The sequence below is a fragment of the Paenibacillus sp. NPDC058177 genome, assembly GCF_042883835.1.
Lineage (GTDB): Bacteria > Bacillota > Bacilli > Paenibacillales > Paenibacillaceae > Paenibacillus_AQ > Paenibacillus_AQ agri.
The window spans coordinates 186,820-236,824 of the sequence record NZ_JBHVVB010000009.1; the positions used below are offsets into that span (position 1 = coordinate 186,820).

Here is a 50,005-nt window from a genome sequence, read left to right on the forward strand (position 1 = left end):
GATATAAGTTACTCCGCGACAGGCTGATCCCAGCCACACAATGTAGGTTACTCCGCAACGGGCTGATCCCAGCCACACAATATAAGTTACTCCGCGACAGGCTGATCCCAGCCACACAATGTAGGTTACTCCGCAACGGGCTGATCCCAGCCACACAATATAAGTTACTCCGCGCCAGGCTGATCCCAGCCACACAATGTAAGTTACTCCGCGACAGTATGAGCCCAACCACACAAACCTAGTTACTCTGCGACAGGATGAGTTCAACTGCACGATACTAGCTACTCCGTAACAGACTGAACTTAACCATCCAATGCTAGCCATTCCGCATCAGATCGAGCCCAACTCATAAAAAACCTCTCCGTTGTTCCGAGCTCAAGTTCGACTAGCCAACTACGTTGTATCAAACTTATTGTAGCCTCCCCCCGCTGAAACGCGTTAGGGCTATTCTTCTCTTTTACACTCTCTCAAGCTCACTTAAAGTCATTGCTGCCCGGCTAAAATATGTGTCCCTCTATACCGGGACAACCCGGGTGCTCTTCTCCATCGGTGAGCTACATAGCGGGCAGGGCTTGGAGGCCAGATGGTCCTCGGCCCCGCCTGCCTTCATACGCGTCCAGCCGGGGCAGGACGCGCCGGTGCAGTTCCACACCGGCACGGTGTGGGTCCGGCCGGTGGTAGCTCTGGCGGCCGGCAGCGCCTTGGCTGTGACGACGGCGGCGCTGCGGTGCCCGGAGCCCGGCCGCGTGGACCCGGGGGCTGCGGCTGTGGCAGCCGCCGAGCGAAAAGCGGACAGCATGAAGCGTGAGACGTCCGCTTTTTTGCCTCTGTGCCGGGCCGGGGAGCTGATGAACAGCTCCTCCCGAGCCCTTGTTACGGCGACGTAAGCTAGTCGCCGCTCTTCCTCAAGCGCCGCTAGCGCCAGCCCGGCGGCAGCGGCGCTACTGCTCCCGGCCACGGATTTGCGATCCTTGAGCCGGTCAGCCTCCAGTGCCGAGCTGTGCGGCAGGATGCCTTCGGAGGCTCCGATCAGGAATACGACCGGGAACTCCAGCCCTTTGGACTTGTGAATTGTCATCAGCGCAATCCGGTCGCCTTGTTCCTTGAGTCCGGATTGGCGGCTGTGTTCGTTCCGTTCGGTCACGTTGTCTATGAAATCAATGAATGTCTGGATGCTGTCAAACCGCTCTGCCGAGGCTTCCAGTTCATCCAGCATTTCTTTTAGCGTCTCCCGGTGCAGGGTAGCTTGGTGCCGTTCATTGGCTTCGATGAAATAATCATAGAATTGCTTGCGGATCTGGCGGATCGCCAGTACCGGAATCTGCTCCCGCAGCCCGCGAATCAGATCGAGCCGCTCCCGCAGCTTGACGGCCTTGAAATCCTCCATCCCTGGCAGGGACAGCAGATGGATCAGCGGGCCTTGCTTCGGCTGTATGGCCTCCATGCGGCGGATGTGGTCCATCCCTTTTTCCCGATTCATGTACAGGGTGGGGAGAATGTTCTCAATAGCAGCAAAATTACGCCGGTTCAGCGACAGCCGCAAATGGTCGACCACCGGCGAGATCAGCCAATGCTCATAGAGCAACTGGCCTTCGCCGTAATTGATATACGGGATGTCGCGGAGCAGCAGTAGTTCCAGCAAAGCCCGGTTGCTGCTGGAAGCCCGGTAGAGCATGGCAAAATCACGGTACTCCCGCCTTCCGGCTGCTACCTCGCTGACGATGAAGTCCACCATCTGCTCCGCTTCCTCATCCGCTGTTTGCGGACGCAGATACCGCGGCTGGCTGCCCGTGCCTCTGGCAGCTTGCAGGGTCTTGGAACGTCGCCGCTGGTTATGGCGGATAATCCCGTTGCCAAGTCCGACGATGGCCGGGCCGGAGCGGTAGTTGATATCAAGCGTAATGACCTTGGCACCAGGATACAACTTCTCGAATTCCAGAATGAACTCGCTGCGGGCACCGTTAAAAGAGTAGATCGTCTGATCATCGTCCCCGACCACCATCAGGTTGTTCCGGGGGTGGGCAATCATTTTAACTAACTCGTATTGCAGTGCGTTGGTGTCTTGGAACTCGTCCACCATCACATAATGAAACCGATCCTGAAGATCACTCAGCAGCCGAGGACGCTCCTTCAGCATCTGATAGGCGATCAGCAATACATCGTCGAAATCGATTTTGAAATGATCAGTCTTCCATTGCTCGTAGAGGCGGAGGACAGCCTTCATCTCTTGCTCGGCGATGGTGGACTCCGGCAGATCTTCCACGGTGCCCATGTTCATTTTGCAGGTGGAAAGCACGGTTAACAGTGTTTCTGGCGGATAAGCATCCTTGGGTAGTCCGAGCTCGCGCATGATTTGTTTCAGCAGAATATGCTGACGGCGCGTTTCGCTAAAAATCTCCTGTTGCAGTCCCTGTCTGCGCAGGAAATACAGGAAGAACGAGTGGAAGGTCCGGGCTTGGAGCCGCGACACGTCACTTTCGTTCACACCCGGCAGGAGAGCGATCCGCTCACGCATTTCTGCCGCCGCTTTATTGGAAAAGGTCAGTAGCAGCAACTGGCTTGCGGCAACACCACGTACAGACAGCAGATAACCGGTTCTGGCGATCAACACCGAGGTTTTGCCGGAACCAGCTCCGGCCAGGGTCAACAGCGGTCCAAGATGATGCCGGACGGCCGCGATCTGCGGCTTATTTAGGTGAATGCCACCCTGTTCCAATCTGCGAAAATAACCTGCATCCGATTCGCCGGGCTTGACCAACTCCTTGCTGGTCATAGCAGAGGCCACAGCCGCCTGCGGAATACGTTCCCCGGAAGCGCCTAAGGGGATATTATGAAATAAGAGCTTGTTCAATGAATTCACCTTCGTTTAATCCTTCTTATGCTGTAAAAACAGACAATCTACAATATATCATCTGATCCCCAACGATGCACAAAGAAAAACTGTAAAGTATGTATTTTGAGATAAAAAGTCAAATTTCCCAAACGCCGTTATGATAATTTATAGACAAGGGAGGGAGCACACCCATGAGAGACAAAGGGCATTCCAGAGCGGTGAAGAAATCGCTGGAGTATATTGAGAAGAATCTGACGGAAGGGGTATCACTGCGCGAGATATCGCGGCACATCATCTTTTCGCCACAGCATTTCTACAGAATCTTCAATGCGGCTGTAGGTAGCACTGTTGCTGGCTATATCCGCAGAAGACGGTTGGCCAAAGCGGCAAGTGAGCTAATCTACAGTGACAAACGGATTTTAGACATCGCTCTGGAATACCGTTTTCAATCCCAGGAGGCCTTCACCCGGGCATTCAAAAAGGAATATAGACTAACTCCCGGCCAATATCGAACCTATTCTAGAGAACTCATCAAAGGAGGAAATACAATGGCTACAGACAAGGCGCTGCAGGGCTGGACCGTGACAGGACAAAATAGTGACAGTTACAAGGTGTCCGTGGACCAATCGGAAGTGCATACTGGGAAAGCTTCGGCACTGCTCCAATCCGCCCATTCCGCCGCTACCGGATTCGTTACCTTAATGCAAATGTTCAGCGCACAGGCTTACCTGGGTAAACGTCTCAAGCTGACTGCTTTTGTCAAAGCGGAGAACATTAAGGATTGGGCCGGACTATGGATGAGAGTGGATGGCAAAGGTGGAGAAATGCTTAAATTCGATAATATGCAAAACCGCCCTATCAAGGGTTCCAGTGACTGGAACCAATATCAGGTGGTTCTGGATATTCCGCAGGAGGCCCAGGGGATTGCATTTGGGATACTGCTGAGTGGCGCTGGAAAGGCCTGGAGTGACGAGTATCGCTTTGAAGTTGTAGACGCCAAGACACCAACGACTGACGAATCTGAGGAAGATGCTCTGCCGCTGGAGCCAGTGAATCTGAATTTTGAATTGTAGCTGAATTTGGTAGCAGGACTGTTCCTGCACTGAAACAGGTTCCCGCTCTATCCGGAGCGGGTGATTTTCCCCAGAATTTCGTTCACATGCCGCTCGAATAACTTGGGGCGGTCTTCTTTGATTTCCTCCAGCAAAAAAGACAGCACCGTCTTGACCTGTGGGGACATCCCTGCGGCAATATCGGCGTATTCGCTACGGCAGAAGTCGTCCTCTAAGATTCTTTTATTCAGCACAATCGCCCAATCCCGGGCGGGTTCCAGCATGGCAGGCAGCGACTCCAGCAGCTGGGTCAAATACATCTCCGTCTGGTAGCTCTCCACAAAATGAACAAGGCTGAACATGACTTCCTCTTGCTCTGTTTCATCATCAAACACTTTGAAAATTTCATGTATGATTCTGTCCTCTGTATCCCCTGCAAGGCCCTCCAGCGCACGGTCAAACCGCTCGCATTCCAGCTCCGTGCGAAGCAGCCGATTCTCGTAAAGCGTGGCAATGCCGGGGTGTAAGTTATCTTTCAAGGGTATGACTCTCCTTCTCTTCACATTCGAATAAATCCACAATTACATATCTTTTATTTTAGAAGCCGCAGAAGAAAATTTCTACCTTATTCAGTAGTGCTGGGATACAATATTATAATATTAGTCGATAGTTTATTTTACTGTGCGGGAGCTTGCTACATGAATAAAGGCATAGTCTATAAAGTTGCATTGTTGCTGCTGGGTATAAGTTTGTTAGGATATTTTCTGGTTCAATTCTCGTTGGCCGGGGCCGGTACCAAGCTCAATGCGAAGGCAGGATATCTGGATTTAAGAGACTGGGATTTTAAAAGAGACGGTAACGTAGAATTGACGGGCGAGTGGTCATTCTTTTGGAATGAGCTGCTGACGCCTGATGAACTCCGTACCGCTGCTTCAGATGAAGACATCATCGAGGTTCCGGGAAGTTGGAATCGTCATCTTGAGGAGCAAGGAGTTATGCAGTCTACCGGGTATGCCACTTATCGTCTGAGACTGCAATTAGATGATCATCAGGAGGGGATGTACGGCATCCGAACCTCCAATATCCGAATGGCGAACCGCATTTTTGTTAACGGAGTAGAGATTGGGGCTAGCGGAGCTCCGGCTTCGGAGGAAAGCGAGGACCGGCAAGGCAACGTTCCTTATGCAAGCTTTTTCACGTTATCAGGGGGCACGTCCGAAATTGTTGTCCAGGTATCTAATGCGCTGTACGCTTCAGGGGGAATGATCTATCCGCTGCTGTTCGGAGAGCAGAACGATGTCTTAGGTGTAAGAGAGCGCAGCGTCTTTAAGGATGGCGTACTGATCGCTGGTTTTTTTGTACCCGCTGCCTATTTTCTGATTATATACCGGTTACGAAAACAAGAGCGCTCTACGCTATATCTGGGGCTATTTTGCCTTTCCGTGATTCTCTACATGATGACACACGGGGAGAAGTTATTGGAGATGCTTATTCCGTCATTACCTTACACGGTTTTGATGAAAATACAGCCCATCTGCTCCACACTCGGCTACTATTTTCTGCTGCTATCTGCGTTTGAGCTAAATCCCCAGGCGATTCATAAAAGAATTGTGCAGGGTGCGCACTGGCTTATGGCGGTCGTGGTATTTTCAGCGCTGGTGCTGCCCATGAAGACGTTTTTCAAATGGGATATTCAGATGATCGGGCTCGGCTTTTCGATGCTGCTGTTTGTGATGTACATTATGGCCAATTCGATTCGGACGCACAAAGCGGATGCTTTCTATATGATCATGAGTATGCAAAGTATTTTTGCGATTGTCGCGATCAGCACCATGCAAGTTCTAGGTCTGTATGACGATCAAGTCCTCATTCCTTTTGAAATGCTGATCTTCGTTGCTGCACAGGCACTGATGTTTGCCAGAAGATTTGCGGAATCGGTCCGGGAAGTCGAGGCGCTGTCAAGCAAGCTGCTCACGCTGGATGGGCTCAAAGACGAATTTATGGCCAATACGTCCCATGAGCTGCGTACACCACTGCATGGCATGATCAACATCGCGGAGTCTATGCTGGAGAGTGCTGCCGGGAATGCTGACAGCGAGAAACAGGCCGAGAACCTGGCAATGATTGTGGCGACGGGCAAGCAGCTTTCCTCGCTGATTAATGATATTTTGGATTTTTCCAAGTTAAAGAACGGAGAGATCACGCTGCACAGGCGGTCTGTAGACCTGCCCTCTGTGGCCCAATCCGTAGTGGAAGTGATTCCTTATCTGCTCAAAAGAAAACCGGTGAAACTCGTACAGCAGTGGCCGGATCAGCTGCCTTTGCTGGATACCGATGAGGATCGGCTGAGACAGATCCTGTACAATCTGCTAGGCAATGCTGCGAAGTTTACGAGCAAAGGGCAAATTACGCTTTCGTCACATGCTGAAGGAGACAATGTCGTAATAATAATAGAGGATACCGGCATAGGGATTGAAGCGGAGCGGCTGGAGACGATCTTTGATGCATTTGATCAGGGTGGAGATGCGGTTCATCGCGATTATGCGGGGACGGGGCTTGGACTCTCCATTACCAAAAAGCTAGTCGAACTGAGCGATGGGCGAATCAGGGTGGAATCTGTGCCGGGCCAAGGCTCACGATTCATTGTGTACCTGCCTTCCGCGAAGACAGTTTCGCTGCCAGTGCCAGTCGTTTCGGACAAGCCAACGAAGCTTGTTGAATCGATGGAATCCGCTGGTGTATCCATTCGGTCCGTAGAAGCGCAGGAACGGCGGGCAAGCCGGGAGAGGGAGACTAAGGACGCTGAATACCGGGTAATGGTTGTCGACGATGACCCCGTCAATTTGCAGGTGCTGATTAACTTGCTGGAGGTTGAACATTATGAGGTAGCCGCGTTTAGCGGGGGGGAGGAAGCGCTGGCAGCCTTGAGCGGCGCGCAGTCTTTTGATCTCGTCATCACAGACTGGATGATGCCGGGCATGTCAGGGCTGGAGCTTAGCCGTTCCATTCGTGAACGGTTCATGTTGTCAGAGCTGCCGGTGCTTCTGTTAACGGCCCGAAGCCGGCCGGAGGATATCCGGATTGGGTTTGAGGCGGGAATTAATGATTATTTGAGCAAGCCGGTGGACGCCGGAGAGCTAAAAGCGAGAGTGCGCACACTCCTAGAGCTGCGTCAATCGGTGCGAACGGCAATTCAATCTGAGTTGGCTTTCCTTCAGGCCCAGATTAAGCCGCATTTTCTATATAATGCTTTGAATACTATTATCGCCTTCTGCCCAACTGAGCCGTATCAGGCAATGGATTTGCTCATTGAGCTTAGTCAGTATTTGCGCAGCAGTTTTGATTTCCGCAATCGTGACCGATTGATCTTGCTGGACAAGGAGTTGGAGCTGGTTCAATCTTACCTGGCACTGGAGAAGGCAAGATTCAACGAGCGTCTGCAGGTCGAGTTGAATCTTGAGGGAGACCTGAAGCCGATGATTCCGCCGCTTAGTATACAGCCTTTGGTAGAGAATGCGATTAACCATGGCATTATGAAAAAAGAAACTGGCGGAGTGGTTAAGGTTTCTGTAAGCCAGAGCGACGACCACATACGTATTGAAGTGACGGATAATGGCGTCGGTGTGACCAAGGAACGGTTGTCGCTTGCATTATCGGATAGTGAGGGCGGTAGAGTAGGTATGAAAAATATCAATCGCCGGCTGTTGATGCTATACGGTGAAGGTCTGCAAGTAGAAAGTGTGCCGATGCAGGGAACAATGGTTAGCTTCCGCATTCCGGTGAAGCGAAGACAATAGGACTTAAGTGTAGTGGATTCAATGGTTTGATTCAATTCAGGCAATCGGCTGCCTGGAAAATATCAAAATGCAAAAAAACACGCTACCTTCTCGAAAAGAGATAGGTAGCGTGTTTTTCAATTTGTATCCGGAGAACAGCAAATTGATCGCTCTCCGGACTTTTTTAGGGACTATTGTTGCTTAAGGGATTGGTAAAGCGCAGTTGTCTCCGGATCGGGCTCGATACCAAGCTCCTTGTTCAGCATCTCTGCGAATGAATGATAGTGGGTTTGCAGCAGTTCGTAATCTCTCAGACTGGCACAAGCCTGCAGGATTTGCCGGCAAATCTCCTCAGAGTAGGGGTCCTTATCCCGGGCGGACACCAGCCTCTTGATCGCTTGCGTCTCATGGCCTGCTGCCGTTTCTTCCCTGGCGATGGCGAGTACTAATTCAATGTATTGCTGCCTCAGCTGCTCCTGTCGTGGCTTGGCCCACCAATAGTCGTGCTCCTCCAGGTAGTGCCCGGAGTAGAGGCGAAGCGCATTGTCGTAACGTTGTGATGAGGTATTAAGAGAAGGCGCCGGATCCTTCAGAATTCTCTCCAGCTCCTGCACGAACAGTTCGACATCGGTAGCCGTTCCTTCCAGTGTTAGCCGATAACAGTCCTGCGCAAATTCGATCCCGGCGCCCTCGTCCCATTCCCGCAGCAGCTTGCGAATCTGATAGATGGAGGTATGCAAATGGGTCAATCCTTTGTCAGGAGCATAGTCTGGCCATAAGCTGTCCAGCAACAGGTTTTTGCTGACCCATTGTCCTTTGCTATGGAGTAAAAACGCGAAGAGCTCTTGCGCCTTGGAGGTTCTCCATTTCAGTTTAACACCAGGCGTCCTACCACCCCGAAGCTCCAGACGGTGAAAGCATAGGATGGACGGCTCGTAATCCGTCTGCGTAGCAAGAGACAGGGCGTCGCTCTTACGGTGATAAATATCTAACATGCGTGTAACAGTTTTGGCAAAGCGGCCAGTGCTGACAGGTTTGAGCAAATAATCAAGGGCATTTAACTCGAAGGCTTCGACGGCATACTCCGAGTATGCAGTGACGTAGACGATACGAATGTCTGGATCAAGCTGCAAAATATATTCGGCGGCCGCGAGGCCGCTCATCTCAGGCATGCCGATGTCCAGAAAGACAAAATCAACTTTGCAAGTAGAGAGATACTCCAGACTTTCTCGTACGGTCGTAAAGGCACCGATAACTTCGATCCGTCCGTCTGCCTTGATCAGTCTCTCCATTTGGATTAGCGCAGCCTTCTCATCATCAATCAATAGGGCTTTCATCTCGGTTGAAAAGAGGCTCCTTTCACAGTATCTTCATGAATGAAATTTGATGTTATCGTGAAGCCGGATTTGAGATATTGTTCATAGACAATCGCCAGTGGCTAGAATTATACGATAATTCGCTCGCACTTGATATGGGGTTTAATGGAAAAAAGAGAACTTTTCTCTTGTATCTATATAGGGAGAACAGCCATCTTTTTGTCGAGCCCATTCATTCCTTAACTGCCGTTCATATCCTAAAAGCAAAATGATAAATCTGGAGATGAACATATGTCACTGCCAAGTAAAGCAGGGATCTCACAAGCGGCCAAGATTGATGTGCTGATTCCAGCAATCGAAAAGGATTTGGCGACCTTACCCCATGTGGTGAAAGCTGTTAGAACCCATGTTAAGCATCCCATTGGGCGAATTCTCATAGTTGCCCCGCGAAAGGAGCGTTTGCTCCATTTTTGCCGGGAGCACGGCTGTACCTTTGTGGATGAGAATACAGTGCTTCCTCTTACGAAAAAAGACATTCATTACCGCTCACGTACCTGGGAGCGTTCCGGCTGGCTGTTTCAGCAGCTGCTGAAGCTGAACGGCGACAAACTCTGCAAGGCCGATTACTTTCTTGTTATCGATGCAGATACGGTGCTGATTACTCCGCACCGGTTTCGTCAGAACGGCCGCACCGTATTTTTCAGCCGAAGCTGGAGCCAACCGGAATATTTTGTCACGTACAAAAAGCTCATGGGCCGCAAGGCCAGCGCACCGTCTTCGCTCGTTACTCATTATATGCTATTTGAGCGGAGCAAGCTCTCCCGGATGAAGAAAGAGATCGAAGCCCGGCACGGCGTGCCCTGGTATTCCGCCATCCTCCGCAGTATGAACCGGAGTAAGCAATTTGCCTTCTCAGAATTCGAGACCTACGGCAATTACGTGTACCAGAGTGACCCCGGCGGAATGCTGATTCGCAAGGCGCGCAACAAGGGTTTGCACCAGAACGCTGGTGGGGTCTCCCAGACGGAGAAGACAAAGCTGGCCAAAAGCTACAGATCCTTGTCCTTTCATAAACGCAAAGGATATTCCCGATCATCGCAGGCCAGCCGCCACTGAATGAAAGTGACGGCTGCCTGACATCAGAGATAAGGAGGCGTCAATGTGCGGATCGTTCTCCTGTCCGGAGGCTCGGGCAAGCGGCTCTGGCCGCTCTCCAATGAGATCAGGTCAAAGGTATTTCTGAAACTGCTGCGTTCTGAAACGGGCGTCATGGAATCCATGCTCCAGCGGATGTGCAGAGAGCTGGACCGGGCCGGGCTGCTGTCCTCCAGCTGTATCGTAACGCACGAGTCCCAGGTCGATATTACCGTTAGTCATGTCGGCGAGGGAATTCCCGTGCTTGGCGAGCCGCAGAAGCGGGGTACCTTTACAGCCGTAGCTCTGGCAGCCAGCTACTTCTATTCCGTACTCGGCGTTGAGCCACAGGAAACGGTGGTAGTTCTGCCGGCTGATGCTTATGCTGCGCCGTCTTTTTTTCAGCTCCTGCGGCGCTTTCCGGATGTGCTTAGAGAGGGGGCGGCAGAGATTGCGCTGATCGGTAGCGTACCTAGGTTTCCCTCCGGGGAGTTTGGATATATAGTTCCGCAGGCGGGAAGCCCGGGCGGGAGCTATTATCATGTAGATCGCTTTGTCGAAAAGCCTGATCCGGACACAGCGCAAAAACTGATTGTGCAGCAAGCCCTGTGGAATTGTGGTGTCTTTGCCTGTTCGTTGTCTTTTCTCCTGAACAGTCTATCCGAACGGGGGATCGAACTAGTATATGACAGGCTGCTGGAGAGCTACGACAACCTCCCTCGGGAGAGCTTTGACCGTGAGGTGCTGGAGCATTCGCGCCATACGGTAGTAATCCCGTACAGCGGCAGCTGGAGTGATCTGGGGAGCTGGGACAGCTTATCAGCCCATCTGGAGCAACAGGTTACTGGCAAAGGCAGCGTCTCTCCCGATGCGCACCAGACGTATCTGGTGAATGAGCTATCCCTGCCGGTACATGTTATTGGCCTGAACGGTGCCATTGTGGCGGCTGGCCCGGACGGCATTCTCGTTGCGGACAAGAACCGGGCCAATGAAATCAAGACAGCGCTTGGGAATAGTTATTCCGTGCCCAGGTACGAAGAGACTCGCTGGGGGACCTCTGTTATTTTGGACGAAGACCCCAGTAAAGATGGACCTGTGACCGTAACCCGAAAGCTGCAGATCTATCCCGGCAAGCATACCGAGTATCATTTCCATCACAGGATCTCCGAAGTATGGACAGTAGCAGAGGGCACCGGGAAATATATATTGGATGGGAATGAGTACGCTTTATCCACTGGTGACATTGTGCAGGTTCCTGCAGGGGTGGGACACGCGATCCAGGCGATGACCTCGCTCACACTGATTCAGATTGAGACGGGTGGACAGCCGGGAGAAGTGGATTGTGTAAGATTGTCTCACGGATGGAGCATCATAGAGGATTAGCAACAGGCGGCCCGGTGGAAGGCTATGGAGTAATGAAGGTGCGGGTGTGAAAAGAGGACCGGGCATGAATGCCCGGTCCTGTCATGTAGAAGAGATTCTGTAACGAGTGCTGGTGCTGCTCCGTTATTTTTTATTTAAAACATGCTGAATTCCTGCCGCTACCCCATCTTCATGGTTGGTCAATGTGATGTGATCACAGTTCTTCTTAAGAATCGGTGCGGCATTTGCCATGGCAATACGGTAGCCGGCAGCCTCGAACATCGGCAGATCGTTATAGCTGTCGCCCATAACAACGGTTTGCTCCATGGGAATACCGTAATGAGCGGCCAAAATGGCCAGGCCTGAGCCCTTGTTGGCCTCTTCATGGTTGATTTCAATATTATTGACATGGGAAGAAGTGATAATCAAGCCAGGAATGGAAGCAAATTTCGTAGAAGCTTCCTTCAGCAGCTCAGGTTTGAGCGAGAAGGCCAGTGCTTTATATATGACACTCTCTTCCTTGCTCCAGACTTCCTCCATGCTCTCCACATAGGTTACGGCTGCCTGCCGGAACTGCTGATCGATAACGCCCTTCAGCAGCAAGCGCAGTTCTTCAGGCAGATCGTCGCCGCCTTGTGCTGACAGCTTCTCCAAGTGTACGCGCTTGTTCAGCTCCACGTAGACGTTGTCTTCCGTATAAATCTCGTAATATAAGTCAGGGATCTCGTTCATCCAGCGCAGCGCCGGGATAACATCTTCCTTATGCAGCGGCTTGCTGGCAGCAAGCGTCTGGTCCTGCAGTGTGACTACAGCGCCGTTTAGACTTACCACCGGTAATTCCAGCTCGGCCAGCCGAAGCTGCTTTTCTGCATCCATATACGAACGTCCTGTAGCAATGATAACAATATGGCCAAGATTTTGAGCCTGTACAATAGCATCGCGGTTTCCTGGACTGATATTGCCGTTGTCGTTCAACAGGGTGCCGTCCATATCCAAAGCAATCAGCATATTCTGGCTCTCCTTTAACGTTAGTAGTCCCTGTTAAGGGCGATAAAAGTATTAATGATAGTTTATCACTAATTTCCTGAAAACTAAAAATCCATTTTCATCAAGAGGAAGGGGGTTGACCGCCTGATCTGCTCAGGGGGCACTGACAGGTACAGAAAGGGGAGCAATCGTGGTACAATGATGGATAAAGCACTGATAGGCCGGAAAAGGTCGCCAGTCCCTTGCCTTTTTTCGGCTTGAACCGGCGGCCTTTAGCCTGCAAAGGAAACCGGCAGGTTGTATATGCTGTACCCAAGGAGGACCTCTATGAGATCTAGACATTTAGCTACAATATCACTCGCCGTTATGGCGATCGGCTTTCTGGCTACGCTGTTTCTACCGGAGAACCTGGCTGTTATCCTGCTGAGAGGCGGCTTTGAAGCCGGACTGGTAGGGGGGATTGCGGACTGGTTCGCAGTGACAGCGTTGTTCCGTCATCCCATGGGGCTGAAGATTCCCCATACCTCCCTGCTGCTTAAGAACCGGGATAAAATCATCCAGTCTCTGATCCACGCGATGGAGAACGAACTGCTTAATAAGAAGAGTATCGAGGACAAGCTGCGGAAGTTCGGCTTTATCACTCTCGCCTCTCGCTTGTTGACTAGAGTGTTCAGCCGGAAGAAGGCCCGGCAGGAAATGCTGGAGCAATTGAAGAGTATCGTGCTGAAGGTACCTGCCGAGAAGGCCGTTCCTTATCTGCAAAAGGCGGTCGCCAGCTACCTCAGTCAGGCTGATCTTGGCACCGCAGCTGATGTGGTCTTGAGTAAGCTGATGAAGGACGGCAAGGATGTAGCCGCACTTGACTTTGCACTGCAGGGAGTGTCCTCGTGGACTGCACGCCCGGAGACCAAAGCGATGCTGGGCAAGCTTGCCAGCCAGAAGCTGTCTGAAGTCAAGCTGGGCGGCTTCAAGGGCATGGCTTTCCAAGCCTTTGTGGGATTTGTCGATGAAGAGATGCTCGGCGATATGCTACAGGGCATGCTGATCTCCGGGATACGAGATTTTCAGGAAGAGGACAGCCCTTACCGCGAAGATGTCATCCGTGAGATCCGCACGGCACTGTTCCAGCTTATCGGTGACGAGGAGCGTCTGACATCCTTGAAGGCGTGGGCGGTTGAACAGGTAGAAGGTGCATCGGCCAATGGCTTCATGGTGGCCCAACTGGAGCTGCTGCGCAGCAAGGCTGTGGCGCTGCTAGAGGAAGAACAGGCGACAGGTGGACGCAAGCTGTTCGCACTGTATGCGATGCTCACCCGTCGTATCCGGGACGAGCAGCAATGGATTCAAGGTTGGGAAACGCGTGTGCGTGATTCTCTGATTGCCTTTGTAGAAGCCAATCATTACCGGATTGGCCTGCTGGTGAAGGAGAATCTGGACAGCATGGACGATGCTAGTCTGGTGAATATGCTCGAAGAGAAGGTGGGTAAGGATTTACAGTGGATTCGGGTTAACGGGGCATTATGCGGCTTTGTTGTAGGGCTGGTTCTTACCGTAATCCAGTTGTTCTGACCCTAGTCTTTAATAAAGGAAATTAGTTGAGCAGTGAATGCAATCCGGGAGTAGCTTAAATGAGCGCCCGGAGAGCTTCGCTGCTTTTTTTGCTATATCCGGACAAGTGAATCTCATTCGCCAGCAGCTGAAGTGGTTTACCGGCGCAAGCAAGGTAAGCCGGTTTGGGACTGCGTCAGCCGTATGCGGCTAACCTGAAGTCACCCTAACCGGCATTATTCTATATGCTGCTTATCCTCGCTGCAAAAGCCGTGATACAGCACCTCTAACCGGTCTGCGGTGTGCTGCCACTCAAAGGTCTGCAGCGCGTCGCTGCGTCCCTGTGCCCCGATCCGGGCGGCTAATACGGGATCGCGCGCCAGCCGCAGCAAATACCTGGCGAAGGGCAGCGCCTGCGTATAGCGCTTCACAAGATAACCATTATGTCCGGGAACAATGATCTCCCGGATGCCGCCATTGCTGGAGGCGACGACTGGCAGTCCGGAGGCCATGGCTTCGACGTTCACCAGGCCGAAGGATTCATGCCGCTGGGAAGGGCAGACGAAGACATCCGCGGCCTGGTATAAGCTGTGGATGTCTTCGTGAGGGACGCTGCCGGGAAAAGTGACCGGCACGCCCAATCGGCGGGCGAGCTGTCGCAGCCGCCGGATGTACGCCGGCTTGCCTCTGCCGGTGACGACCAAATGAGCGCGGGTGAGCCGGTTCAGGAGGGCGACCGCCCGGATCAGCACCGGCACACCCTTGCGCGGAATGATCCGGCCGACGAACAATACGGTGAAGGCCGGAGGGAATCTGTGGAGCCCCCGCAGCCTCAGCCGCTCCGGCTGTGATACGGGGGCGAACCGGGACAAGTCCGCGCCTAGCGGGACGACGTCAATGCTGCGCTTTATGCGCGGGAACCGCCGGGCCAGCCGCTGCTGCAGAGAGGCGCTGTTGGCCACAATGAGATCGGCCCGCGCCAACCGGGCGGCCGTCTTGTCCGAGGCCGGCACAAAGGTCAGAGAATGGAGGAAGAGCACGGCAGGCGTCAGGGGTTGCTTTTGCTTCACTGCAGCTAGCAGATACGGGCGATTATCCACCTGAAATATATCGAAGTCTTTGCCTTCGATATATTTCAGAACCGAGCTGCGATATCTGGCCGGGCTCCCCGCTGGCAATCGCACGATTTCGACACGGGCCAGTTTTTCGGTATCTGGCAGATTCGGCATGCTCCGGCTGACAATGGTCACCTTGTGCTTCTCTGCCAGTCTCTCGGCAATGGCCCAGATGCAGATTTCTACCGAACTGTCCCCAGGCACCGGAAACTGTTCCGGTGCGATGATACAAATATGCATGTTCCCATCCCTCCTGTCCTCTGCTCTCTCTCGCTCTTTTACCATATGCAGTCTGTTGGGCTGAAGATACAGATTAGGCGCGGAGAGGGCGATCATCCCATGCGAAGCGTACGGTGCCCGAATACAATGCAAGGGCGATCATGTTTGAGCGAATGATTCTGACTTAGAACAGGGGAGAGGGCTGACTTGGGAACGAAGCATAGAACAGGATTGATGAGCAAGTGGATCAAGACCAAGGTGTTGCTGCAAAGTCCGGAGATTTCGCCGCTGATTCCGGATACCCAAAGATTCACCAAAGCAAGCCTGCGGAGTATGCTGCATAAGTATGGCATGGTCTATGTGAAACCGATCAACGGCACTTATGGTAAGGGTGTCATGAGGGTGGAAGTGAAACGGGGCTCGACTGGATCAACCTATCAGTACCAGAGCGGAACGACCATTCGTACCTTCGGAGCCTTCGATGCCTTCCACCTTTCGCTCAAGAAAGCAACCGGCGGACGGGGCTATTTGATTCAGAAAGGGATCGAGCTGCTGAAGCATAAGGGCCTGCGCTTTGATCTGCGGGTCATGGTCCAGCTCAGTCCGAAGGGGAAATGGGAGACAACAGGGCTGATTGGCAGGGTAGCTCAGAAAGGCAAGATTGTTACGAACTATCACAGTGGTGGCAAGCCAACAGCGATTGAGACACTGCTGGCCCCGCATCTAGACAAGGCTCAGCAGGGAGCAGTCATAAAAAAGCTGGAGAAGTTAGGGCGGGATACCGGACGCTTCTATCATAAGAAATATCCCGGATTTAAGCAGGTTGGCGTGGATGTTGGCCTTGACCGGAATATGAAACCATGGATTATTGAGGTGAATACGAATCCCGACCCCTATATTTTCAATCAGCTTAAGGATAAAAGGATGTACCGTAAGGTGATGTCGTATCGCCGTGCTCATGATAAAGCAAAGACATCTAAGAAATAAGCCGCGCTTTCCTATGCTGCCGGTTTAGGATGCCAGCTGGGTTTTGGCAGTAGCGATGACGGCAGCCACTTTCTGTTCCGACTCGATGATTTTTTGCTTGGCATCCGCAAGCTGACGATACTGGGAGGCCATGGAGGACAGGGACTGTGAAGTCAGGCTGGCGTTCTGCTTGCGGATAGCGGCCTTGAAATCACTCCAGTCGGCGGTTAGCCGCTTGTTCAACGCGGAAACGACACTTTTCTGTGCCTTAATCGTCAATTGAGGGTTATCGATCCCGCTTAGGGTCTTGCGGACCGCCGCAGTCTTCTTGGTACGGGCGTCCTTGGCGGCACGTAGTTGTGTTTCTTTGGTGCGGATGTCCTGACGTGCGATCTGGACTGCAATCTTCATAACGTCCGCCTGGGTCTTCAGCACGGCATTAAGATCCTTGTCCTTCAGCTTCTTCGCAAGAGCTATCCTGTTGTTAAGTGCACTGTATTGGTCGAACAAAGGTTGATAACGTTGCTTCAGCTTAGCGGCCTCTCCCTCCAATCGGCTCACTGTTGTGAGGTCAATCTCCTTGATTTGCTGACGTATCGCTGCCAGGGACTGCTCGTTATTGTAATGCAGGGACCGGATATGGCTCTCACGATTGTCATCTTGCAGCTTTAGAACAGATAGCTCGCTGTATAAGCTGTTCATCTTGGTTCTGGCTGATCCTTCTGCTTTGGCCGTTGTCAGATCAAAGGCGGTCTTCACCGAAGGGGTAAATTCAATAGCGGGAGCCCCGAAGGCGGTGGCAGGAAGCAGCGGCAGCAGCAAGAGTGAAACGACCAGCGTGATAATAGCTTTGAGGTTCATTAGGTGTGTCCTCCTTTATAGTTCCCCATTGGACGCAAAAAGCACCCGCAGCAAAGGCACTAAGCCTTTGTTACGGGTGCTTCCGTCGTAACAGGTCACGAATAATATGTTGCTCTCATTGTAGTTTTCGAAGCCCATAAAAGTCAATGATTTCAATTGAAATTATTCTCTCTTTTTCTTGTTTAAGGTGATGGTACCAGATTTCTTTCCCTGTCTCTATTGACGTATACTGGGGTTAATAGAGAAAGAGAGAGTCCGCTAAAACAGGCTCATGATGAAGGAGGCCCATTGATGGATTACTTCTTGGCAGAAGACCCCAATATACTGAATCAGGCGTTCATGAAGTCCCCTGTAGGAATGGCTATCCTTGCACCTGGAGGAAGCGGCTGGCTGAAGGCCAACCCGGCTTTGTGCAGGCTGCTGGGTTATCATGAGACCGAGCTCCACATCTTGGATTTTTTTAAAGGGAATAAGAAGAATGGAGACAGGACCCTTTTGTCCTTTCAGGAGATTATGGACGGTCTTGAGGCGTCTGCTGACTGTGTGTTGGAGAGAGAGCTGCGTTTTCTTACCGGTAAAGGAAGGTATATTTGGCTCTCTCTGACGTTCGCTCGCATAGAGAATGGACAAGCTTCTTCAAGTCTGATTCTCTATGCCCAGGATATCACGGACCGCAAAATCGCCGATCAACTGACCGTGGATAGCAGTGATTTGTACAATTTGTTTATTAAAGATGAGCAGAATCTTATCTCGCTGACTCTACCTGACGGAACGCTATCCTTCGTGTCCCCTTCCAGCTATTCGCTCCTCGGTTACCGTCCGGAAGAGATGATTGGTACGAACCGGCTGGATTATTACCATCCCGATGATGCCGAAGAGATTAGACGGTACGGCAAATTTCTGGAGAGCGATGCAGTTGCCCGCCGTGTGCGCCACAAGGATGGTCATTATGAGTGGATTGAGACAGCCTTTAAGGTGAGACGGGACGAGAATAACGAGAGTACTTATATTCTGGGTATCGGGCGCAACGTGACTAAGCGCAAGCAGAATGATGAAGCGCTGGTAACAGCTCAAAGAGTGGCCCGGATCGGTTCCTGGATTTGGGAGCTGTCCAGCGATCGGTTGAATTTATCGGATGAATTGCTGCGAATGCTGTTATACCCACTGGATAAGGAAAACATGTATTATGATGACTTCAGACAATTTGTGCATCCAGAAGACAGGGCTTATGTGAATGAGACCGCTAAGAGAGCCATAGCACAGGGGGGATCAGGAGAAGCTTCTTATCGCTTATTACTGCCGGATCACCGTGTTGTTGGCGTGCATGTCCAGTGGGATGTCATCATGGGACCAGGCGGAAAGCCGGTTCAATTAATAGGAATGATGCAGGATATCAGCGATCGGCTGAAGATAGAAGAACAGCTGCGGCAGAGTGAATACCATTTTCGGCTGTTGTCCGAAAGTTCCCTGGATTTAATCTCAAGGCATGCAGTCAAGGATGTCACCTACCTGTACTGCTCTCCGGCCAGCCGCACATTGCTGGGGTATGAGCCGGAAGAACTGACTGGCACGAGTGCCTACGATTATGTTCACCCCGATGAGCTGGTCATGATAAAAGGGTACATGGAGAAAGGCCTGAGTACTGGCGTTCTTCCGGTAATCACCTGCCGTTTCCGCCGCAAGAACGGGAGCTACGTCTGGGTGGAGTCGAACAGCCGGTTCATCTATGACAACACCGGGAATATCGTGGAAATCATCTCGGTGGGACGCGATATTACGGAACGGCTACACCATACTGAGCAGATTGAGAAGCTGAGCAATGAACATACGTTGATCCTAAATGCGGTTTCCGAGGGTATTCTCCGTCTCGATCCGGAAGGAAGGGTCACGTTCATCAACCCTGCAGGAGCGGCTATGCTGGATTTCCAGCAGGATGAGATCATTGGCCGTGCTTACCTGAAGCATATCCAGCAGAGTGCGTATGACGGAGTTAACTTTGGTCCGCAGGAGTCACCGTTAATGCAGGCGATTCGGTCTGGTATATCCCATGACAGCAAGGATGCGGTCTTATGGCGCAGAGATGGCTCCAGCTTTTTGGCTGAATATCAGGTGACACCGTTGTTCAACCAGGGAGAATGTGTTGGATCCGTGTTGGTGTTCCAGGACATTACAGACGAGAAGGAGATTATCCGGGCCAAGGAATCTGCCGAAAAGGCCGATCAGGCTAAATCGGAGTTTCTGGCCATCATTAGCCATGAGCTGCGTACCCCGATGAACGGCATTATGGGTATGACCGATTTGTTGTCGGAGACCGAGCTTAGTGAGGAACAGCGTGGATATACCGACATCATCAGCCAGAGCAGCGATTCCCTGCTGTCTATTCTTAATGAGATCCTTGATTTTAGCAAAATCGAGGCGGGCAAGATGACCCTTGTTGATGAGCCGGTATACCTTCATGCCGTTATGGACAGTGTAACGGAACTGTTCACACCCAAGGCGCTGGAGAAAAACATCGTCCTGTCCTGTCATATCGACGGCGACGTTCCGGCAGTAATTCATGGCGACGCAGCCCGGCTGCGGCAAGTACTGGTCAATCTGGTCAGCAATGCGGTTAAATTCACCGAAGTGGGCCAGGTTGTCATGCATGTGGAAAGAGAAGCGTGTTCCAGCAGCCACAAGCTGCTCCTGAAGTTTAATGTCAGAGATACAGGGATTGGTATTCCCGCATTCAAACAGCATCAATTGTTTCAATCCTTCTCTCAGCTCCATCCGTCGATTAATCGTAAGTATGGAGGAACTGGACTTGGACTGGCGATCTGCAAGAAGCTGGTGGAACTGATGGGCGGAGCGATCGGGGTGGAGAGCAGTGAAGGGACAGGGTCAAATTTCTATTTTACCCTGCCACTCGATACCGTTGGCGATGGCACTCACAGTCATGACAACGGAATAATCTTACCGGATACACAGCACTGGGTTGGATCTTCCGCAGAAGAACTGGCTACGAATATAGCATCAGAAGAAAATGTCGGACTGTCGGAGGAATCTGAGGAGATTGGATGGCTGCCGGGAAGTTCAATGCTAACCGGACCCCAGTATGGGCCGTTGTCTATTCTAGTTGTCGAGGATCATCCGGTGAATCAAAAACTGCTCCTGACGATGCTTGAAAAAAGAGGATACAGTGCTGATCTCGCTGAGAATGGGGAACAGGCGGTGGCAGCAGTCATGCAGCAGTCGTATGATCTTGTCTTTATGGATGTGCAGATGCCGGTTATGAGCGGTTTTACGGCAGCAGCCCTCATTGCGGACAGAGTTCCGGCAGAGCGCCGTCCTTACATCGTGGCCGTGACCGCTTTTGCAGGACCAGAAGACCGGGAGCGTTGCAAGGCAGTGGGGATGCACGATTTCATCAGTAAACCGTTCGTTTCTTCTGAGGTAGAGCGGATATTGCGGGAGCACAGGGAAAAGATATCCTTATGAAGCATAAAGTTACTTCACACAGGCTGAATATAGAGCCTTATTCGCAGTGGGAGCAAGGCGTGTCCTCGCCGGGCTCTGCCTGCGGTCCGGCGACAATGGCTGCCATACTAGAATATTGGAGCCGGCATATGGACTTGACAGGTGTTCCGGTGCTGGGTAAGCAGCATTTTGGCTCCAGAGCGGCACAGATTAACCACTTGTACAGCTGCTATGGCGGCAGGCCTTGGGGGATGAGCGTTCGGGGGTTTGTAAAGGGCATTCGGGCTTTTCTGCACGCAGAGGCGGGGGATAACGGTCAGGGCCAACTGAGTGCGCAATCTTATGTATTCAGGGATTGGGAAACCTATAAGGCCGAGATTAATGCTGGACGGCCAGTAGCGATCAAATTCGACAAATGGACAAGTCTGCGCTGGAGGGGACAATATCTGTATGATTATCACTGGGTGGTCGGCATCGGATATGAAGAACCTTATGGCAGTAACACTCCCTCTCTAATTGTTCATGATAATGGCAGTCGGTACAAGGATGGCGCTACTACACCTGGCGGAGAATGCCGGGTGGATTATCAGACCAACCGTGACATTATCACGATGGTGGGTCTGAACCTTACCTTTTTCCAAGATAAAGAAAATTAATTAAGTTCAAACGTTTGCACTACGCTCGTAATCAGATTATAATATCCAGTTATTACAGGGTAAAGGGGAGCGTTGCTTTGGCGGTACAAAGAGAAGGGAAAGAGCCTATTCATTATGGTGACCCGGTAGAGACTGGCGGGGTTTCTGTCTTTGAGCAAGGATTTGATGAGTTGTTCAGTTATGACGGAGATGATTTAGGATTGACTTATGCACAGGATCGCTCGGTGTTTCGGCTATGGGCTCCAACCTCGCAGGAGACGGAGCTCGTCCTGTACGAATCATGGGAAGACGAGACTTCAGGTAGTCGCCTGCCCATGACCCTTGATAGTAGGGGAACCTGGACAATTGCGGTTGAAGATGACCTCGCAGGCAAATTCTATACCTACCGCGTACGCATCGGCGGACAGTGGAATGAGGCGGTTGATCCTTATGCCCGAGTTGTGGGCGTGAACGGCGACAAAGGCGTCATTTTGGATCTAAGGGAGACCGATCCGGAGCGGTGGACGGAGGATAAACCACCGCTAAGCCATCATATTGACGCGGTCATTTATGAACTGCACCTGCGGGATTTGTCCATTCATCCGGCCAGCGGCATTGCTCATAAGGGGCAGTATCTGGGTCTTGCCGAAGCAGGCACACGCGGTCCAAAAGGGATTCTTACAGGGCTGGATCATATAGCTGATCTCGGTGTGACTCATGTTCAGTTGCTGCCTTTTTATGATTTTGCCACCGAAAGTGTAGACGAGACCAAGTCGGATCAGGCCCATTATAACTGGGGATATGACCCTAAGAATTATAATGCTCCTGAAGGCTCTTATGCCACAGACCCCTATGTCCCAGGTGTCCGGATTACCGAGCTGAAACAGATGATTCAGGCCCTGCATGATCGTGGCTTACGTGTCATCATGGATGTCGTCTACAACCATGTTTATGATGGTTATCGCGTGAATTTCACGAAGCTGGTTCCGGGATACTATCTGCGCTACAAGCCGGATGGCAGTCTGTCCAACGGCAGCGGATGCGGCAACGATACGGCGACCGAGCGGGCGATGATGTCCCGTTTTATCGTCAATTCTGTTTTTTACTGGGCCAAGGAGTACCATATTGACGGCTTCCGGTTCGATTTGATGGGTCTGATAGATGTGGGCACGATGGCGGAGATTCGCCGTCGCCTGGATGAACTCGACCCGTCGATCCTAACCATTGGCGAGGGCTGGGTCATGGATACAGAACTGCCTATGGAACAGTTGGCCAACCAGAACAATGCCGATTTGCTGCCGGGTATCGGGCACTTTAACGATGGTTACCGGGATGCGGTCAAAGGAAATATCTTTCTGTACGATCAGCCGGGGTTTATTAGCGGGAAGTCCGGACTGGAACAGGCGGTGAAGACGGGCATTACCGGAGGGATTGTCTACAGCCAGGATATTGGACAATTTGCTGACGAGCCACTGCAGTGTGTGAACTTTGTGGAGTGTCATGACAATCATACCCTGTGGGATAAAATCGTATTGTCCACAGAGGATGTCAGTGACGAACAGCGGCGGGCCATGCACAGGCTGGCTTCAGCTATGGTGCTGACCAGCCAAGGGATCGCCTTCATCCATGCGGGGCAGGAATTTATGCGCACCAAGGACGGTATTGAGAACAGCTACAAATCCCCGGTGGAGATTAACTGGCTGGACTGGGAACGCTGTGCAGCTTATCAGGAAGATGTTGCTTATATGAAGCAGCTCATTTCTCTACGCAGATCTCATCCAGCCTTTCGGCTACGGAACGCGGAAGATATCCGCAGTCATCTTGTATTTGAGAAAACCCCCGCCGGGGCAGTGGCTTACACCCTGCGAGATCACGCGGGAGGGGAAGCTGCAGAGCACTTATACGTCATTTATAACAGCCTCCCTGAAGGAGTCTCCTGCACTTTGCCTGGCTTGGGTAAGTGGGAAGTGCTGTTTGGCGGCGATCTTGTAAGCAAGCTTGCGGGCGACCGGCTGGTTACTCGTGGTATCGGAATGGTTGTACTTGCGGTACAACAGGCTTGAGGCAAAAAAACAAACAGAGAACAGATATAGTTGCAAAAGTTGATTTTTACGCCTAAAAGGGGCGTTCTACAAGGCCGAATGGCCAGTGGAGCGCTCTTTTCTTATTTCGGGCGCAAATTTGAATAAAAATACTTCACCTGTCGTAGTAATTATGCTACAATTCAATTACTACGACAGGTGAAGTACGACAGATGCAGTAAAGGAGGCAGACTATTGATCAGTAGTGACGTGATCCGGGGATACAACGATACCCTCATCCTCTATATGCTAATGGACGGCGAATCTTATGGTTACGAGATATCCAAGAAGATCAGGACGCTATCGGAGGAGAAATACATTATGAAAGAGACCACGCTGTATTCTGCCTTCACTCGGCTGGAGAAGAACGGATATATCGTTTCCTTTTACAAGGAAGAGACGTTCGGCAAGCGGCGCACCTACTACCGGATTACCCCGGCCGGCCTGGCCTATTACCGCGAAAAATGCGAAGAATGGCAAGTTACACAAGAGGTCGTTAATAAATTTATTAAGGAGCTGTGAGGTTCATGGATACGATCATCAGCTATTTGAACAATATGTTCGCTACCCTGCCCAAAAGTGATCAAATGCTGAAGCTGAAGCAGGATCTGCTGGCCAGCATGGAAGAAAAGTACTACGAGTTGAAGATGGACGGGAAATCGGAGAATGAAGCCGTAGGGATCGTGATCTCGGAGTTTGGCAATATTGATGAATTGACCAGTGAACTAGGCATTATGCCCGAGGTGAAGGAAGAATGGTCCCCTATGCTTGCGGACGATGAAGTTGAAGGCTTCATGGCCGCCAAAAGAAAATCGGGTCTATGGATCGGCATCGGTGTAGCCCTGGTCCTGACCGGCGTGGCACTGTTGATTTTTATTACCACTTCCTTTGAGATAGGGATGCTGGGAGGAAGTTTTTCAGAAGATGCAGCCAATATGTTTGGTCTGATCGCCATGCTCCTGTTCATCGTTCCAGCTATTGCTATGTTCATTTATAGTGGCATGAAGCTGGAGAAATACAAATATTTGAAATCTGAGTTCACCCTGCCCTACCACCTGAAGGCCTATGTTCAGCAAAAACAGGAAGCCTTTGCTTCTACCTACACTCTGTCCCTGATCATGGGCGTATGTCTATGTGTGATATCGCCGGCTGCGATATTTGTGGGCTCCGCATTCAGTGAAGCAGCGGCATCCTTAGGCGTTGTCGTGTTGCTGGAGATCGTTGCTGTAGCCGTGTTCCTCTTCGTTTATTATGGGAATATCAAGGATAGCTTCAGCTTCCTGCTGCAAACAGGTGACTACTCGAAGGCAAAGAAAGAAGAGGACCGGGTTATCGGAGGTGTGGCTGCGATTATTTGGCCGCTTGCTACCTGTATTTTTCTGATCAGTGGTCTGGTTTTCCAGCAATGGCATATCAATTGGATCGTGTTCCCGATCACCGCCATTTTATTCGGCATGTTCAGTGGGGCTTATAATATCTTCAAGAGTAAAGGGCGTTCCTAATCCAGCCTACGGTTTGTAAATGCATTCTTTTCACAAAAACAGGCAGTGTCCAGTTGTGGGCACTGCCTGTTCTGTATGTGTCCCTACCCCCCATGCTTCTGCAATGTGAATGAATCATTCAGCGGTTACGATAACGTTAATTTGATTATGTCGTTTTGCGTAAAAGGTGATATTGCTCATTTTCGGCAAGGCAGCGCAGTGTTAATATGGTCTCACTTATTCCCCTGTTTTACTTTGCAGGCAGTGGCAGCAGGGATTTGAAGCCTCTAGGCCACTTCTTACTTTGCTGCTTCACAGTGGTATATTTCTAGTCGGCTGCAGCATGTGATCTCTTATAGAAGCCGAATCAGCACAAGGGACACCGCCAATTCACTTCACGGCGGTCATTTAAGAAGACTCGGAGGATGACTGTTATGGGCAAAGCAACCGGATTTATGGAGTATGCGCGGCAGACGCCGGCAGAATGTGTGCCGCTGGAACGGATCAAGAACTGGAACGAATTTGCTATCAAAATGGATGAGGAAAAACTGCGGGAGCAGGGAGCTCGATGCATGGATTGCGGTACACCCTTCTGTCATGTGGGCCGCCTGCTGTCCGGTATGGCTTCCGGCTGCCCGCTGCATAATCTGATTCCGGAGTGGAATGATCTTGTCTATCGTGGGAACTGGGAGATCGCGCTGAAGCGGCTGCACAAAACCAATAACTTTCCTGAGTTCACAGGCCGGGTCTGTCCATCCCCATGCGAAGGCTCTTGTACCGTCGGTATGAACGGCAAGCCGGTAACGATTAAGTCCATTGAGAAGGCGATTGTAGACAGGGGCTTTGCCGAGGGTTGGATTGTGCCGGAGCCGCCACTGGTGCGGACAGGTAAGAAAGTGGCTGTGGTTGGCTCGGGACCGGCGGGTCTGGCCTGTGCAGCCCAGCTTAATAAGGCTGGACACACAGTGACAGTATACGAGCGGGCTGACCGCATTGGCGGTTTACTAACCTATGGCATCCCCAACATGAAGCTGGATAAAGGGACGGTACAGCGGCGCGTGGATCTGCTGACAGCGGAAGGTGTTAACTTCGTGACCGGAACGGAGATCGGCAAGGACATCCCAGCGGAACAGGTCCGGGGGGAACATGACGCTGTTGTTCTCTGTGGCGGTTCCACGGTGGCCCGCGACCTGCCGGTGGAAGGGCGCGGGCTGTCCGGTATCCATCAGGCGATGGAATTCCTGACTCTGAATACAAAGAGCCTGCTAGATTCCGGGCTTGCAGACGGAGAGTACCTATCCGCAGCAGGCAAAGATGTCGTCGTCATTGGAGGCGGTGATACCGGCACCGACTGCGTGGCGACATCTATCCGGCACGGCTGCCGCAGCGTGGTCCAGTTGGAGATTATGCCGCAGGCACCGCTGTCGCGGCAGCCTGGTAACCCTTGGCCGGAATGGCCGAAGGTGCTCAAAGTCGATTATGGCCAGGAAGAAGCCGCTGCCCTGTACAGTGAAGATCCGCGCCGCTATCTCGTATCGACAAAGCGATTTGTGGGGGATGACGGCGGACAGGTGCAGGAGCTGCACACCGTCCGCATTGAATGGACCCGAGATGAGCAGGGACGGATGGTACCGGTGGAAGTACCAGGCAGCGAGGAAGTGCTGAAAGCACAGCTGGTGCTGCTGGCTTTGGGCTTCACCGGACCGGAGAGCACGGTGCTGGATCAGCTTGGGATAGCGCGCGACGAGCGCTCTAATGCCGCAGCGGAGTTCGGTGCTCAAGCAACGAATGTGGAAGGCGTGTTCACCGCTGGCGATATGCGCCGCGGGCAAAGTCTGGTCGTGTGGGCCATTCAGGAAGGGCGGCAGGCTGCGCGTGAAGTGGACCGTTTTTTAGTGGGAGCCTCCAATTTGCCCTAAGTACGATAGGTGTTGTATATAGAAAGAGCAGGGCGCCTTTATAGGCGTCCGCTTTGTGTTGTTGCTTCACAGTACTGTCTTATGTGATGTACTTAGCGGACATTGTATGAATGAAATTTGAACCAAAGCAAGGACTGTCCTACAATGGAAGCATCTGAAATTAGGGTAGACGAAAGGGTGGTTGACGATGAAGTTAATGTTTATTTCCGATATTCACGGGTCTTTGTTCTGGCTGGAACAGACTTTGGAAAAAGTAGCCGTGGAACAGCCGGATCAGCTTATTTTCCTGGGCGATTTTATGTATCACGGGCCGCGGAATCCGCTGCCGGAGGGCTATAACCCGCAGGGCGTTGCTGACAAGCTGAATGCATACAAGAACCAAATCGTGGCGGTACGCGGCAATTGTGACGCTGAGGTGGATCAGATGCTGCTGGAATTTCCGATGATGGGCGATTATGCCCTGATTCTGCATGAAGGCCGACGGATCTATGCGACACACGGGCACGGCTTCAGCATGGACAATCTTCCGCCTCTATCTCCGGGCGATATTTTTATCCAAGGACATACCCATGTTCCTGTAGCCGATGTGAAGGAAGGCATTTATGTACTAAATCCGGGCTCGATTTCTCTTCCCAAGGAGAATTATCCAAACTCATACGGTATTCTTCAAAACGGCGAGTTCAGGGTGAAGGATTTCGATGGGGATACGATTAAGGGGATTAAGCTGTAGGGCAGTGTCGATCATGCCATTGATTGAGGAATAGCTGGGCTTTGGGATGAAAAAAGGACATGCAAGGAGGTCACTGTGAAAATACCTCCAAGCATGTCCTCTATAAAATCCCCATGTTCCGATAGAGTAGGTAAGGCAGGGTATTTATGTGCTGAATCTGGAATGTTTTTGGCAGTTGGTAGGCACCATTGGAATCGAACGGACCGAATGGCTGAGACTTAAGTTTATTTTGTTACGGTTAGAGCTTGCACGACATCGTCGATTTTCATGCTGTCAGCAATCGGGCCATTGAGCATCCAGTGTCTTGCCGATACTTTATAAGTATGGTTTTGCTTCACAGCAGGGATCGCTTTCCACACTTGCAATGACTCTACTCCCTTCACGGTCTCTAATGTTTTTTGAAACTCCTCTTCAGAAGAAGCAGAATACCCTGCCGTGACAAACAAATAATCAGCTTTCAGTTCTGGCAGCTTCTCCAATGACAAAGTAGCTCCCCAGTCTTCTTCCGCTGTTTTTTGAAATTCCGTAAGAGTTACATCAGGTTTTAGACCCAAATCGTTATAGAGTACTCCCCCATAAGGGAACTTTGGGAAAAACACGTCAGCTTCTTTGTCCGTAAGCCGCACTAAGGTAACGGTTTTATTCGTTCCAACCGATTGAGCAATCGTCTGACGTGCCTTACTCAATTTATCGTCATAGGCTTTAATGATCTCATTTGCTTGTTCTTCGCGATTAATCGCTTTGCCGATCTGTACGATTGAAGTTTTCCAGTCACCTCGATCATAGACAAGAGTTGGCGCAATTTGTGAAAGTTTCTCAAAGCCTGCTTGATCAACATACCCATCAATTATAATAATCAAATCTGGGTTCGCGGCCAGTATAGCTTCATAGTTAGGTGTAGATGAAAAATTTAGAGTCGGAACCTTCTTATCCTGAAGTCTGTCGTACAGATAATCCCCTCTCGTTCCACTGGCTTGAACTAACGGTGCATCCAATGATAGTAGCATATCCTCAAGCCCGACACTGACAATACGCTTAGGTTCCATAGGCACATCAACATTACCGAAGACCGTACTCATTGTTTTGGTGTTTGCTTGTGTTGATGAATTTTCATTAGCGTTTGGTTTACCGTTGGAGCATGCAACCAGCAATAAAGTGAAAAGTAAAAGGGTAGCAAACAGTAACTTATTTGTATTTCTTTGCATGAATGAAGTTCCTCTCCTCTTGAACCTGAATTTTCCCGGTGAAATACTATGTCTTATTCAAACGAATGCCCCTTCCACCATGAAACATATGGAATCCTTCGGAGTGACCCTTAATACCATCCAGCAGGATTTAAGAGAACCATCAGTTTATGTATAACACTATAATTGATAATGATTATCATCGTCAATAATAACTCTATACTGTCTTTTAGATAATATTTGAATGCACAGGTTGTGTTGGCTACTTGATATTGATATTGATAACCTTGCGGATGTTTATGTCTGGAGATATGAAGAAGGGATTTGTTATGAAAAATAGAGGAGCTAAGAGGGTTCAAGTGGGGGTAAATCCGAATGCTCTGAAACGATCTATTTTGAAGCTGTATATGTAGTATGTGTATCAATTATTATCATTGTGTTCCTGTCTACCTTTGCATTCAGGATATTGATTTTGCTGGTGTAGACAGGAATTTAGCGGGTCTTTTTTGCTTGCTTTTGCAGTACCCAAAATACAGCGCCCAGGTTCATGCCTAATAACAGAATGACTTCCAGCACTTGCTCCATGGTCATAGCTTCAAGTATAGGAATAAACATACTCCCCCCTAAATAAGGTGTTTATTTATATTGAAAATCATTGCAATAACTAGTTTACAAGCCGTTTGCGTTGATATTGATTTAATAGCTCGTCCAGAATCATCGACTGTTCGATGACCTTGGGATGTGTAAAGAAACCGTATCTCTTCTGTGTTTGATGAAGTTCTTCCCGGGCTCTCTCGACTTGAATTAAGATGGCTGGCTGGCTCGACTGCATAATACATCCCTCCTATATGTAGTATTATAGAATCGTCTGTCAAAAAATAGGAGATTGGGGGAACGACGAGGTTTAAAACAAAAAAAGAGTCATTCCTGATACCTTACCTCCAGGACGACTCTTTTGTTTTTTTGTCTAAATGTGTAGACGTTAAAAGCTTCTCGTTAGCCGCCAGAGCCGTGTGTCATGAGTTGCAGTGCGGACTGAATTGACTCGGAACCACTACTTGGTATATTTACTGAAATAATTACGATTAATAAGAAACTAAACGATACTGCCCACAAAACCATCTTTCTCATGTTTCGTTACACCTCCCCAATTGTGTAGTGTGTTCAGGCTACTTTAAAAATTGTTGAGGGAATCTTGAAAGTGATTCTATTAATAGTTTATAGGATGATGCCAAACTTTGCTCAAAAAATAGTTAGTATTAATAATACTTTTATTCCAAATAGTGGGTAGTTGTTTGAGTGAGATGTAGTTTAATTTAGTGTCTATAATTAATGATATAAGAGGCTCTCTCTTCATTAATTCGGTGCATTTCCCCGATTAAGCCTGCGTATGCTTCCTGTTGCTCTACTGAAGCTGCCGCGCGGTACTTTTCAAATAATCCCACACACCGCACAATGCTATCATTGCTTCTCGTTCTTACCGAAGATTCCAGACTCCCCATTAAGTACTCAAAGCCAGCCTCTAGATTATTTTTTCTGAGATAGTATATGGCCAGTTCGGTAAGAAACCGTGTGTATTTATCTCCGGTTAACTGCTGAGTGTACTTCCCCAGTCGGCTGTGTTGCTCTTTATACGACAGGTTATCTGTGAATTGCAACAAGATCGCATCAACATCAAATAGAAAGCGGTTGGCGGCCTGCATGATTTTAAAAAGAGCCTGGAATATTTCGTTCTCCCGAACTTCGACATATTTGATGTAGTCGGGTAAGACGTCTACTTGTCCAGCCATAAGGCGGTACAAGTAGCTATTCGCTGTAGCCCACTCTTTGAATTGTTCAATTACCCGGGACTCCTCTTCGTTAACAGGTGACTTTGCCCAGCTTACGTCCGAATATAGAGATGCATACTGCAAGGCTTGTTCGTAATCTCCACGCTCATCACAGACCAAGGAGCCCAGCAAATTGGCATAAAGGATGTAATAGATGATAGGGCGAGTCGGTGTCTTGGTCACAGAATCTTTGCGAAAGTGATGATATAGAATATCTGCTTTATGGCCCATAAGCTCTGCGAGTTCCATTACCTTGTCCCAGCGATGCAGGGAGGCATAGATATCCGCTAAATGCTTCAGCGCATCCAGTTGATCGGCTTCCTCCAGTCGCTCTATATAGGGTTCGAATTGATTGGCGGCACGCAGGTTCTCATCCTGATTATCCCCTAAACGAATGGCAAACAGTCTGTACTGGCACAGAGCCAGGCGTTCGGAGTGCTGGAGCTTTTCACCTGCTGCCACATTCTCGTACAGAAGTGCAGCTGCTACAAGATAACCTTGAGCGAATAGCGCTTCCGCTGCCTCAAACAGCAAGGGAGAGTACATCAGATTGTCCATAATATGCTGTACAATATTCTTAATCGCGCCTAGCTTGTCCAGTTCAGCACATCTCTGCAACAAAGGGCCAATTCGCCGCCAATCTGCTGACCCTTCAATAATGTAATCATGAATATACATTTCATAGAAATAACCATCCGGCTTCCCCATTGCTGAAGTGATCCGGTCAAGCTGCTGCATGGCAATCGGTCGGCGGGCGTGGATGATATTACTTAGGGTTCCGGAATGAAGGCCGGTACGTTCTGCAAATTGAGCCAGCGTCAAGGCTTCTCTTCTCAGGTAATGCTCCAGTTCAGTCAAAATGGTTGCTGCAGCTTCCAAGGTACGACCACCTTTCGCGCCAGAATCCATAAATTGGATAAATATTTCTTCAATTATCGCGCTGAATAGAACAGTGGTCAATACGGTAGATGAGTCTATAATATGATTTTTTTTACTATTATTATAAAAATAACCTTTCTCGCAATTATACTTCGGTAATTGAGCTAGGGGGCATATTATTGTATGATATGTAAGGAACTTTGGGGCAATCCCGGTTCTAAATTTAACTGTAGAGGTAGCTAACGAAATGTATCCTAAAGAACTGAATTATACGATGCCGCCGGAGTGGAGCCAGCATGAGCGCACCTTTATCTCCTGGCCTGTGCAGGCATCCATGTGTTTTCCCGATAATCATGAGTCTGTGTGCCAAGGGTATGCAGAAATTATAAAAGCAATGGCAGAGTTCGAGCCGGTGACGGTGATCGTGAACCCTGATGAACTGAAGACGGTGGAAGCTTTGGTCGGCGGACCGCGAGTTTCCCTGCTGCCGATTGCACATAATGATGCGTGGCTGCGTGACAATGGCCCTACATTCGTAGTGAATGAAGAAGGCGCACTCGCAGGTGTGAACTGGAAGTTCAATGCCTGGGGCGGCAAATATTCTCCTTGGGATCTCGACGATAATGTCGCTCCGCAGATTCTGGAGCATCTGAAGGTTACCCGTTATGATGCACCGCTCGTAATGGAGGGAGGCTCCATTCATACCGATGGAGAAGGAACGATCCTGACTACGGAAGAGTGCCTGCTAAATACGAACCGGAACCCGGATCTGGGACGACAAGAGATTGAAGAACAGTTGCGTAATTATATCGGAGCAGAGTCCGTGATCTGGCTGAAGCGCGGTTTGAGCGGCGATGAGACCGACGGCCATGTCGATAACATTGCTTGCTTCGCGGCACCGGGCAAGGTTATTATTCAGGTCTGCGATGATCCGCAGGACGAGAACTATGAGATTACGCAAGAGAATCTGCGGATTCTGGAGAATGCTACTGACGCTAAGGGCCGGAAGCTGGAGATCATCAAGATTCAACAGCCGCCACGCGTAGATGGGGAAGATGGACGTCTGACCCTGAGCTACCTGAATTTCTATTTTGTGAACGGGGGCATTGTTCTGCCAGTATTCGGTGGAACTGCTACGGAGACAGACAAGCTGGCTGCCGAGACGTTGGCGGGGCTGTTCCCGGACCGCCGTATACGCACGGTGAACGGCATGGCTGTGATCGGCGAAGGCGGAAATGTTCACTGTACTACACAGCAGATGCCTGCGGTGAAGTAAGCCTATTTTAACCGATGAACCTATAAGACTGGTTTTATATACAAGGAGGACCGATACGTGAGAAATGTAAAAGTAGCTGCAACGCAGATGAGCTGTTCCGGCAACATTGACGAGAATATTAGCAAAGCCGAGACGTTGGTGAGAGAAGCTGCCGCACAGGGCGCGCAAATTATTTTGCTGCAGGAACTGTTTGAGACCCCGTATTTCTGCCAGAAAGAGAAATCGGATTATTATGCATACGCAACTGAGCTCGAGCAGAATAAGGCCGTTAATCATTTCAAAAAAGTAGCAAAAGAGCTGCAGGTCGTGCTGCCTATCAGCTTCTATGAGAAGAAAAACTATGCCCGCTACAACTCGCTGGCTGTGATTGATGCCGACGGTACAGTGCTTGGCAAATACCGCAAGAGCCACATCCCGGACGGACCTGGCTATGAAGAGAAGTTCTATTTCAACCCGGGTGATACCGGCTTCAAGGTCTGGAATACCCGCTATGCCAAAATCGGCGTCGGTATTTGCTGGGACCAATGGTACCCGGAAGCTGCCCGCGTGATGAGTCTGATGGGGGCGGAGATTCTCTTCTATCCGACGGCTATTGGTTCGGAACCTCAGGATGGAAGCATTGATTCCAAAGATCACTGGCAGATGTGTATGCGGGGCCATGCCGCGTCTAATCTGATTCCTGTCGTAGCTTCCAACCGGATTGGCGAAGAGATCGACGAGGATTCCAGCATTAACTTCTATGGTTCTTCTTTCATTGCCGGACCGCAAGGCAACAAAATTGTTGAGGCTGGACGTGACGAGCAGACCGTCTTGGTTAGCGAGTTTGATCTGGATGCCCTGGAAGTTCAGCGGATTGAGTGGGGCATTTTCCGTGACCGCCGTCCAGAGCTGTACAGATTGATTGCTTCGTATGATGGAGATCTGACATTCTAATACTAGTTTGAAGAGTACCGCCGGAGATGAATAATGCTCATGGCGGTCTTTTTTGTAGCTAAGGTGCGCTGCAGGACTGTGGTTGAAGTGATCCTCCGGCAAGCCATACCTCTGCTTGCTGGAACTACCGCTGAGGTTATGCGTAAATAATATTTACAAGATAGCTGGGAGCTAATAATGAATTTACCGGAGGCGCAAATGTGGCATGAACGGGTTGAGTGATTTTTTTAGAAATATTAGTGAGAACTATGGCCATTTCTTCTCTTGGGGCGATATTGTAGGGGCGTTTTCCGATCCTGTGAACTGGGGGATTATCGGTAGCTTGATTCTTCTGGAAGGCCTGCTCTCAGCGGATAACGCGCTGGTACTGGCCGTGATGGTTCGGCATTTACCCAAGGAACAGCAGAAGAAAGCCCTGTTCTATGGTATTGTGGGGGCATATCTGTTCAGGTTTCTGGCAATCGGGCTGGGCACTGTCCTTATCAAGTTTACGCTGGTCAAGGTTTTGGGTGCGCTCTATCTCTTCTATATTGCGTATAAGGGCCTGTTCAAGGTCGGTAAAGAGAAAGAGATGCAGAATAAAGGAACTTCCTTCTGGAGGACTGTGCTATTAGTAGAGTTGATGGATATCGCCTTCAGTATTGATAGCGTGATTGCCGCATTTGGTCTTAGTGATCAAGTATGGGTGTTGTTCCTCGGGGGGATACTCGGCGTGCTGATGATGCGTGGGGTGGCGCAGGTATTCTTGAGGTTGATTGAGAAAATTCCGGAACTGGAGCAGGCGGCCTTCCTGTTGATTGCTATAATTGCCGGCAGAATGCTGATTGCTGTATTTGGATATGAAATGCCTTATGCAGTTTTCTTCGCCATTCTGATCATCGTCTTCGTTGGAACTATTCTTTACAGCTCGAGACGCAAGAAGAAAAAAGCTAATGAGAAAAATTAACCCTGCTATGCGTTCGTTTTAAGAAAATGTTTCAAATTTATTGGGTATCTTAACCAAGATGTTGTATAATCAGTCCAATATCCGCTGCAAAATTATACCCAAACGGAGGACATATGGAGAACGAAGCGCTGCTGCAGGTTGAACGGCTAGCTCTCAAGAAGCAAAAGATTTTTCGGCAAAGCGTACTGCGTTATATTGCCAGGGCCATGCTGGCCAGTATGTTTATCGGATTCGGTGTCATCGTAGCTTTTAAGACGGGCAACTTTTTCTACATGGAGCATTCACCGATGACGTACCCGATGGCCGCTGTTACATTCGGGGCCGCGATCATTTTGATCTCCTACGGAGGCGGCGATCTGTTCACGGGAGATACCTTCTATTACTCTTACACCGCGTTGCGCCGGAAAATGCGCTGGCTGGACGTCATCCGGATGTGGGTCGTCACCTATATTGGCAACATTCTGGGGGCTGCGGCCTTTGCACTGCTGATTTATTTGACGGGTCTGTTCTATGATTCCAACGTCAACGGATTTCTGCTGAATGTGGTGTCCCACAAGATGGAGGCTCCGGCGTTGCAGCTGTTTTTCCGGGCAATTCTGTGTAACTGGCTGGTCTGTCTGGCGTTCTTTGTACCCATGTCTATGAAGAGCGATGGTGCCAAAATGTTCGCCATGATGCTGTTCGTCTTCTGCTTCTTCATCTCCGGCTATGAGCATAGCATTGCCAATATGTGTACCTTTGCGATAGCGCTGGTGCTGGACCACCCTGGAACGATCTCGTGGGGCGGTGTATTGCATAACCTGGTTCCGGTAACGCTTGGAAACTTAATTGGTGGCGGTGTACTGATGGCCTATATGTATTATTACGTGAACAAACCGTTTCTCGAGGAAGAGCAGCATTAAGACAAAATGTCAGGCTCCGCCCCTATCGGGCGGAGTTTTTTTGTTATAAAACAAGGGGATCACAGGCCAGCTTTGTTCGCAATAAGAAACTATCTGAATTTTTAATAATGGAAGGATTAAGGTATATAAAGTAGAATAAATTATTAGTGTTAAAAAATTGAAGCTTATTTATAAATCGAGGGATATGTTCTTGGAAAGAGCGGTGGTAGCCATGAAAACAATGACGGACAACCAAATTATTCAGGATTCTAAACAACAGTGCAAGCTTAGAGGCATAGACCCTGAACAGCCGCCCGTTTTTGCGAATCGTTTGTCTGCCGAGCAATTGAAGAAGCAATTGAGTAAGTATCGCGAAGTCATCGAGGTTATCGATTTCTTTGTTCATAAATTCCTGTCCTCCATTACTGGAACCCCCATTCTTGTCGCTATTTCCGACGATAAAGGATATCTGCTGGCTTTTCAAGGCGACCCCTCTATTATCGACACTATTCGACAGATCGGCCTAGGTGAGGGTGCGTTAATGAATGAGGATGTGGGCACCAATTCAATAGACCTGTGTCTACGTCACAAGAGACCGTTCCAATTGGTCGGACAAGATCATTATCAGCAGATCCTCCACCGTCTGGCCTGTTGCACCGCTCCTATTCTTAAAGAGGATAACCAGATTCTGGGGACGATTTCGTTCATGGCGGATATGGATGTAACTCACCCGCATCTGCTGCCACTGCTGTGTACGATGGCCGATTCCATTGAACGGGAGCTGTTGCTCCGCCAGAGCAATGCCCAGCTGGAATTGTTGAATCAAATGCTGCTGGAGACGAATTATCTGGGCGTCATTATTACGGATGAACACGGCAAGATCGCTGATATAAATGAGAATGGTATGAATATGTTGGAGATCGAGCAAACCCGGTATTATGACATCATAGGCTCCAGCGTATTTGAGCTGACTGAAATCGGGCATTATTTTGAACGCACGCTTATGCTAAATGATCAATGTACTGGGTTGGAGCTGACGCTGGAGCGGCACGGGTCGATTCAGCACTTTATGATGGATGTCGTGCCAGCCTTTGATAGCGGTGGGAAGCTGTCCCGGGTGATTGGAAGTCTGCGCAACATTACTGAGATGAAACGGACCGAAGAGGTGCTGCGCAATACGGAAAAGCTGGTATTCGCAGGTCAGCTTGCGATGAGCATCGCCCACGAGATTCGTAATCCGCTTACTACGGTCAAAGGAATGCTTCAATTGTCCAACAAGGATGGCAAGCTTCCGCATTATGATCTGATTATGTCTGAGGTGGAGCGTATGAATCTGATCGTTAGCGAATTCCTGATCCTGGGTAAACCGCAGGCGGTGCATTTCAAGAATGAACGATGTAGCGCTATTCTACAGGAAATGCTGGGGATTTTTGCAATCCAGGTCCGTATGAACAATATTACCGTCACTAGGGACTTTCAAGAGGATCTTGAGATTAAATGCGACCGCAACCAAATTAAGCAAGTCTTCCTGAATATTCTGAAAAATGCGATGGAGGCCCTGCCGTTCGGCGGTGATATTATGATCACACTGGCGGTGGAGGACGGCTTCCAAACCATCACCATCGCGGATAACGGTGAAGGAATGAGCGAGGAGGTGCTGCTGAAGATCGGCGAACCTTTCCATACGACCCGTTTCAACGGCAACGGACTTGGCATGATGATTGTGAAAAAAATTGTATCGGCGCATAAAGGTCATATCACGATCAAGAGTGAGATTGGACAAGGCACTGCGGTGAAGATTTTCCTCCCGGCATAATAAAAAAGCGAATGCCGCCCCGGACTTACGTCTCTCGGGGCGGCATTGTTTACATTGGCGGTATGGAGTAGTACAGCGGCGCCTTCTCCTTAAGTGTACCTTCCAGAGTACCGCCTTCTTGGCGCCAGTATTCAATACCGCCAAGCATTTCCTTTACCTGATAGCCCATTGCTGCCAGTCTGGCAGCAGCCTTGGTCGCCCCGTTGCAGGCCGGACCCCAGCAGTACACTACCAATACATTATCCGTTGGGAACGATGGGGTAGAGCTGTCGATACGGCCGGAGGGTATAGAGAGTGCCCCGGGGAGATGGGCCTCCTCGTAGGATTGGGTGTCACGGACATCCACAATCGTGAATCCGCCTAATCCCTTCCGTATATCGTAAGCCACATCAGCTACATCGGTTTCATATATCCCTTTGGCGTTGAAATATAGCACGGCTTCTTCAGGTGTGGCGGCAGGTGTCCCCAGAACCTGGGATATGGGTGTAATCTTCATGGTCGTGTCGTTCCTCCTTGAACATGTCTTAGAGTTATTGTATAACGTATTTATAATTGAAATTATCTATAGTTTTGGATATATAATATCGAAATAAATGATAGTTGATTGATTTGAGGGAAAGAAGGTCACAGCTATGGAATTGACATACTTGCGCACCTTCTGTGAAGTCGCCGCCTGCGGCAGCTACACTAAAGCTGCCGAAAGACTGGGTTATGCGCAGTCCAGTGTAACATCACAGATCGCCAAGCTGGAGGAAATGTATGGTGCGGTCCTGCTGGAGAGAGCAGGACGGGGTATGACGCCCACGTTTGCCGGCAAAGGACTGCTGCCCTATGCCCGGCAAATGTTAGCACTTAGCGAGGAGGCCAAGGGTGTAGTGTCCGGCGGGTATAAGGGTCAACTCGTCATTGGGGCCATTGAGACGCTGGCCGCTTATTATTTGCCTCATCGCCTGCATCTTTATCGTAGCGCTTATCCGGATATTCGGCTGCGGGTGCAGCCTGGATCGGAGACGGAGATAATTGCTGCTGTCAGGGACAAAACGGCTGACTTTGGACTGATCTTTGATGAACCCTTTGCCTCAGAGGATCTGGTATCCCTGCCGCTGCGTGAGGAGTCGTTGTTCGTGGTCATGCATCCCGGGCATGCCTTTGCGTTGCAGTCTGAAATAAATCCGGAGCAGTTGGCGGGGGAACCGCTGGTACTTACTGAGGATACTTGCACCTACCGGAATCTTCTGCTGCATACGCTGAGGCAGTGTGGTGTAACACCGGGAATAGATATGGAATTCGGCAATCTGGAAGGGATCAAGCAGGCTGTCAAGCACCGCTGGGGGACGGCATTTCTGCCGGGCTATGCTATCGAGGAAGAGCGTCAGGCAGGCTCTCTGGCAGCAGTCCCTCTAGCGGGGGGACACAAGTCGTTCAGCATCCAGCTTATTTATCCGAAAGAACGCTGGTTGTCTCCTGCTTTTCGCGATTTTATCAAGGGGTTACAGGAGTAGTAACCATACGGCCTAAAGAACTGAGACCAGCAGTAAAAAAAACCTTCAGAGCTGCAATAACTGCAAGCTCTGAAGGGGTTTTGTGTTCAATCCAATAGGGTCTCTGGCTCCATGTGATCTACCATTTGGAACCGCCGGAGGATCTGTCGTTACCTCCGCCGTCCCAAGAGGAGCCACCAGAGGATCTGTTGCTGTCTCCGCCTCCCCATGAGGAGCCGCCAGAGGAGTGGTTGCCGCCGCCGAACGAATTACTGTTGTGTTGGGCCTGTTGCTGTCGCTGTTGTTGCCGCTGCTGCTCAAGCAATAATGCCATTGCAGCCTGGCGTTCCTGTTCTTGCTTCTGGCGGACGAGACGGTTCGCCTCTTCTACAAAGGTGCTGATTGCCGCCTCATAAGAACGGGCTAGCGTCTCGAGCTCATCCATGTGGAATGGCGGTGAGACCAGCCGCAGTGTAAGCTTCTCATAATCAGCGAGCAGCGGATTATGGGAACGCGCCCGGCGGGCCAGACCGTTCCGCTGCAGCAAGCTCTGCGCGGCATCGATCCGGGCGGGCCCTTCCGCGAGCAGCCGGTTGATTTTATCTAATCGGCTGTTCAGGGCATCCAGCCCCTCAGAGATATCGCTGAACCGCGCGGAGGCTTCGTCCTGAAGCGACAGGAGCCGGTCAAGACCGCTGCGCGCTTGATCGAATTCCCCGCGTTCATCGCTGGTCCAAGTCTCGATCTGCGGTACTTCGCCTGCACCTTCCCGCAGGCGTGTACCCCATTCCTCTAGCGCCTCTCGGAAGCTCGCTAGATGCTGCTCCGCGAACCGGCCTCCGGCATCACGGATCCGGCTTTGCAGTTCATCCCGCCGCTGCTTCAGGGTGGTCCAGTTCGTGCGAACCGTCTCGAGATCCCGCCGGTTCTGCCCCCGGATCTGTCCCTGCCGCTCTGTCATTGCCACAGCCTCTGACAGAAGCAGGTCCATCCGGGCGGCGATGCTGCGCACCTCATCCATGTCCCCGCTTTGGAGCGGGGTCTTGATCGCTTCTGCTTGTGCTTGGGCCTGCTCCAGGTGGTCATAGGGTCTGACCTTCATATTTTGCAGGGAATGCTGCGCGATCAGTGCAGAAATCGTTGTCCGGGTGTCTGACAACACCCCGGAAAATGCTTTTAGCTTATCGTTATATACGCTCACATCTTGCAGGTCTTTCCCAATCTTCGTCTGTCTCTTCTGAGCATCCTCCGTAAATTCCTGGGCGGCAATAGGGTCGAATAGCTCCAGCTGATCGGCTTTGGCTGCTTTCTCGGCTAAGGTCTGAAGATCCTGGACCATCGCCTGTAGATTGTAGCCGGTCTCTCTGATCAGGGCTTGCAGAGCTTCGTCCAGTTCAGGGATTTCCTTCTTGAGAGCAGTGATACGTTGCTTCACATGACGGTCGGCCTCGTTGATGACCTCAATTTGCTTCTCATCCTCTTCGAGTGCAGCGCGGAAGGCACTATTGTCTTGACGCAGCTTCTCTAAGGTTTTCTTCAGCTCGCCCAAGCGGTACAGAGCGGGCTTTGTATCCTGGCCTGAACGTGCGGAGATGTCTACAAGGCGGGTAGACAGGCGCGCAGAGATTGCTTCGACCAGCGCGCCTGTCTTGCCTTGGACGATCCCCTGGAATGGCTTCAGGGATTCCAACGCCTGATTGGTCCGTACCAGCAGGCCGGAGAGCTGTTCGTTCTGCTCGCCCCATTGTTTGCTACGGCGTAGTCCTGTCAGCAGGACGAACAAGGCGCTAAGCAGAAGGGCTGCCCCTACAAAGACTGTGGCCCGGGCCGCAGCCGATGATCTGGAGCCGCTGTCCTGCAGCGCGGCTGATCCTGTCCCTGCCGAACTGGAACCATGCGATCCAGTTGCTGATCCTGCCCCTGTCGAACTGGAACCATGCGATCCAGTTGCTGATCCTGTTCCTGCCGAACTGGAGCCGTGTGAGCCAGCCCCCGAGCTAGAGCCCTGCGACCCGGAGGCAGCTCCGCTCCCGGGCTGCGTCGTACCGCTTTTACTTCCCGCACGGCCAATCTCTTGCACAGCATTCAAGAGCGAGGTGATGCCTTCGGCAAAGTCTCCATGTTTGGCGGAGGGAATGAAATACGTATCCAGCAGCTTGACAAGGGCCGCGCTTCCGCTAGATGCGCCTTGATCTTTTGCCCACGTATTAATGGCGGCTTGCAGTGGCGGATTCTCGAAGACTAGCTGAACATCATGATTTTGAACAGCAATGAGTAATAGCACATCCCTGGTGGCGAGCCCCCAGGAATCAAAGACATCATTGGCGTAATCTTCAGCGGACCTTCCTTCCGTGGAGTCCACAGTTAGAACATGAAAGGTAAAGGCTTCGCCTGCGGTTACTTTGGAAATGGCCGTTATATCACGGCTATCCAACAACCCAGCTTCATCCTGAACCAGATTCGCTCCCTGTGCGGGTATGTCTGCGGCAAAAACGCCTGGTACCCATATAAGACTGATCATCAAGAACAATAGTATACATTTCTTCAAGATGGCACACTCCGATCTCTAGGGACAATGACACACCCTATATTATGTTGAATATTATACTATATAATGAACCCTCTGTTGTTCCTCAGCGGCGGCCTACATATCTTTAACACTACGTGTTCTAGCCGCTATTGGTTCCCGGTGTCGCGCACAAAAAAAGCCGCATCCCCGGAAAGGGAATGCGGCTGTCAGGTCTTTATTTGGATTGCAGACAGAGGATGTATTGCAGTCTGGATTTGATTTCCTTCTGCCATTTCAGATCGCCGACTTTTACGGCAAGATTGAGCAGATCCAGGTAATCGTCAACCTGAAGTGTCGTCCGGGAAGTTGCTGCGCTCATCGGTGTTCAGTCTCCTTTGTACTCAATTATAGTGAGGTTGAATAATCTGTTTGTTTCAATAATGATAATCATTATCAACTATATTTGTTATTATCCACATTTTAGCGTTAAAAATCAATACAAAATTGAAGAACTTCTCTTTTCGATGCACATTTTCTGTTCACCCCAGAGGGAACTGGCAGGAACCTTACCATTTTTTGTCGAATAAAGCTGGAGATAGGGCTGTTATTTGATTTTGGAAAAAGGAGAACTTGCGATGAAGCGATGTGCGTTTCTGCTTCTACTTAGTATTCTGCTTATCTTCACGTTTCCTGCAGCCGCTGCTCATGGTCAGCGACAGGAGATTAAATACCAGGCCGAACTGAACTATCCCCCCTACAAATACATACAGAACGGCTATCTGACCGGCTTTGATGTTGATCTTATCAGCATGATTTTTGACAAGCAGGGGTATCTCGTTCATTACAGCACCGGCGATTGGGGAGATGTGTATGAACGGCTGATCGATGGTGAGATTGATACCGCCGGGCTGATGGTCGTTACCGATGAGCGAAAGCAGAAGGCTCTGTTCTCGGTGCCTGTATTCAAAAGTAAAATCTCCGTCTACGCCCGCCAGTCCTTCAAGGAAGAAGTCACTCTGAACACATTAGGCCGCTACAAAATCGCTGTAGGAAAGAACCAATATACTGAGGCTATGCTGCGCGATAAAGCAAACATCAAACAATACATAACATATCCTACGATACCAGCTGCATTGGATGCGCTAAAAAAAGGTGAGGTGGACCTGCTATTCGAGAACCAGGGGGTTGTCGATTACCTGATTGTCGACCAGGGTCTGACCGGTACCATTGTCCATAAGCTCAGCGATCTTTATCCGGTAAATGTGGCTATCGGGGTAAGCAAGTCCAAGCCTGATCTCGTCCCTTATTTGAACAGCCGCCTGGAACGGCTTCAGGAATCCGGGGCATTCGAGGAGCTTTACCAGCAATACTTTTTCTCGCATTCCGATAGCTACAGAAATAAGATATTCACTCAGGTGGTTGCCGGCGTGATCATTGCCCTTTGCCTGCTGGTGTTCGGTGCTTTTCTGCTGAAGATGTATATTAATCGTCTGCGCAGGGTGATCCATGCAGAGCAGCAGTTTTTCGAGGATGTCATCGAGAATACCGGCATGATGATTTGGGCTGTTCATAGCGACAAAAAAATTGTGCGATTCAACTATTATGCCGAGAGGCTGACCGGACTTTGCGAGCGGGAGATGCTCGGTGTAAGCATCGAGGATCTGGGTGAACTTGAGGGCAGTGTGGCAACCCTTAGAGATCTGCTGCTGCGAGCAGTGAAGCTGGAATACGTCAGCGATGTCGAGCTGAAGCTTCCCGAGGGTGATCCGGAAGGCAGATATTTTACGATCCGTACCACACTGATCAAAGGTTTGGATCGTCAGGCAGAGGATATCTTCGTGCTCGTAGGCCTGGATATCGATATCCGCAAGCAAAATGAGCTCAAACTCCAGCTCAGTTATGAAGAACTGGAATCTACATACGAAGAACTGGCGGCAACCGAAGAGGAACTGCAGGATCAGTTCGACAAATTACGGATCAGTGAGCGCCGGTTCCGGTTGGCTTCCGAAGGCTCTGGAGCCTACATGTGGGAGTTGGACTGGGAGAGTGGTTACTACAGGCTTTCGGACCGCTGGTTTGAGGTGATGGGTTACACCGAGGAAGAGATTAATTCCTATGAAGGCGGTGTGCTCAGCATCATTCATCCGGAAGAGCAGGCGTCGTCGAATAAAGCCCGGCAGGAGCATTTGGCCGGATTAACTCCGATCTATGAGACAGAATATCGCATGCGGACTAAGGCAGGAAACTATATTTGGTTTGAGGTCAGGGGTAAAGCGATCGTTGATCCGCGGGACAAAATCCTGCTGTTCCTCGGCTCACTGATTGACATTAGCAATCGTAAACAGGTGGAGCTCAAGCTGAACAATAGCTATCAGGAGCTTGAGGCGACCTATGAACAGCTCACAGCGACCCAGCAAGAGCTTATGGGCCAATACGAGCTGTTGCTGGAAAATCAGAAGAATATGCACCGTCTGGCTTATATCGACTCCCTTAGTGATCTGCCTAACCGTGCCAGTCTGCTGGAGGCGATGGAGAAATATTTCCGGAAGCCGGGTGGATCGGCGGCGCTGCTGTTTGTTGATACCGACAATTTCAAATACATTAACGATACACTCGGTCACAAGTTTGGGGATGTGCTTATTCGCAAGGCCAGTGAGCGGCTGCAATCGCTGGTGGGTGAAGGGGGAATGCTCTCCCGGCTGGGGGGAGACGAGTTTGTGATTTTCCTCAAGGATATTCAGGATAAGGATGCTATTTTTGAACTTGCCGAACAGATCATGCAGGCTTTCAAACGATCCTTCCTGATCGGAGAGAGCAAACTTTACGTTACGGTCAGCATCGGAATTTCTTTTTACCCCGAGGACGGGGGGACAACAGAGGAAATGCTGAAGAATGCTGATGTAGCCATGTACCGCGCCAAGGAAGAGGGCAAAGGCAGATATGCTGTATACGATAAGTCGATGCATAAGGCTTTTAATGAACGGATGAACATCGAGAAACACCTGCGAAGTGCCATGAAAAATAATGAGTTTGAGCTGCACTATCAGCCACAGGTAGATATTCGAACGGGTCTGATTTCCGGTTTTGAAGCCTTGATCCGCTGGAACAGTCCGGTGCTGGGCTTCGTTTCTCCGCTTGATTTTATCAAGGTTGCAGAGGATTCGAGACTGATTATCTATATTGGGGAATGGGTGCTGCGTGAAGCCTGCCGTTTCACGAAGGATGTGCATGATCGGGTAGGCATTCCCTACAAGATATCAGTGAATATCTCTGTGATTCAAATGCTGCAAGATGATTTCATTGATGTGGTGCTGAATACACTACAGGAGACCGGATTACAGCCGGAATGTCTGGAGCTGGAGATTACCGAGTCTATCTTTATGGAATCCTTCGAGAGTATGGTCACCAAGCTGGAGTATTTGAAATCATGCGGGATTCTCATTGCGCTCGATGACTTCGGTACAGGTTATTCCTCGCTGAGCTATTTGCAGCAGTTGCCGATATCGACACTCAAAATCGACAAGGCCTTTATAGATTCTCTGTCCGATAGTACCTACAGTCAGTCCTTTGTACAAATTATCGTTCAGTTGGGACATAAGATGGGTCTGGAAGTGGTTGCAGAGGGCATAGAGGAGGAAGCCCAGCTGGCATTCCTTAAGGATTCTGGTTGCGACAAGGTTCAGGGCTATCTCATCAGCCGCCCGGTTCCCGGACGTGGTGTAGGTAAGCTGCTCGAGGTCGAGCGCTACTTCTGAGAAATAGACGATGTCTCTTGATAAAACATGTACACAGTATACAATCAAAAAGAACGAGCTGCTCCTGAATGGAGGGCTCGTTCTTTTGTGTTGGGTTCAGAGAGCTACGATTCGATTTTTCCCCGATTTCTTCGCTTCGTATAAGGCATCATCGGCTTTCTGGAACACATAGCTCTTGGAGTCAGCACCTGCAAAATCATGCATGCCTATGCTCACGGTGATAACCTGCCCCCCCATCACCTCAATGGGGTGAGCGGCAATTTCCGCGCGGATCTTTTCCATAATTTCGCGTGAGCTTTCGAAAGGCTTAGCATTCAAGATCACAACAAATTCCTCTCCACCGTAACGTGCGGCAAAATCATCGGTACAGATGTGCTTGAGGACAACGGCTGCCACATGCTTCAGTACGATATCCCCGACCCAATGCCCGAACCTGTCATTGACCTGCTTGAAGTTGTCGATATCCAGAACCGCCAGTTGCATCGGGAACGGGTTGCTCTGCTGATGCTCAATCAGCCAGCCCAGATATTCGTGAAAGGTCTTATGATTGTACAAATCTGTCAAAGGATCAATCTTGGACAAGCGGTCCATGATGATATTCTGTATTCGCAGATCCTGCTCTGACTTCTCTGAATTCTCCAGCGATTGAATCAAGTCCCGCCCGCGTCCGATGATTGCGAACCCGGCCAGTGAGGTGCCTGCAAATATGGTAACGATGATAATATTCTCGGTGTACTCTATGTAGTTATAATCTCCACCCGATCCGAACAATATGACTAAATAGATCAGGCAGATCGCGGAAGAACCGATCAGATAGCAACTCTTCAGATAGATCATGGATACAAGCAGTGGTATTAGCAGAATGAACGGCTCCACAGCTACATCCGATGAGATGTGCAGAATAATTATCATCGCGTACACATGGCTGGCCGCAATTATCGAGATCTCCGAGAGGGTGGGTTTCCAGCGATATATTCCTTCAAGCAGCAGAAGCAGCACCAGGATCATGGAATCAGGAAGAACCATACGGATATGAATATATTCCTTCTCCGAAATCAGCAGCCTGCCGTTGCCCATGACTATCAAAACGAGCAACTGACTGGCGAAATAGACCAGGAGAATGACCCAGAAAGCGTTCAGCAGCATGCGATTCCAATATTTTTCGCGAGGATTGTGTAGTAGGCACTGCATAAGATGTTCCTCTTTTCAAGTGGCAATATACTTATATATTCGACAAGATCCTATAGTTTCCTCCTGCAAGCTGCCTTGGAGTTAATGTTCGGATTTTAATATAAATAGTTAACCTGAAATAGGATTAAATTGACGTTAAGTTAACAATAAACGAACTATAATTGATATGATGACTTGACACATTCGTATGTTTTCTATAAAATTTGTATAAGATGTTCGTATATCCCCGAAGATAGGGTTTGGGGGTCTCTACAGGGAACCGTAAATTCCTGGCTACGGATAGGGTGCTTTGGCATACCTTGAAATAGGCGGGATTTTTGTTGTTGCTGATCGTTCTGGCAAGCAAAGGTTGGACTGTACAGACGCCCGGTTCCCGCTGTAGTGTCGCCAACAAAGCACACAAAGTGATCATGTTATGAGAACGCGTACCGTCCGCAGTAAGGGCGGAGAAGCCTTATCTTCTTGGGAGGAACAAATGAGTAAATATGATGTAATTGTCGTTGGTGCCGGTCCGGCCGGAATATTCGCTTGCTATGAGCTGACACGGAAGGCCCCGCATTGGAAAGTACTGCTGGTGGATAAAGGCCATGATATTTATCGCCGCAGTTGTCCGATTCTCGAGGAGAAAATTAAGCTCTGTCCGCCAGCCTCCGGTCGCAAGGAGTTTGCGGGCTGTCTGCCAGCTTGCTCCATTACCGCTGGTTTTGGGGGCGCGGGCGCTTATAGTGACGGCAAGTTTAATATCACAACGGAGTTCGGCGGGTGGATGACAGATTATCTGGCCCCTTCCAAGGTGCTCGAGCTAATCAACTATGTGGACGGGATCAACCTGGAGCATGGCGCCACCGATCTAATTACCGATCCTACAACGGACAGTATCCGGGATATCGAGCAGCGTGGCTATGCGGCTGGTTTGAAGCTGTTGCGGGCTCAGGTGCGTCATTTAGGAACAGAACAAAACCTCGAAATTCTAAAATCTATATATGAATACTTGAAAACACGTGTCGATATGGTGTTTAAAGCAGAAGTACAGGACCTGATTACAGTCAAAGAGGATGGAACCCACCGGGTGACCGGTATTTCCATGAAGAACGGCGAGAGCTACGAGGCCAATCTGGTCATGATTGCACCGGGCCGTGACGGCTCGGCCTGGTTGACTGAAGTGCTGAAGAAGCGCCGTCTGAAGATGTACAACAACCAGGTAGACGTCGGCGTCCGGGTGGAGACCTCGGATGTCGTGATGCAGGAGATTAACGAGCATCTCTATGAAGGAAAGTTCATTTTCAATACTTCTGTGGGTACACGTGTCCGTACCTTCTGCAGTAACCCTTCCGGCCATGTGGTGGTGGAGAATCACAGCGGGGTAATGGCTGCGAATGGACACTCCTATAAAGATCCGGCACTTGGCTCCAAGAATACGAATTTTGCCCTGCTGGTCTCACATAAGTTCACAGACCCGTTCGATAAACCGAACGAATATGCCCGCGAAATCTGCAAAAGAGCCAATGACCTGTCCAGCGGTGGCGTCATCGTCCAGAAGTATGGTGACATCCTGCGCGGACGGCGCTCTACAGAGACACGGATCAGCGAAGGGTTCCTGGAACCGACGCTGAAGGAAGCGGTACCGGGTGATTTGGGACTGGTGCTGCCGTACAACACAATGAAGAGCTTAATCGAGATGGTAGAGGCGCTGGAGAAGGTCACGCCGGGAATTGCTTCCGAGCATACACTCTTCTACGGCGTGGAAGCGAAGTTCTACTCCGCTCGTCCGAAGCTTACAGAAGCGATGGAGACAGAGATATCCGGCCTCTACTGCGGTGGAGACGGTGCGGGTATTACCCGCGGTCTGGCGCAGGCTGGAGCAGCAGGCGTATGGATTGCCCGTGGTATGGTTGAGCGGGCTGGAATCTGATATTTAAGTATATAGGGACTGACTTATCTGTAGAATTATCTACATTAAGTTGCTCCCTTTTTATATCTAATTGAATAATATTTTTTTACATGTTTTTTTATACGCTCATCTGACCCCAAACAAACAGTATCTCCATTTGATAATTGGAAAAAGTCACCTTTTAATCGTTCAACGTGGTATAGATTAATTAAATGTGACCTTGAAACAATCAGAAAATTATTACTATTGATATAATTTTTATATCGGATTAGCGTATAGAGTAGAAGTTCATAATCTCCTTGTAATGTCACCAGCACCACTCTTCTATTTTTCTTATAAAGTTGAATGATGTCCCGTTCCAGAACATTGATGTAGTCATACTCCTCCTCATGCCTAAACTTAAATCTTATTACTCTTTCATCCGTTATTGCACTGCTATGTACTCCAACTATGCTATTGATTGCTTCATAGACTTCTTCTTTTAAATTACTCTTTAAAATCCATCTAAAAGCACCATACTTATATCCTTCATTAGCAATATCACATAAATTTGATGTAAATATTAAAATACAGTCCTTGTGCATTATACTTATCCGTTTGGCTATCAAAAACTCTTGAGATTCCCCTTTATTAACATTCAGAAAAATGATATTGTAACCCTTTTTTTCATGTTCAATCTTCTCAAGTAAGGCAATTCCACTGTTAAGTTTCTCAATACTATATTTGCATCTGTTTACTCGAAAAATTTCTTCCAGTGCCTGTTGTAACTCTTTCAAAAAAAATTCATTATCGTCACATAATACTATTTTATACATTATTCTCACCCACTTATTCTCTCGAATCTTAAAATCAAAGTTCTATCTTTAAATGAGCAAATCCACTTCCAATAAACTGTAAAATCAAAAAAATAGAGACAAAGTGCTTTACCTGTGTTGAAAAAGTAGTCACAACAACAAACTTTTCACAAAGAGGTAATCACTATGTCTCATACCGCCATCGTACCTGAATCCAACGCCATCCGCAACTATTTGTTGCAGCATCAGCTGTCTTTGTATTTTTCCAAGCCTGTTTTAACTCATGTGGAAACGTACATGACGGCGGCAATCGCTAAAAGATTTCGTGGCAAGGTTACCGCTTTTGCGGAATACAGTGACCGCCATCGTACCACACTAGGCCATTTCCTTGCCGAAGGGGTATGGGATAAAACCGTGTTGCAAAATAAAGTGAAAACCGAATCCCATTTCTAGATCCTGGAGACCTCCAAGCGCACGGCGGAGCCGCTGTTTGTCATTCACGACGATACGATTGCTCAGAAAACAAAACCTTCGTCACAGGCCCGTTTTCCTATCGAGCAAGCCGGGTTTCATCACTCTCATCTGCAGGGCAAGGTGGTCTGGGGACATCAGGTACAAGCTACGGTTTTCGGTTGTTCTGACCTGCCCTTGATTCATTCTATTGACCTATACGACAAGAACTACACTCACCCGGAAGGAACCCTATATACCAAAATCGACTGGGTATGCGATTCGCGCAGCACATCCGCAAAGAAGACGTTCGCCTCGTCACCGTGAACGGTTCGTTCTACTGGATGTATCGCTATATGAAGGGGCACTGAATGGAATCGACAACGCGGTGGTTTTGCTTTGCTGGCCAAAGCAGGCATTCAGAGATCCGAAGGCGCTGCGCGCTTTTTGTTGCACAGATTTTTCCTTGGAGACGGAAACCATTGCATCGTACGACGCCAAACGTTGGCCTATTGAGATTTTCTTTCGCCAATCCAAAAATAATTTGGGATTTGGCACGTACCAGGCTCGCTCGGCTAAAGCTTTTATTCGGTTGTGGAGCTTTTTGGCTTGGACTTATCTGTATTGCACAATGGGCCTGGAATCTCCCTGCCCTTTTGGAGATGGATTACGTCGCGTACGTAAGCAAGTCCAGCGGGATCGCCTACGGTTTGTCTACG

The 50,005-nt window shown here is 49.9% G+C and carries 37 protein-coding genes, 1 pseudogene and 1 riboswitch; of the genes and pseudogenes, 22 read left to right on the forward strand and 16 right to left on the reverse strand.

Going from position 1 to position 50,005, the window contains the following annotated elements; genetic code table 11:
* Both ACFVU8_RS26905 and ACFVU8_RS26910 read right to left on the reverse strand, forming a co-directional pair.
* A partial coding sequence (locus ACFVU8_RS26905; RefSeq protein WP_387431420.1) for a hypothetical protein occupies positions 1-195 on the reverse strand: 195 nt, incomplete at its 3' end.
* A 319-nt stretch (positions 196-514) separates the two neighbouring features.
* Positions 515-2,851 (reverse strand): UvrD-helicase domain-containing protein, encoded by a 2,337-nt coding sequence (locus ACFVU8_RS26910; RefSeq protein ID WP_387431422.1) that lies wholly within the window; start codon positions 2,849-2,851, stop codon positions 515-517.
* 173 nt (positions 2,852-3,024) lie between these two features.
* Here ACFVU8_RS26910 and ACFVU8_RS26915 point away from each other — a divergent pair, with 173 nt between their 5' ends.
* Positions 3,025-3,906 carry a helix-turn-helix transcriptional regulator gene (locus ACFVU8_RS26915; RefSeq protein WP_387431424.1) on the forward strand — a complete coding sequence of 294 codons (882 nt, stop codon included), beginning with the start codon at positions 3,025-3,027 and terminating at the stop codon, positions 3,904-3,906.
* Positions 3,907-3,953: 47 nt separating this feature from the next.
* Here ACFVU8_RS26915 and ACFVU8_RS26920 read toward each other — a convergent pair whose 3' ends face one another.
* Positions 3,954-4,424, reverse strand: coding sequence for an Imm30 family immunity protein (locus ACFVU8_RS26920; protein WP_387431426.1), 471 nt, complete (start codon positions 4,422-4,424; stop codon positions 3,954-3,956).
* Positions 4,425-4,583: 159 nt separating this feature from the next.
* On the opposite strand from ACFVU8_RS26920, the gene ACFVU8_RS26925 reads away from it, so the two are divergent.
* The gene (locus ACFVU8_RS26925; protein WP_387431429.1) at positions 4,584-7,682 is read left to right on the forward strand and encodes a hybrid sensor histidine kinase/response regulator; all 3,099 of its coding nucleotides are present in this window, start codon (positions 4,584-4,586) and stop codon (positions 7,680-7,682) included.
* A gap of 170 nt (positions 7,683-7,852) precedes the next feature.
* Here the strand turns inward: ACFVU8_RS26925 and ACFVU8_RS26930 are convergent, their stop codons facing one another.
* Complete coding sequence (locus tag ACFVU8_RS26930) at positions 7,853-8,986, reverse strand: response regulator (RefSeq protein WP_387431431.1); 1,134 nt, start codon at positions 8,984-8,986, stop codon at positions 7,853-7,855.
* Between the two features lie 282 nt (positions 8,987-9,268).
* On the opposite strand from ACFVU8_RS26930, the gene ACFVU8_RS26935 reads away from it, so the two are divergent.
* Together ACFVU8_RS26935 and ACFVU8_RS26940 are read left to right on the forward strand one after the other, a co-directional pair.
* The gene (locus ACFVU8_RS26935) at positions 9,269-10,093 is read left to right on the forward strand and encodes a DUF6492 family protein (RefSeq protein WP_387431433.1); all 825 of its coding nucleotides are present in this window, start codon (positions 9,269-9,271) and stop codon (positions 10,091-10,093) included.
* Between the two features lie 45 nt (positions 10,094-10,138).
* Positions 10,139-11,494: a sugar phosphate nucleotidyltransferase gene (locus ACFVU8_RS26940; protein WP_379467079.1), complete on the forward strand. Its 1,356-nt coding sequence runs from the start codon at positions 10,139-10,141 to the stop codon at positions 11,492-11,494.
* A gap of 123 nt (positions 11,495-11,617) precedes the next feature.
* Here ACFVU8_RS26940 and ACFVU8_RS26945 read toward each other — a convergent pair whose 3' ends face one another.
* Complete coding sequence (locus tag ACFVU8_RS26945) at positions 11,618-12,481, reverse strand: Cof-type HAD-IIB family hydrolase (protein ID WP_379467080.1); 864 nt, start codon at positions 12,479-12,481, stop codon at positions 11,618-11,620.
* Positions 12,482-12,787: 306 nt separating this feature from the next.
* Between ACFVU8_RS26945 and ACFVU8_RS26950 the strand changes: the two genes are divergently transcribed.
* Complete coding sequence (locus tag ACFVU8_RS26950; RefSeq protein WP_387431435.1) at positions 12,788-14,029, forward strand: DUF445 domain-containing protein; 1,242 nt, start codon at positions 12,788-12,790, stop codon at positions 14,027-14,029.
* 215 nt (positions 14,030-14,244) lie between these two features.
* On the opposite strand, the gene ACFVU8_RS26955 is transcribed toward ACFVU8_RS26950, so the two are convergent.
* Positions 14,245-15,363: a glycosyltransferase family 4 protein gene (locus ACFVU8_RS26955; protein WP_387431437.1), complete on the reverse strand. Its 1,119-nt coding sequence runs from the start codon at positions 15,361-15,363 to the stop codon at positions 14,245-14,247.
* A gap of 186 nt (positions 15,364-15,549) precedes the next feature.
* Here ACFVU8_RS26955 and ACFVU8_RS26960 point away from each other — a divergent pair, with 186 nt between their 5' ends.
* Positions 15,550-16,329, forward strand: coding sequence for a YheC/YheD family protein (locus tag ACFVU8_RS26960; RefSeq protein WP_387431439.1), 780 nt, complete (start codon positions 15,550-15,552; stop codon positions 16,327-16,329).
* Between the two features lie 24 nt (positions 16,330-16,353).
* On the opposite strand, the gene ACFVU8_RS26965 is transcribed toward ACFVU8_RS26960, so the two are convergent.
* The gene (locus tag ACFVU8_RS26965; protein WP_387431441.1) at positions 16,354-17,169 is read right to left on the reverse strand and encodes a hypothetical protein; all 816 of its coding nucleotides are present in this window, start codon (positions 17,167-17,169) and stop codon (positions 16,354-16,356) included.
* 291 nt (positions 17,170-17,460) lie between these two features.
* On the opposite strand from ACFVU8_RS26965, the gene ACFVU8_RS26970 reads away from it, so the two are divergent.
* The 7 genes from ACFVU8_RS26970 (at position 17,461) to yfcE (ending at position 27,471) form a co-directional block, all read left to right on the forward strand.
* The gene (locus tag ACFVU8_RS26970; RefSeq protein ID WP_387431443.1) at positions 17,461-20,646 is read left to right on the forward strand and encodes a PAS domain S-box protein; all 3,186 of its coding nucleotides are present in this window, start codon (positions 17,461-17,463) and stop codon (positions 20,644-20,646) included.
* Complete coding sequence (locus ACFVU8_RS26975; RefSeq protein WP_387431446.1) at positions 20,643-21,281, forward strand: C39 family peptidase; 639 nt, start codon at positions 20,643-20,645, stop codon at positions 21,279-21,281. The genes ACFVU8_RS26970 and ACFVU8_RS26975 overlap by 4 nt, the downstream gene beginning before the upstream one ends.
* Before the next feature lie 77 nt (positions 21,282-21,358).
* The gene (pulA, locus tag ACFVU8_RS26980) at positions 21,359-23,323 is read left to right on the forward strand and encodes a type I pullulanase (protein ID WP_387431449.1); all 1,965 of its coding nucleotides are present in this window, start codon (positions 21,359-21,361) and stop codon (positions 23,321-23,323) included.
* A gap of 213 nt (positions 23,324-23,536) precedes the next feature.
* Positions 23,537-23,863, forward strand: coding sequence for a PadR family transcriptional regulator (locus tag ACFVU8_RS26985; protein ID WP_175372009.1), 327 nt, complete (start codon positions 23,537-23,539; stop codon positions 23,861-23,863).
* A gap of 5 nt (positions 23,864-23,868) precedes the next feature.
* Positions 23,869-24,843, forward strand: a complete 975-nt coding sequence (locus ACFVU8_RS26990) for a permease prefix domain 1-containing protein (protein WP_387431451.1) — start codon at positions 23,869-23,871, stop codon at positions 24,841-24,843.
* Positions 24,844-25,256: 413 nt separating this feature from the next.
* Positions 25,257-26,741: a glutamate synthase subunit beta gene (locus ACFVU8_RS26995; protein WP_387431453.1), complete on the forward strand. Its 1,485-nt coding sequence runs from the start codon at positions 25,257-25,259 to the stop codon at positions 26,739-26,741.
* Between the two features lie 187 nt (positions 26,742-26,928).
* Positions 26,929-27,471 carry a phosphodiesterase gene (yfcE, locus tag ACFVU8_RS27000; protein ID WP_387431455.1) on the forward strand — a complete coding sequence of 181 codons (543 nt, stop codon included), beginning with the start codon at positions 26,929-26,931 and terminating at the stop codon, positions 27,469-27,471.
* 224 nt (positions 27,472-27,695) lie between these two features.
* Here yfcE and ACFVU8_RS27005 read toward each other — a convergent pair whose 3' ends face one another.
* The 4 genes from ACFVU8_RS27005 to ACFVU8_RS27020 all read right to left on the reverse strand — a co-directional run bounded on the left by ACFVU8_RS27005 (position 27,696) and on the right by ACFVU8_RS27020 (position 31,363).
* Positions 27,696-28,676: an iron-siderophore ABC transporter substrate-binding protein gene (locus tag ACFVU8_RS27005; protein WP_387431456.1), complete on the reverse strand. Its 981-nt coding sequence runs from the start codon at positions 28,674-28,676 to the stop codon at positions 27,696-27,698.
* A 471-nt stretch (positions 28,677-29,147) separates the two neighbouring features.
* Positions 29,148-29,270, reverse strand: a complete 123-nt coding sequence (locus tag ACFVU8_RS27010) for a hypothetical protein (protein WP_281364496.1) — start codon at positions 29,268-29,270, stop codon at positions 29,148-29,150.
* A 49-nt stretch (positions 29,271-29,319) separates the two neighbouring features.
* The gene (locus tag ACFVU8_RS27015) at positions 29,320-29,487 is read right to left on the reverse strand and encodes an aspartyl-phosphate phosphatase Spo0E family protein (RefSeq protein ID WP_175372004.1); all 168 of its coding nucleotides are present in this window, start codon (positions 29,485-29,487) and stop codon (positions 29,320-29,322) included.
* A 484-nt stretch (positions 29,488-29,971) separates the two neighbouring features.
* The gene (locus ACFVU8_RS27020) at positions 29,972-31,363 is read right to left on the reverse strand and encodes a helix-turn-helix domain-containing protein (RefSeq protein WP_387431458.1); all 1,392 of its coding nucleotides are present in this window, start codon (positions 31,361-31,363) and stop codon (positions 29,972-29,974) included.
* Between the two features lie 247 nt (positions 31,364-31,610).
* Between ACFVU8_RS27020 and ACFVU8_RS27025 the strand changes: the two genes are divergently transcribed.
* From ACFVU8_RS27025 to ACFVU8_RS27045, 5 genes are all read left to right on the forward strand, one after another.
* Complete coding sequence (locus tag ACFVU8_RS27025; RefSeq protein WP_387431460.1) at positions 31,611-32,639, forward strand: agmatine deiminase family protein; 1,029 nt, start codon at positions 31,611-31,613, stop codon at positions 32,637-32,639.
* A gap of 57 nt (positions 32,640-32,696) precedes the next feature.
* Positions 32,697-33,572, forward strand: coding sequence for an N-carbamoylputrescine amidase (aguB, locus tag ACFVU8_RS27030; protein ID WP_066375030.1), 876 nt, complete (start codon positions 32,697-32,699; stop codon positions 33,570-33,572).
* A 205-nt stretch (positions 33,573-33,777) separates the two neighbouring features.
* Positions 33,778-34,518 (forward strand): TerC family protein, encoded by a 741-nt coding sequence (locus ACFVU8_RS27035; RefSeq protein WP_175372000.1) that lies wholly within the window; start codon positions 33,778-33,780, stop codon positions 34,516-34,518.
* A 113-nt stretch (positions 34,519-34,631) separates the two neighbouring features.
* The gene (locus tag ACFVU8_RS27040) at positions 34,632-35,420 is read left to right on the forward strand and encodes a formate/nitrite transporter family protein (RefSeq protein ID WP_066375029.1); all 789 of its coding nucleotides are present in this window, start codon (positions 34,632-34,634) and stop codon (positions 35,418-35,420) included.
* Positions 35,421-35,631: 211 nt separating this feature from the next.
* Positions 35,632-37,215 (forward strand): ATP-binding protein, encoded by a 1,584-nt coding sequence (locus ACFVU8_RS27045; RefSeq protein WP_379467093.1) that lies wholly within the window; start codon positions 35,632-35,634, stop codon positions 37,213-37,215.
* A 49-nt stretch (positions 37,216-37,264) separates the two neighbouring features.
* Here ACFVU8_RS27045 and ACFVU8_RS27050 read toward each other — a convergent pair whose 3' ends face one another.
* On the reverse strand, positions 37,265-37,711 hold the full coding sequence (locus tag ACFVU8_RS27050; protein ID WP_387431463.1) for a rhodanese-like domain-containing protein: 447 nt from the start codon (positions 37,709-37,711) through the stop codon (positions 37,265-37,267).
* A 136-nt stretch (positions 37,712-37,847) separates the two neighbouring features.
* On the opposite strand from ACFVU8_RS27050, the gene ACFVU8_RS27055 reads away from it, so the two are divergent.
* Positions 37,848-38,717 carry a LysR family transcriptional regulator gene (locus ACFVU8_RS27055; protein WP_387431466.1) on the forward strand — a complete coding sequence of 290 codons (870 nt, stop codon included), beginning with the start codon at positions 37,848-37,850 and terminating at the stop codon, positions 38,715-38,717.
* 118 nt (positions 38,718-38,835) lie between these two features.
* On the opposite strand, the gene ACFVU8_RS27060 is transcribed toward ACFVU8_RS27055, so the two are convergent.
* A complete protein-coding gene (locus ACFVU8_RS27060) occupies positions 38,836-41,244 on the reverse strand; it encodes a TPM domain-containing protein (RefSeq protein ID WP_387431468.1) in 2,409 nt (802 codons plus the stop codon).
* A 196-nt stretch (positions 41,245-41,440) separates the two neighbouring features.
* Positions 41,441-41,584, reverse strand: a complete 144-nt coding sequence (locus ACFVU8_RS27065) for a hypothetical protein (protein ID WP_175371995.1) — start codon at positions 41,582-41,584, stop codon at positions 41,441-41,443.
* Positions 41,585-41,840: 256 nt separating this feature from the next.
* Between ACFVU8_RS27065 and ACFVU8_RS27070 the strand changes: the two genes are divergently transcribed.
* Positions 41,841-44,960 (forward strand): EAL domain-containing protein, encoded by a 3,120-nt coding sequence (locus ACFVU8_RS27070; protein ID WP_387431470.1) that lies wholly within the window; start codon positions 41,841-41,843, stop codon positions 44,958-44,960.
* A 96-nt stretch (positions 44,961-45,056) separates the two neighbouring features.
* Here the strand turns inward: ACFVU8_RS27070 and ACFVU8_RS27075 are convergent, their stop codons facing one another.
* Positions 45,057-46,151 (reverse strand): GGDEF domain-containing protein, encoded by a 1,095-nt coding sequence (locus tag ACFVU8_RS27075; protein WP_387431472.1) that lies wholly within the window; start codon positions 46,149-46,151, stop codon positions 45,057-45,059.
* A gap of 196 nt (positions 46,152-46,347) precedes the next feature.
* Positions 46,348-46,447: riboswitch (purine riboswitch) on the forward strand.
* 179 nt (positions 46,448-46,626) lie between these two features.
* Between ACFVU8_RS27075 and ACFVU8_RS27080 the strand changes: the two genes are divergently transcribed.
* The gene (locus ACFVU8_RS27080) at positions 46,627-48,063 is read left to right on the forward strand and encodes an NAD(P)/FAD-dependent oxidoreductase (protein WP_387431474.1); all 1,437 of its coding nucleotides are present in this window, start codon (positions 46,627-46,629) and stop codon (positions 48,061-48,063) included.
* A 44-nt stretch (positions 48,064-48,107) separates the two neighbouring features.
* Here the strand turns inward: ACFVU8_RS27080 and ACFVU8_RS27085 are convergent, their stop codons facing one another.
* Positions 48,108-48,857, reverse strand: coding sequence for a LytR/AlgR family response regulator transcription factor (locus ACFVU8_RS27085; RefSeq protein WP_387431477.1), 750 nt, complete (start codon positions 48,855-48,857; stop codon positions 48,108-48,110).
* Positions 48,858-49,022: 165 nt separating this feature from the next.
* Here ACFVU8_RS27085 and ACFVU8_RS27090 point away from each other — a divergent pair.
* A pseudogene (locus ACFVU8_RS27090) lies at positions 49,023-50,005 on the forward strand (transposase family protein); the annotation flags it as partial.

Bases quoted from the DNA above. Each gene is read 5' to 3' on its own strand.
- ACFVU8_RS27085 (WP_387431477.1), bottom strand. From the start codon at position 48,857: ATGTATAAAATAGTATTATGTGACGATAATGAATTTTTTTTGAAAGAG.
- ACFVU8_RS27005 (WP_387431456.1), bottom strand. From the start codon at position 28,676: ATGCAAAGAAATACAAATAAGTTACTGTTTGCTACCCTTTTACTTTTC.
- ACFVU8_RS27040 (WP_066375029.1), top strand. From the start codon at position 34,632: ATGGAGAACGAAGCGCTGCTGCAGGTTGAACGGCTAGCTCTCAAGAAG.
- ACFVU8_RS26945 (WP_379467080.1), bottom strand. From the start codon at position 12,481: ATGCTGATTGCTTTGGATATGGACGGCACCCTGTTGAACGACAACGGC.
- ACFVU8_RS26915 (WP_387431424.1), top strand. From the start codon at position 3,025: ATGAGAGACAAAGGGCATTCCAGAGCGGTGAAGAAATCGCTGGAGTAT.
- ACFVU8_RS26955 (WP_387431437.1), bottom strand. From the start codon at position 15,363: ATGCATATTTGTATCATCGCACCGGAACAGTTTCCGGTGCCTGGGGAC.
- ACFVU8_RS26990 (WP_387431451.1), top strand. From the start codon at position 23,869: ATGGATACGATCATCAGCTATTTGAACAATATGTTCGCTACCCTGCCC.
- ACFVU8_RS26935 (WP_387431433.1), top strand. From the start codon at position 9,269: ATGTCACTGCCAAGTAAAGCAGGGATCTCACAAGCGGCCAAGATTGAT.
- ACFVU8_RS27050 (WP_387431463.1), bottom strand. From the start codon at position 37,711: ATGAAGATTACACCCATATCCCAGGTTCTGGGGACACCTGCCGCCACA.
- ACFVU8_RS26970 (WP_387431443.1), top strand. From the start codon at position 17,461: ATGGATTACTTCTTGGCAGAAGACCCCAATATACTGAATCAGGCGTTC.
- ACFVU8_RS27025 (WP_387431460.1), top strand. From the start codon at position 31,611: ATGTATCCTAAAGAACTGAATTATACGATGCCGCCGGAGTGGAGCCAG.
- yfcE (WP_387431455.1), top strand. From the start codon at position 26,929: ATGAAGTTAATGTTTATTTCCGATATTCACGGGTCTTTGTTCTGGCTG.
- ACFVU8_RS26950 (WP_387431435.1), top strand. From the start codon at position 12,788: ATGAGATCTAGACATTTAGCTACAATATCACTCGCCGTTATGGCGATC.
- ACFVU8_RS26925 (WP_387431429.1), top strand. From the start codon at position 4,584: ATGAATAAAGGCATAGTCTATAAAGTTGCATTGTTGCTGCTGGGTATA.
- ACFVU8_RS27015 (WP_175372004.1), bottom strand. From the start codon at position 29,487: ATGCAGTCGAGCCAGCCAGCCATCTTAATTCAAGTCGAGAGAGCCCGG.
- ACFVU8_RS27045 (WP_379467093.1), top strand. From the start codon at position 35,632: ATGAAAACAATGACGGACAACCAAATTATTCAGGATTCTAAACAACAG.
- ACFVU8_RS27080 (WP_387431474.1), top strand. From the start codon at position 46,627: ATGAGTAAATATGATGTAATTGTCGTTGGTGCCGGTCCGGCCGGAATA.
- ACFVU8_RS26975 (WP_387431446.1), top strand. From the start codon at position 20,643: ATGAAGCATAAAGTTACTTCACACAGGCTGAATATAGAGCCTTATTCG.
- ACFVU8_RS26995 (WP_387431453.1), top strand. From the start codon at position 25,257: ATGGGCAAAGCAACCGGATTTATGGAGTATGCGCGGCAGACGCCGGCA.
- ACFVU8_RS27035 (WP_175372000.1), top strand. From the start codon at position 33,778: ATGAACGGGTTGAGTGATTTTTTTAGAAATATTAGTGAGAACTATGGC.
- ACFVU8_RS27075 (WP_387431472.1), bottom strand. From the start codon at position 46,151: ATGCAGTGCCTACTACACAATCCTCGCGAAAAATATTGGAATCGCATG.
- ACFVU8_RS27070 (WP_387431470.1), top strand. From the start codon at position 41,841: ATGAAGCGATGTGCGTTTCTGCTTCTACTTAGTATTCTGCTTATCTTC.
- ACFVU8_RS27010 (WP_281364496.1), bottom strand. From the start codon at position 29,270: ATGTTTATTCCTATACTTGAAGCTATGACCATGGAGCAAGTGCTGGAA.
- ACFVU8_RS27065 (WP_175371995.1), bottom strand. From the start codon at position 41,584: ATGAGCGCAGCAACTTCCCGGACGACACTTCAGGTTGACGATTACCTG.
- ACFVU8_RS26965 (WP_387431441.1), bottom strand. From the start codon at position 17,169: ATGAACCTCAAAGCTATTATCACGCTGGTCGTTTCACTCTTGCTGCTG.
- ACFVU8_RS27055 (WP_387431466.1), top strand. From the start codon at position 37,848: ATGGAATTGACATACTTGCGCACCTTCTGTGAAGTCGCCGCCTGCGGC.